General features: G+C 68.3%; 63 protein-coding genes (1 of these 63 cut by a window edge). 13 read left to right on the top strand and 50 right to left on the bottom strand.

Features of this window, described 5'->3' with window-relative positions:
- The 3 genes in view from FZO89_RS14985 to FZO89_RS14975 are tightly spaced (at most 18 nt apart) and all read left to right on the top strand, a layout consistent with a single transcriptional unit that may run on beyond the window.
- Positions 1-247 carry the 3' portion of a YkgJ family cysteine cluster protein gene (locus FZO89_RS14985; protein WP_149104633.1) on the top strand. 56 nt of this gene lie to the left of the window's left edge, so only the last 247 of its 303 coding nucleotides appear in the window; its start codon lies beyond the left edge, outside the window; it ends in the stop codon at positions 245-247.
- Positions 248-258: 11 nt separating this feature from the next.
- The gene (locus FZO89_RS14980) at positions 259-525 is read left to right on the top strand and encodes a hypothetical protein (protein WP_262378729.1); all 267 of its coding nucleotides are present in this window, start codon (positions 259-261) and stop codon (positions 523-525) included.
- An 18-nt stretch (positions 526-543) separates the two neighbouring features.
- Positions 544-768, top strand: coding sequence for a hypothetical protein (locus FZO89_RS14975; RefSeq protein WP_149104252.1), 225 nt, complete (start codon positions 544-546; stop codon positions 766-768).
- 186 nt (positions 769-954) lie between these two features.
- On the opposite strand, the gene ispH is transcribed toward FZO89_RS14975, so the two are convergent.
- The 9 genes from ispH to murJ form a co-directional block, all read right to left on the bottom strand.
- On the bottom strand, positions 955-1,905 hold the full coding sequence (gene ispH / locus FZO89_RS14970) for a 4-hydroxy-3-methylbut-2-enyl diphosphate reductase (RefSeq protein WP_149104251.1): 951 nt from the start codon (positions 1,903-1,905) through the stop codon (positions 955-957).
- Positions 1,906-2,006: 101 nt separating this feature from the next.
- Positions 2,007-2,273 (bottom strand): hypothetical protein, encoded by a 267-nt coding sequence (locus FZO89_RS14965; RefSeq protein WP_149104250.1) that lies wholly within the window; start codon positions 2,271-2,273, stop codon positions 2,007-2,009.
- Between the two features lies 1 nt (position 2,274).
- Positions 2,275-3,837, bottom strand: a complete 1,563-nt coding sequence (locus tag FZO89_RS14960; RefSeq protein ID WP_187471208.1) for a PepSY-associated TM helix domain-containing protein — start codon at positions 3,835-3,837, stop codon at positions 2,275-2,277.
- A 25-nt stretch (positions 3,838-3,862) separates the two neighbouring features.
- Positions 3,863-4,195 (bottom strand): DUF3649 domain-containing protein, encoded by a 333-nt coding sequence (locus tag FZO89_RS14955; RefSeq protein WP_222928158.1) that lies wholly within the window; start codon positions 4,193-4,195, stop codon positions 3,863-3,865.
- A gap of 55 nt (positions 4,196-4,250) precedes the next feature.
- Complete coding sequence (locus FZO89_RS14950; RefSeq protein WP_149104248.1) at positions 4,251-6,437, bottom strand: TonB-dependent siderophore receptor; 2,187 nt, start codon at positions 6,435-6,437, stop codon at positions 4,251-4,253.
- Positions 6,438-6,537: 100 nt separating this feature from the next.
- Positions 6,538-7,047 carry a signal peptidase II gene (gene lspA / locus FZO89_RS14945; RefSeq protein WP_149104247.1) on the bottom strand — a complete coding sequence of 170 codons (510 nt, stop codon included), beginning with the start codon at positions 7,045-7,047 and terminating at the stop codon, positions 6,538-6,540.
- An 85-nt stretch (positions 7,048-7,132) separates the two neighbouring features.
- Positions 7,133-9,913, bottom strand: coding sequence for an isoleucine--tRNA ligase (ileS, locus tag FZO89_RS14940; RefSeq protein WP_222928167.1), 2,781 nt, complete (start codon positions 9,911-9,913; stop codon positions 7,133-7,135).
- A gap of 62 nt (positions 9,914-9,975) precedes the next feature.
- Complete coding sequence (locus FZO89_RS14935) at positions 9,976-10,929, bottom strand: bifunctional riboflavin kinase/FAD synthetase (RefSeq protein ID WP_149104245.1); 954 nt, start codon at positions 10,927-10,929, stop codon at positions 9,976-9,978.
- Positions 10,930-11,043: 114 nt separating this feature from the next.
- Complete coding sequence (gene murJ, locus FZO89_RS14930; RefSeq protein WP_149104630.1) at positions 11,044-12,660, bottom strand: murein biosynthesis integral membrane protein MurJ; 1,617 nt, start codon at positions 12,658-12,660, stop codon at positions 11,044-11,046.
- A 185-nt stretch (positions 12,661-12,845) separates the two neighbouring features.
- On the opposite strand from murJ, the gene rpsT reads away from it, so the two are divergent.
- Positions 12,846-13,115, top strand: a complete 270-nt coding sequence (gene rpsT / locus FZO89_RS14925) for a 30S ribosomal protein S20 (RefSeq protein WP_149104244.1) — start codon at positions 12,846-12,848, stop codon at positions 13,113-13,115.
- 229 nt (positions 13,116-13,344) lie between these two features.
- Here the strand turns inward: rpsT and cgtA are convergent, their stop codons facing one another.
- From cgtA to FZO89_RS14905, 4 genes are all read right to left on the bottom strand, one after another.
- On the bottom strand, positions 13,345-14,436 hold the full coding sequence (cgtA, locus tag FZO89_RS14920; protein WP_149104243.1) for an Obg family GTPase CgtA: 1,092 nt from the start codon (positions 14,434-14,436) through the stop codon (positions 13,345-13,347).
- A 350-nt stretch (positions 14,437-14,786) separates the two neighbouring features.
- Positions 14,787-15,047, bottom strand: coding sequence for a 50S ribosomal protein L27 (gene rpmA / locus FZO89_RS14915; RefSeq protein WP_149104242.1), 261 nt, complete (start codon positions 15,045-15,047; stop codon positions 14,787-14,789).
- 12 nt (positions 15,048-15,059) lie between these two features.
- Positions 15,060-15,380, bottom strand: a complete 321-nt coding sequence (gene rplU / locus FZO89_RS14910) for a 50S ribosomal protein L21 (protein ID WP_149104241.1) — start codon at positions 15,378-15,380, stop codon at positions 15,060-15,062.
- An 89-nt stretch (positions 15,381-15,469) separates the two neighbouring features.
- Positions 15,470-16,417 (bottom strand): LysR family transcriptional regulator, encoded by a 948-nt coding sequence (locus tag FZO89_RS14905; protein ID WP_149104240.1) that lies wholly within the window; start codon positions 16,415-16,417, stop codon positions 15,470-15,472.
- Positions 16,418-16,512: 95 nt separating this feature from the next.
- Between FZO89_RS14905 and FZO89_RS14900 the strand changes: the two genes are divergently transcribed.
- From FZO89_RS14900 to FZO89_RS14870, 7 genes are all read left to right on the top strand, one after another.
- Positions 16,513-17,718 carry an MFS transporter gene (locus FZO89_RS14900; RefSeq protein ID WP_149104239.1) on the top strand — a complete coding sequence of 402 codons (1,206 nt, stop codon included), beginning with the start codon at positions 16,513-16,515 and terminating at the stop codon, positions 17,716-17,718.
- A 25-nt stretch (positions 17,719-17,743) separates the two neighbouring features.
- On the top strand, positions 17,744-18,799 hold the full coding sequence (locus tag FZO89_RS14895; RefSeq protein ID WP_149104238.1) for an aldo/keto reductase: 1,056 nt from the start codon (positions 17,744-17,746) through the stop codon (positions 18,797-18,799).
- A gap of 23 nt (positions 18,800-18,822) precedes the next feature.
- Positions 18,823-19,689, top strand: coding sequence for a PhzF family phenazine biosynthesis protein (locus FZO89_RS14890; RefSeq protein WP_222928157.1), 867 nt, complete (start codon positions 18,823-18,825; stop codon positions 19,687-19,689).
- A gap of 5 nt (positions 19,690-19,694) precedes the next feature.
- Complete coding sequence (locus FZO89_RS14885; RefSeq protein WP_149104629.1) at positions 19,695-20,711, top strand: zinc-binding alcohol dehydrogenase family protein; 1,017 nt, start codon at positions 19,695-19,697, stop codon at positions 20,709-20,711.
- Positions 20,712-20,813: 102 nt separating this feature from the next.
- Positions 20,814-21,437, top strand: coding sequence for a membrane protein YczE (yczE, locus tag FZO89_RS14880; protein ID WP_149104236.1), 624 nt, complete (start codon positions 20,814-20,816; stop codon positions 21,435-21,437).
- Positions 21,438-21,547: 110 nt separating this feature from the next.
- The gene (locus FZO89_RS14875; RefSeq protein ID WP_149104235.1) at positions 21,548-23,587 is read left to right on the top strand and encodes an NADPH-dependent 2,4-dienoyl-CoA reductase; all 2,040 of its coding nucleotides are present in this window, start codon (positions 21,548-21,550) and stop codon (positions 23,585-23,587) included.
- A 319-nt stretch (positions 23,588-23,906) separates the two neighbouring features.
- Positions 23,907-24,365, top strand: coding sequence for a cell wall hydrolase (locus FZO89_RS14870; protein ID WP_149104234.1), 459 nt, complete (start codon positions 23,907-23,909; stop codon positions 24,363-24,365).
- Between the two features lie 37 nt (positions 24,366-24,402).
- Here FZO89_RS14870 and prpE read toward each other — a convergent pair whose 3' ends face one another.
- The 7 genes from prpE to FZO89_RS14835 all read right to left on the bottom strand — a co-directional run bounded on the left by prpE (position 24,403) and on the right by FZO89_RS14835 (position 33,851).
- Complete coding sequence (prpE, locus tag FZO89_RS14865; RefSeq protein ID WP_149104233.1) at positions 24,403-26,301, bottom strand: propionate--CoA ligase; 1,899 nt, start codon at positions 26,299-26,301, stop codon at positions 24,403-24,405.
- 158 nt (positions 26,302-26,459) lie between these two features.
- Positions 26,460-27,710 (bottom strand): hypothetical protein, encoded by a 1,251-nt coding sequence (locus FZO89_RS14860; RefSeq protein ID WP_149104232.1) that lies wholly within the window; start codon positions 27,708-27,710, stop codon positions 26,460-26,462.
- 321 nt (positions 27,711-28,031) lie between these two features.
- A complete protein-coding gene (locus tag FZO89_RS14855) occupies positions 28,032-29,765 on the bottom strand; it encodes a glycosyltransferase family 39 protein (protein ID WP_149104231.1) in 1,734 nt (577 codons plus the stop codon).
- A gap of 55 nt (positions 29,766-29,820) precedes the next feature.
- Positions 29,821-30,849, bottom strand: a complete 1,029-nt coding sequence (locus FZO89_RS14850) for a glycosyltransferase family 2 protein (protein ID WP_262378728.1) — start codon at positions 30,847-30,849, stop codon at positions 29,821-29,823.
- Entirely contained in the window at positions 30,846-31,832 is a 987-nt protein-coding gene (locus FZO89_RS14845; protein WP_149104230.1) for a malate dehydrogenase, read from the bottom strand. The genes FZO89_RS14850 and FZO89_RS14845 overlap by 4 nt, the downstream gene beginning before the upstream one ends.
- A 132-nt stretch (positions 31,833-31,964) precedes the next feature.
- Entirely contained in the window at positions 31,965-33,170 is a 1,206-nt protein-coding gene (locus FZO89_RS14840) for an aminotransferase class I/II-fold pyridoxal phosphate-dependent enzyme (protein ID WP_149104229.1), read from the bottom strand.
- A 186-nt stretch (positions 33,171-33,356) separates the two neighbouring features.
- The gene (locus FZO89_RS14835; protein ID WP_149104228.1) at positions 33,357-33,851 is read right to left on the bottom strand and encodes a peptidylprolyl isomerase; all 495 of its coding nucleotides are present in this window, start codon (positions 33,849-33,851) and stop codon (positions 33,357-33,359) included.
- A 118-nt stretch (positions 33,852-33,969) separates the two neighbouring features.
- Between FZO89_RS14835 and typA the strand changes: the two genes are divergently transcribed.
- Together typA and FZO89_RS14825 are read left to right on the top strand one after the other, a co-directional pair.
- Positions 33,970-35,799 (top strand): translational GTPase TypA, encoded by a 1,830-nt coding sequence (gene typA, locus FZO89_RS14830; protein ID WP_149104227.1) that lies wholly within the window; start codon positions 33,970-33,972, stop codon positions 35,797-35,799.
- Positions 35,796-36,380 (top strand): 2'-5' RNA ligase family protein, encoded by a 585-nt coding sequence (locus FZO89_RS14825; RefSeq protein WP_149104226.1) that lies wholly within the window; start codon positions 35,796-35,798, stop codon positions 36,378-36,380. Before typA ends, FZO89_RS14825 begins: the two co-directional genes overlap by 4 nt.
- 149 nt (positions 36,381-36,529) lie before the next feature.
- Here the strand turns inward: FZO89_RS14825 and FZO89_RS14820 are convergent, their stop codons facing one another.
- From FZO89_RS14820 to FZO89_RS14675, 30 genes are all read right to left on the bottom strand, one after another.
- On the bottom strand, positions 36,530-37,924 hold the full coding sequence (locus tag FZO89_RS14820) for a class II 3-deoxy-7-phosphoheptulonate synthase (protein WP_149104225.1): 1,395 nt from the start codon (positions 37,922-37,924) through the stop codon (positions 36,530-36,532).
- 82 nt (positions 37,925-38,006) lie between these two features.
- Positions 38,007-38,504 (bottom strand): disulfide bond formation protein B, encoded by a 498-nt coding sequence (locus tag FZO89_RS14815; RefSeq protein ID WP_149104627.1) that lies wholly within the window; start codon positions 38,502-38,504, stop codon positions 38,007-38,009.
- A gap of 170 nt (positions 38,505-38,674) precedes the next feature.
- Entirely contained in the window at positions 38,675-39,049 is a 375-nt protein-coding gene (gene rplQ / locus FZO89_RS14810; protein WP_149104224.1) for a 50S ribosomal protein L17, read from the bottom strand.
- A 263-nt stretch (positions 39,050-39,312) separates the two neighbouring features.
- Positions 39,313-40,311 carry a DNA-directed RNA polymerase subunit alpha gene (locus tag FZO89_RS14805; protein ID WP_149104223.1) on the bottom strand — a complete coding sequence of 333 codons (999 nt, stop codon included), beginning with the start codon at positions 40,309-40,311 and terminating at the stop codon, positions 39,313-39,315.
- Between the two features lie 151 nt (positions 40,312-40,462).
- A complete protein-coding gene (rpsD, locus tag FZO89_RS14800) occupies positions 40,463-41,098 on the bottom strand; it encodes a 30S ribosomal protein S4 (RefSeq protein WP_149104222.1) in 636 nt (211 codons plus the stop codon).
- 15 nt (positions 41,099-41,113) lie between these two features.
- On the bottom strand, positions 41,114-41,509 hold the full coding sequence (rpsK, locus tag FZO89_RS14795) for a 30S ribosomal protein S11 (protein ID WP_149104221.1): 396 nt from the start codon (positions 41,507-41,509) through the stop codon (positions 41,114-41,116).
- 15 nt (positions 41,510-41,524) lie between these two features.
- Positions 41,525-41,881, bottom strand: a complete 357-nt coding sequence (rpsM, locus tag FZO89_RS14790; protein ID WP_149104220.1) for a 30S ribosomal protein S13 — start codon at positions 41,879-41,881, stop codon at positions 41,525-41,527.
- A 451-nt stretch (positions 41,882-42,332) separates the two neighbouring features.
- Positions 42,333-43,658, bottom strand: a complete 1,326-nt coding sequence (gene secY, locus FZO89_RS14785) for a preprotein translocase subunit SecY (RefSeq protein WP_425480483.1) — start codon at positions 43,656-43,658, stop codon at positions 42,333-42,335.
- A 28-nt stretch (positions 43,659-43,686) separates the two neighbouring features.
- The gene (gene rplO / locus FZO89_RS14780) at positions 43,687-44,121 is read right to left on the bottom strand and encodes a 50S ribosomal protein L15 (RefSeq protein WP_149104218.1); all 435 of its coding nucleotides are present in this window, start codon (positions 44,119-44,121) and stop codon (positions 43,687-43,689) included.
- 4 nt (positions 44,122-44,125) lie between these two features.
- Positions 44,126-44,323, bottom strand: coding sequence for a 50S ribosomal protein L30 (rpmD, locus tag FZO89_RS14775; protein ID WP_149104217.1), 198 nt, complete (start codon positions 44,321-44,323; stop codon positions 44,126-44,128).
- The gene (gene rpsE, locus FZO89_RS14770; protein WP_149104216.1) at positions 44,316-44,855 is read right to left on the bottom strand and encodes a 30S ribosomal protein S5; all 540 of its coding nucleotides are present in this window, start codon (positions 44,853-44,855) and stop codon (positions 44,316-44,318) included. The genes rpmD and rpsE overlap by 8 nt, the downstream gene beginning before the upstream one ends.
- A gap of 279 nt (positions 44,856-45,134) precedes the next feature.
- Positions 45,135-45,488 carry a 50S ribosomal protein L18 gene (gene rplR / locus FZO89_RS14765; protein WP_149104215.1) on the bottom strand — a complete coding sequence of 118 codons (354 nt, stop codon included), beginning with the start codon at positions 45,486-45,488 and terminating at the stop codon, positions 45,135-45,137.
- A gap of 32 nt (positions 45,489-45,520) precedes the next feature.
- On the bottom strand, positions 45,521-46,048 hold the full coding sequence (gene rplF / locus FZO89_RS14760) for a 50S ribosomal protein L6 (RefSeq protein ID WP_149104214.1): 528 nt from the start codon (positions 46,046-46,048) through the stop codon (positions 45,521-45,523).
- Between the two features lie 13 nt (positions 46,049-46,061).
- The gene (gene rpsH / locus FZO89_RS14755; RefSeq protein WP_149104213.1) at positions 46,062-46,457 is read right to left on the bottom strand and encodes a 30S ribosomal protein S8; all 396 of its coding nucleotides are present in this window, start codon (positions 46,455-46,457) and stop codon (positions 46,062-46,064) included.
- Positions 46,458-46,679: 222 nt separating this feature from the next.
- On the bottom strand, positions 46,680-46,985 hold the full coding sequence (gene rpsN / locus FZO89_RS14750; protein WP_149104212.1) for a 30S ribosomal protein S14: 306 nt from the start codon (positions 46,983-46,985) through the stop codon (positions 46,680-46,682).
- A gap of 9 nt (positions 46,986-46,994) precedes the next feature.
- Complete coding sequence (gene rplE, locus FZO89_RS14745) at positions 46,995-47,537, bottom strand: 50S ribosomal protein L5 (protein WP_149104211.1); 543 nt, start codon at positions 47,535-47,537, stop codon at positions 46,995-46,997.
- A 24-nt stretch (positions 47,538-47,561) separates the two neighbouring features.
- Complete coding sequence (rplX, locus tag FZO89_RS14740; protein ID WP_149104210.1) at positions 47,562-47,873, bottom strand: 50S ribosomal protein L24; 312 nt, start codon at positions 47,871-47,873, stop codon at positions 47,562-47,564.
- 16 nt (positions 47,874-47,889) lie between these two features.
- Positions 47,890-48,258 carry a 50S ribosomal protein L14 gene (gene rplN / locus FZO89_RS14735; RefSeq protein WP_146387447.1) on the bottom strand — a complete coding sequence of 123 codons (369 nt, stop codon included), beginning with the start codon at positions 48,256-48,258 and terminating at the stop codon, positions 47,890-47,892.
- 15 nt (positions 48,259-48,273) lie between these two features.
- Positions 48,274-48,537, bottom strand: coding sequence for a 30S ribosomal protein S17 (rpsQ, locus tag FZO89_RS14730; RefSeq protein WP_149104209.1), 264 nt, complete (start codon positions 48,535-48,537; stop codon positions 48,274-48,276).
- A gap of 11 nt (positions 48,538-48,548) precedes the next feature.
- A complete protein-coding gene (gene rpmC / locus FZO89_RS14725) occupies positions 48,549-48,737 on the bottom strand; it encodes a 50S ribosomal protein L29 (protein ID WP_149104208.1) in 189 nt (62 codons plus the stop codon).
- Positions 48,737-49,150: a 50S ribosomal protein L16 gene (gene rplP / locus FZO89_RS14720; RefSeq protein ID WP_149104207.1), complete on the bottom strand. Its 414-nt coding sequence runs from the start codon at positions 49,148-49,150 to the stop codon at positions 48,737-48,739. Before rplP ends, rpmC begins: the two co-directional genes overlap by 1 nt.
- Before the next feature lie 3 nt (positions 49,151-49,153).
- Positions 49,154-49,906 carry a 30S ribosomal protein S3 gene (gene rpsC / locus FZO89_RS14715; protein ID WP_149104206.1) on the bottom strand — a complete coding sequence of 251 codons (753 nt, stop codon included), beginning with the start codon at positions 49,904-49,906 and terminating at the stop codon, positions 49,154-49,156.
- Entirely contained in the window at positions 49,907-50,299 is a 393-nt protein-coding gene (rplV, locus tag FZO89_RS14710) for a 50S ribosomal protein L22 (RefSeq protein WP_238345857.1), read from the bottom strand.
- Between the two features lie 10 nt (positions 50,300-50,309).
- Entirely contained in the window at positions 50,310-50,579 is a 270-nt protein-coding gene (gene rpsS, locus FZO89_RS14705; RefSeq protein ID WP_149104205.1) for a 30S ribosomal protein S19, read from the bottom strand.
- Between the two features lie 6 nt (positions 50,580-50,585).
- Positions 50,586-51,413 (bottom strand): 50S ribosomal protein L2, encoded by an 828-nt coding sequence (gene rplB, locus FZO89_RS14700; RefSeq protein WP_149104204.1) that lies wholly within the window; start codon positions 51,411-51,413, stop codon positions 50,586-50,588.
- 10 nt (positions 51,414-51,423) lie between these two features.
- Positions 51,424-51,723, bottom strand: coding sequence for a 50S ribosomal protein L23 (gene rplW, locus FZO89_RS14695; RefSeq protein ID WP_149104203.1), 300 nt, complete (start codon positions 51,721-51,723; stop codon positions 51,424-51,426).
- Positions 51,720-52,325 carry a 50S ribosomal protein L4 gene (rplD, locus tag FZO89_RS14690; protein WP_149104202.1) on the bottom strand — a complete coding sequence of 202 codons (606 nt, stop codon included), beginning with the start codon at positions 52,323-52,325 and terminating at the stop codon, positions 51,720-51,722. The genes rplW and rplD overlap by 4 nt, the downstream gene beginning before the upstream one ends.
- A 12-nt stretch (positions 52,326-52,337) precedes the next feature.
- Complete coding sequence (rplC, locus tag FZO89_RS14685) at positions 52,338-52,991, bottom strand: 50S ribosomal protein L3 (protein WP_149104201.1); 654 nt, start codon at positions 52,989-52,991, stop codon at positions 52,338-52,340.
- Between the two features lie 11 nt (positions 52,992-53,002).
- Positions 53,003-53,314, bottom strand: a complete 312-nt coding sequence (rpsJ, locus tag FZO89_RS14680) for a 30S ribosomal protein S10 (RefSeq protein WP_005408208.1) — start codon at positions 53,312-53,314, stop codon at positions 53,003-53,005.
- 528 nt (positions 53,315-53,842) lie between these two features.
- Positions 53,843-54,067 (bottom strand): EF-Tu C-terminal domain-related protein (locus FZO89_RS14675; protein WP_149104200.1); only part of this gene is annotated, 225 nt, incomplete at its 5' end.

The raw sequence follows: 54,067 nt of genomic DNA, 5'->3' as shown, positions 1-54,067 counted from the left end.
CGTGGTGCTGCAGCCCGAGGATCGCGTTCCCCTGCACATGACCACCACCCAGGACGGCCTGCACGTGATGGCCCGCGACGAGGAGGGCTGGTGCGTGGCGCTGGATTCGGCGCGCATGTGCTGCTCGTGTTATGAAACGCGTCCGGAAGTCTGCCGCCGGTTCGCCATGGCGGGGCCGTACTGCCTCGAAGTCCGCGCCGACTACAGCGAGCGCACCCGCCAAGGCATTCCGCTGCGGCTCTACTGACCGGAGACAACATGCCACGCAGTCCCAAAGCCAGGGCGCCGGGCACCGCGCCACCCCCGATCGCGCCGTCCAGGACGACGCACCTGTTCTCGCAGCGGGACAGCAAGAAGCGCCCCGCCCTCACCAGCGAGCGGATCGCCGACGACCTGGAGGCCTTCCATGAATCGGGCGGGCACATCGAGGTGCTGGGCACCACCCGCTCGTTGAAGAAGATCGATCCCGAGGCCGACGACGCCTCACCCCCGGCGGCGACTGCGCCCGCCAAACCCACCCGCTGAGACCCCAGGAGGAACCACTTGGCAAAGCCCAACTATTCGTTCGAGAAGCGCCAGCGCGAGCTGGCCAAGAAGAAGAAGCAGGACGCGAAGGACGCGCGCAAGCGCGAAGCGCGCGAAGCGGCATCCACGCCCGAGCCGCAGGATTCGCCCGCGCCCGAACCCGGAGCCACGGACGTTCCGCAGGCAGCGGACGCGACAGAGGCACCGGCCGGGCCGCGTATCCACCGGCGCCCGGCCTCCTAGCGGAACGGGCCGCGGAATCCCCGGGCGTTGGCACGCGTCCCGGCGGTCGTGCCATCAGACGCCTGCCCCCGGGCAGCGTCTTCCGCCGGGCCATCGGCTGGCCCGTCGCGCGGCAACAGGAGCGGCATTGCGGCGATCGCGACGATCGTCCGGACCCGTCCGGCGGCGCCGGTGGCGCACCGGTGCTCAGTCGAGCAACTGCAGCCGCAGTTCCTTGGGCAGCGCGAACACCATGCTTTCCGGTTCCCCGTGCAGTTCGCGCACGGGACCGGCACCGAGCTCGCGCAGGCGCGCCAGCACGCCCTGCACCAGCACGTCCGGCGCCGACGCGCCGGCGGTGACGCCGACATGGCGGCGGCCGACGATCCACTCCGGATCGATCTCCGCGGCGCCATCGATCAGGTAGGCCTCGACGCCGTCGCGCTCGGCCAGCTCGCGCAGGCGGTTGGAGTTGGAGCTGTTCGGCGAGCCCACCACCAGCACCAGGTCGCATTGCTGCGCGAGTTCGCGCACGGCGTCCTGGCGGTTCTGGGTGGCGTAGCAGATGTCGTCGTGCTTCGGCCCCTGGATCGCCGGGAAACGCGCGCGCAGCGCGGCGATGATGTCGCGGGTGTCGTCCACCGACAGCGTGGTCTGGGTGGTGTACGCCATGTTCATGGGCTGGCCCGGATCGAGCCAGGCCACGTCCTCGAGGTCCTCGACCAGGTAGATCCGGCCGGCACCGCGTTCGGCGCTCCACTGCCCCATCGTGCCCTCGACCTCGGGATGGCCAGCGTGGCCGATCAGCACCACGTCGCGGCCGGCGCGGCAGTGGCGCGCGACCTCGAAATGCACCTTGGTCACCAGTGGGCAGGTCGCGTCGAACACCTTGAGCCCGCGCTGCGCCGCCTCGTCCCGCACGGCCTTCGACACCCCGTGTGCGCTGAAGATCACGGTGTTGCCGTCCGGCACCTCGTCGAGCTCCTCGACGAAGATCGCGCCGCGCCGCTTCAGGTCTTCGACCACGAAGCGGTTGTGCACCACTTCGTGGCGCACGTAGATCGGCGCGCCCAGCGTCTCGATCGCGCGCTTGACGATCTCGATCGCGCGGTCGACGCCGGCGCAGAAGCCGCGGGGATTGGCCAGGACGATGTCCATGGCGCGCATTCTAGCGCTCCGGTCGCCAATGCCGCTGGAACGCGGCGTCGCGTCGCAAGCGGCGGGGTGTTCCGGTCGTTCGACCGGCCCGGGCGGCGACGTCAGCGGCGTCCCCGTCGGGCGCTGCCGTCTTCGCCGGCGATCGCGCGCAGCAGCGCGACCGCGAGCGCACCGAGCATCAGCACGGCGGTCCAGAACACCGGGCCCTGCTCGACCCCGATGGCGACGACGTAGCAGGCCAGGCTCGCGACGAGCGCCGCGACGGCGCCCAGGCGCAGTGCCCGCCGCCGGGTGGCGGCACCCGGCGACATCGCGACCGCCAGCAGCCACCAGGCGGCCAGGATCAGCACGGTTCCGATCGCGACCATCTCAGGCGCCTCCCGGGGTGGCCATGCCGCCGCCCGCCACGGGGGTCGCCTTCGCCGGCGACAATGCGCGGCGTGGGGTGCGCTGCGCCTGCCATGCCAGCGCGCCGAACGCGAGCGCGAAGCCGATCGCCACCAGGTCGACCGCCGCCAGCGCCCACTCGCCACGCGCGATCGTGGCGAACAGATGACTTTGCGGCGCGGTGGCGAAATTGGCCAGCGGAATCGCGGCCATCGCCAGCGCGGTCGCGGCGAACAGGTCGCGCCATCCACGCCCGGCCCGCTCGCGCACCGCCCCCCACGCCGCCACCGTGATCCAGGCGGCGCAGAAAGCCGTGACTTCCGCGCCCGCGCGGTCGGCGAGCGTCGCCGGCAGCACGCGGTTGGCCACCAGCATCGTCGCGCAGGCGAATGGCATGCCGGCGACCACGCCCACGTTCAGCGCGCGCACCAGGCCGTAGCCGCTGAGCACGCCGGCCGCGGCCACGCGCTGTTCGCGCTTGCGCACCCACACCTGCATCCCGGTGGCGAGCATCACGCAGCCCGCCAGCCCGAGCACGAAGTACAGCCAGCGCAGCGGCGCGCCGCCGAACTGGGCCATGTGCAGGCCGCCGAGGAAGGCGTAGGTGTCGTAGCCGGCGGTCGCCGGCGCCGACTGGTGCACGAACGCGCCGGTGGCGGCGTCGTAGTGCACCTGCTGCATGTCCCAGGCGACCCGGCGCGAATGCTCGGTGCCGAAGGAAATCAGGGCGCTGGCGTCGGCCGGATGGTGGATCGAGGCCCAGTCGACCGGCACGCCCATGCGCCGCTGCGCGTCGGCGACCAGGGCATCGACCGAATGCAGCGATTCGAGCGGCCTGCCGAGCTCGGGTCGCTCGTAGAAGCCGCCGGCCTCTTCGTAGAACTTCTCGACGTCGCCGCCGTACGCGGCCTGGGTGCCGCCGAAGATGTAGCTGGCGGCGAAGATCGCAACGCCGGTGTACGCGATCATCAGGTGGAACGGCAGGCCCAGCACGCCGGCCAGGTTGTGACCGTCGAGCCAGCCGCGCTGGCCGCCGCCGCGCCAGCGCAGCATGAAGAAGTCCCTGAAGATCTTCTTGTGGGTGATCACGCCCGCCACCAGCGCCACCATCATCAGCATCCCGGTGAAGCCGACCAGGTACATGCCCCACAGCCCGGCATGCAGGTCGTAATGCAGTTCGAAGAAGAACTGGCCCGGCCCGGAGGCCGCGATCTCTCCTCCGTCTCGCGGGTCGAGCAGCACGTGGCCTTCGCTGCCGTCGTCGTTGAACCAGAACGCCTCCATCCCGCGCTTGCGTTCGCCCGACACGTGCGCCCACCACACGTGCGCATCGGGCGCCTGCTCGCGCACGCGCGCGAACGCGGCGTCGAACCGGGTCGGCTGCGGGCCGGACAGATCGTGCAGCGACGGTCGTGCCCAGTCGTCGAGCTCGCGGTCGAAGCAGGCGATGGTGCCGCCGACGAAGATCACGAACAGCAGCCAGCCCGCGAGCAGGCCGGACCAGGTGTGGAGCCAGGCCATCGCCTGGCGCAGCGAGTTCTTCATCGGCATCCCCTCCGCGCGACCGGGTTCATGGACGCACCGCCTGTTCCGCGAGCGATGCCGCCAGGCCGAGCATGGCCAGCGCCAGCAACAGCGGGAACCCGACGGCGCGCTTCCAGTCGCGCGCGCCGAACGCGTACACCGCCGCCGCGCACCAGACCGGAAAGGCCAGCAGCGCACCGGCCACCACGCGGTCGGGCCGCGCGAATGGCAGCACCGAGGCCGACATCGCGGAGAACGCGTGGGCGAGGAAGTAGCCGCCGAACACGGCGGCCAGCGTGCGCAACAGCACCTCGCCGGCATGGCGCCAGCGGGTGGTCGGAGGTTTCGGGGATGCCTGGGTCGCGGCCTGGGTCGTCATGGTGTTTCCTGTGTCCGTGCGCAGCGATGCGCCCGCTGTTACGGGCCCGCCCCGGTCAGAACCGGTAGCCGATGGTCAGCGACGCACTGCGCGGCGTGGCGTAGTAGCCCTGCTCCCAGTACAGGCTGGCGATGTACTTCTCGTCGGTGAGGTTGTCGAGGTTCAGACTCGCTTCCCAGCCGTTGCCGGCCCGGTAGCCCGCCATCAGGCCGAGCACCGCATAGCTCTCCTGGCGGATCCCGATCGCCTCGCCGTCGGCCAGGAACGCCTCGCGATGGATGTCGTCCTGCCAGCGCAGCGATCCGCCGACCCGCAGGCCGGGCACCGCGGCGATCCGCGCGACCGCGGACGCGCGCAGCATCGATCGCGGCACGTAGCTGCGGGCGTCTTCGCCCGCAGCATCCTCGATGTCGAGCCGGGTCCATCCCGCCGACAGCGACCAGATCTGGCCAAGCTCGCCGGCGACCTCGAGCTCGATCCCCTCCGACTGCGCGTCCTGCCCTTCGTAGATCGAGCGCCCGGTGTCGGGATCGAATCCGATCGCCAGCGCGAGGTTGTCCTGGCGCACGCGGAACGCCGATGCCGATGCGTTCAGGCGTCCATCGAACCATTCGCCCTTGATGCCGGCTTCGACGTTGCGCCCCTCGATCGGATCCAGCGGCGAGCCGCTCTCGTCGAGCTCGGTCTGCTGGGCGAAGATGCCGCCGTAGGCCGCGTACAGCGAGTAGGCCTGCGCGAAGTCCCAGACCGCACCGACGAAGGGCGTGGTCTTCGAGGCATCGGTCGATTTCGGGGTGCCGTAGCCGACGCCGTCCATCCGCACCTTCGAATGGTTGGCCCCGGTGGTCAGCCGGAACGTGTCGGCCAGGTTCCAGCGCACGTTGGCGTAGACCGTGTCGCGGCGGAAGTCGAAGTCCGAGCCATCGGAGAACAGGTCGAACGCCGGCTTCGGATAGCTGCCGTCGAACTGCTCCAGCGGCGGCAACGCGGTGCCGATGTCGCCGCCGTACCACGACACTTCGCGCACGTTGCTGTCCGCCCAGCTGGCGCCGACGACGAGTTCGTGACTGCGTCCACCCAGTTGCATCGCGCCGGTGGCACGTACGTCGGCATGCAGGGCGCGTACCGTGTTGTTGTAGGCCGACGGGTAGGAGAACAGGCCCAGGCCGGTCTCGCGGTCGGGTACGCCGTAGACGTAGAAGATCTCCGCGTCCTCGACCTTCTCGTGGTGGTTGATCGCCGCGCGCAGGTTCCAGCCGTTGCCGAAGGCGTGCTCGAGTTCGACGAAGCTGCGCGTATCGCGCGTGTCCCAGTACGACCAGTCGGCGGCGGTGCTGGTGCCGGCGTCGTAGTCCGTCGGCGTGCCGTCGCTGTAGTAGAGCGGCAGCGCGCCCCACAGCGGACTGTCCGCGTTGTTGTCCTGGCGAGAAAGCCCCGCCGTCAGCAGGGTGTTCGCGGCCAGATCGGCCTCCAGCACGCCGTAGACGACAGACTTCTGCAGCGAATAACGGTCGAGGTAGCTGTCGCCGTCCTCGTACGCGCCGACCACGCGCCCGCGCACCGCGCCGCTGCCGAGCGGTCCGGACAGGTCGGCGTCGACGCGCTTGCGGTCCCAGCTGCCGAAGGTCGCGTGCGCCGCGCCTTCGAAGGCGTCGCCCGGGCGCTTGCGCACGAAATTGACCGTGGCCGACGGGTTGCCCGTACCCGACATCAGGCCGTTGGCGCCGCGCAGTACTTCGATGCGATCGAACATGGCGGTGTCGACGTCGCCGTTCTGGATGCCGTAGGGCAGCGGTACGCCGAGCCCGTCGAACTGGAAGTTGGTGATGTCGAAGCCGCGCGCGGTGTAGTAGGTGCGGCTGGTCTCGACCCGCTCGACGACGATGCCGGTGGTCGACTCGAGCGCATCGTTGAGGTTGTCCAGGCCGAAGTCGTCGAGCTGGTCGCGCGTGAGCACGCTGACCGACTGCGGGGTCTCGCGCGGGGTCAGCACCAGGCCGGTGCCGGCGCTGGACGCCGGCGCGACGTACCCGGCCTCGCGCGTGCCCTTCACTTCGAGCCGGTCAAGGGTGGTCGGATCGGCGAGCGCGACATCGGCGGACGCCGCGGCATCGGGCGCCGGACTGGTGTCGTTGGCGGCCAGGGCCGGCAGGGCGCCGGTGGCGAGCGCCAGGGCACAGGCCAGCGCCAGCCGGCGGGCCTTGGGCGCGCTGGCGCGCAGCCCTTCGTGGAACTGGGACATGCAGGTCGTTCTCGGTGGAGGTGGGGGCCGGCCGCATGCGCCGCCGGACCCCTATAGCGTAATGAGATTCATTAACGCCTGCAAATGCATCCGAGAACAGTCACTCCCCGCGAGGGCGACCCGAATCCTGCCGGGCGCCCAGCAACCCGAACAGCGCGATCCCGATCGCACCGCCCACCACCGCGCAGTCGGCGATGTTGAACGCGGGCCAGTAGTAGTCGTTCCAGTGCCACTGGATGAAGTCGACCACGTGGCCATGCACCTGGCGGTCGATGATGTTGCCCAGCGCACCGCCGATCACCAGCGCGAACGGCAGCGCCGTGCGCCAGTCGTGGCGCGGCGTCCGCGACAGCCAGAACGCCAGCAGTCCGCTGATGCCGACGCCGAGCACGGTGAAGAACCACTTCTGCCAGCCCCCCGCCCCGGCGAGGAAGCTGAAGGCCGCGCCGGTGTTGTAGGTGCGGTACCAGTTCCAGAAACCCTCGATCACCGGGATCGGCGTGTATTCGGGCAGGCTGGTGAGCACCCACCACTTGCTCAGCTGGTCGAGCGCGATGACGAGGGCGGAGACGGCCAGCCATGCCAGCGCATTGGGTCTTGGAAGGGTCATGTCTCGGTCCTGTGGGCGCATGCGCAGGCACGCGGGACGATCGCCGCGGCGGCAACGGGCCGCGGGCCTGGGCTGGCCTGGTGCGCTAGAACCACGTCCTGTCCTCGCCCGGGCCTTCGATGTTCGACACGCAGCGCCCGCACAGTTGCGGATGCGTCGCATGGCTGCCGACGTCGCCGCGATGCTGCCAGCAGCGCACGCACTTGGCCTTCCTGGTTCGCGTGGCGACGATGCGCGAGCCCTCGCCGTCGAACGGCAGCACGGTGACGTCGCCGCTGATCAGCAGGAAGCGCAGCTCGTCGACCAGCGGCGCGACGCGGATGTGGTCGGCGGTACCGGCATGCAGTTCGATCTCCGCCTCCAGCGCGGCGCCGATCTCGCCGCTGGCGCGCATCGGCTCGAGCACCTTGGACACCTGTTCGCGCAGCGCCAGCAGCCGGTCGAAATCGTGCGCGCCCAGCGGCGCCTCCGCCGGCAACGGCGCCAGGCCCTCGTACCAGGTCTCGAACAGCACGTTGGCCTTGCGATCGCCCGGCAGGTAGCCCCACAGCTCGTCTGCGGTGAAGCTCAGCACCGGCGCGATCCAGCGCACGAACGCCTCGCTGATCCGGTACATCGCGCTCTGCGCGCTGCGCCGACCGCGCGAATCCTCGCCCATGGTGTAGAGGCGGTCCTTGGTCACGTCGAGGTAGAGCGAACCCAGGTCGACGCTGCAGAAGTTCAGCAACGCCTGCACGATCTCGGCGAAGTCGTAGCGCCCGTAGGCCGCCTTGATCTTCTCCTGCACCTCCCAGGCGCGGTGCACGATCCAGCGGTCGAGCGCGACCATGTCGTCGAGCGGACGCAGGTCGCGCACCGGGTCGAAACCGTGCAGGTTGCCGAGCAGGAAGCGCGCGGTGTTGCGCAGGCGACGGTAGGCATCGGCGTTGCGCTTGAGGATCTCCTGCGACAACGACATCTCGTTGCTGTAGTCGGCGCTGGCGATCCACAGGCGCAGGATGTCCGCGCCCAGGGTCTTCATGATGTCCTGCGGCTCGATGCCGTTGCCGAGCGACTTGGACATCTTGCGGCCATGCTCGTCCACGGTGAAGCCATGGGTGAGGCACTGGCGGTAGGGCGCGGCCTTGTCGATGGCGATGCCGGTCAGCAGCGACGACTGGAACCAGCCGCGGTGCTGGTCCGAGCCTTCCAGGTACAGGTCGGCCGGCTTGCCGAGGCCGCGCTCGAGCAGCACGCCCTCGTGGGTCACGCCCGAATCGAACCAGACGTCGAGGATGTCGGTGATCCTGTCGTAATCGCCTGCTTCATCGCCCAGCAATTCACCCGCATCCAGCGTGTACCAGACGTCCACGCCTTCGCGTTCGACGCGGTCGGCCACCGCGCGCATCAGTTCGGTGCTGCTCGGATGCGGTTCGCCGGTTTCGCGGTGCACGAACAACGCGATCGGCACGCCCCAGGTACGCTGGCGCGAGATGGTCCAGTCCGGCCGGCCTTCCACCATGCCGGCGATGCGCGCCTTGCCCCATGCCGGATACCAGCGCACGGTCTCGATCGCGGCCAGCGCATCGGCACGCAGCTCGGCCTGGTCCATCGAGATGAACCACTGCGGCGTGGCCCGGAACGCGATCGGGGTCTTGTGGCGCCAGCAGTGCGGATAGCTGTGTTCGAACCGGCTGAAGGCGAGCAGCGTGCCGTCGCGCCGCAGCACCTCGACGATGGTGTCGTTCGCCTTCCAGATGTGCAGGCCCGCCAGTTCGGTGCCGTGCGCGGCCGGCGTCGACGGCAGGTAGACGCCGCGGCCATCGACCGGATTGAGCTGCGCCGCGGAGTACCGGTCGATCAGCCCGTACTGGCGCGCGACCGCATAGTCCTCCTGGCCATGCCCGGGCGCTGTGTGCACGGCGCCCGTGCCCTCCTCGGCCGACACGTGGTCGCCGAGCAGGATCGGAATGTCGCGCCCGTCGTAGAACGGATGCGCGAACAGCAGGCTTTCCAGCGCTTCTCCCTTCACGCGCCCCAGCACCACGGCGTCGTCCACGCCATAGCGCTGCAGCGCGCGTTCGGCCAGCGCGTCGGCCAGCACCAGCCAGCGGCGCTTGCCGTCGCGCGCCGGGCCTTCGACCAGCGCGTACTCCAGTTCGCCGCCCAGCGAGATCGCCAGCGAGGCCGGCAGCGTCCACGGGGTGGTGGTCCAGATCGGCACCGCCACCTCGACGTCCTCCGGCACCTCGACGCCGAACTTGCGCGCCACCGCCTGCGGACTGCGCGCGGCGTAGGCCACGTCGACCGCCGGCGAGACCTTGTCGGCGTACTCGATCTCGGCCTCGGCCAGCGCCGAGCCGCAGTCGAAGCACCAGTGCACCGGCTTCACGCCGCGCGTCAGGTGGCCGTTGTCGACGATCTTCGCCAGCGCGCGGATCTCGTTCGCCTCGAAGCGGAAATCGAGCGTCTTGTACGGATTGTCCCAGTCGCCCAGCACGCCCAGGCGCTTGAAGTCCTTGCGCTGCAGTTCGATCTGCGACTGCGCGTACTCGCGGCACTTCTGCCGGAATTCCACCGCATCGAGCTTCACCCCGACCTTGCCCCACTTCTTCTCGATCGCGATCTCGATCGGCAGGCCGTGGCAGTCCCAGCCCGGCACGTAGGGCGCGTCGAAGCCGGCGAGGTACTTCGACTTGACGATGATGTCCTTGAGGATCTTGTTGACCGCATGGCCGAGGTGGATCGCACCGTTGGCGTACGGCGGGCCGTCGTGCAGCACGAACAGCGGGCGGCCTTTCGCGTTCTCGCGCAATTGCGCGTACAGGCCTTCGTCCTCCCAGCGCTCGAGGATGCCCGGCTCGCGCCTGGGCAGGTCGCCGCGCATCGGGAATTCCGTCGCGGGCAGCAGGATCGTGGACTTGTAGCGCTGGCTGTCGTCGGTTTCGGTCACGCAGTGGCCCGCCGTGGGGTGTGCTGTTGCAGGAGGCGACGCGCCTGGGCGGCATCGCGGTGCATCTGCGCGACCAGGGTCGGCAGGTCCGGGAATTTCTCCTCGTCGCGCAGGCGCGCGACGAACTCGACTTCGATCCGGCGCCCGTAGACGTCCTCGTCGAAATCGAACAGGTGCGCCTCGAGCAGCGGCTCGACGCCACCCACCGTCGGACGCGTGCCGAAGCTCGACACCGACGGCCACGGCACCTCGGCCACGCCGTGCACGCGGGTAGCGTAGATCCCGCGCAGCGCCGGCACCTTGCCGCCGAAGCGCAGGTTGGCCGTGGGATAGCCGAGCGTGCGGCCCAGCTGGCGTCCGCGCACCACCCGGCCCGAGACGGCGTAGGGCTTGCCGAGCAGGCGCGCGGCGACGTCGAAATCGCCCGCCACCAGCGCCTGGCGGATGCGCGTGCTCGACACGCGCTCGCCCTCGTGCAGCAGCGGTTCGATCTCGCCGGCGACGAAGCCGTGGCGCGCACCCTCGCCCTGCAGCACATGGATGTCGCCCGCCCGCCGGTGACCGAAGCGGAACTCCGGCCCCACCCACACCTCGCGCGCCCGCAGCCTGTGCGCCAGCACGCGCTCGACGAACGCCTCGGGCGACATTGCCGCGAGACGGTCGCCGAAGCGCAGCAGGCCGACCACGTCGGCACCCAGATCGCGCAGCCCCTCGAACTTCGCCCGCGCCAGGCTCAATCGCGGCGGCGGATTGGCGGGCGCGAAGAACTCGCGCGGCAGCGGCTCGAAACTCAGCGCCACCGCCGCCACGCCGAGCGTGCGCGCACGGTCGACCGCATGCCGCACCAGCGCGCGATGGCCCAGGTGGAGGCCGTCGAAGGCGCCGATGCAGACCACACTGCCGTTGGGGCACAACGGCCCGCCGTCGACGTCGCGGAACAGCCTGCTCATGGATGCTCGGTTGGGTGTCCGGCGGCGCATGGGGCGGCCCGGACGCAAGATTGCGCGCGAAAAGTATAGCGGTGCGGCGCGCCGGCACGCCCGCGGCGGCGCGTTTCCATGTCCTCAGTGCCGCAGGTGGCGCGGACGGATGCCCTGTGCCCACAACGCGCCGGCATAGACCAGCGCCGCGGGGCCCACGACCAGCGCCAGCTTCCAGGCGCGTTCGGTCCAGTGCCACGCGCTCCAGTCGTCCCAGATCGCGAGCAGGGCCACCACCACCGCCACCATCGCCGCACTCGCCACCAGCAGTTGGCGCGCGAAGCGGCCCCAGCCCGGTTCGGTGCGGTAGACCCCCGCCCGCCGCAGGTACCACCACAGCTGCAGCGCATTGGTCCAGCCGGCGGCTGCCGTGGCGAGCGCCAGGCAGGCATGGGCGCCCGGCAGCGCCTTCAACGCCGCGCGCACCTGCCCGCCGCCCTGCGCCCAGGCTTCGCGCCCGGCTTCCGTGCACGCCAGCGCCAGCGCCAGGAACAGCACCGTGGCGACCACGTTCACGACCACCGCCAACACCCCCGCCTTGACCGGCGTGCGCGTGTCCTGGCGCGCGTAGAAGGCCGGGGCCAGCACCTTCACCAGCAGGAAGGCGGGCAGCGCGGTCGACAGCGCCACCACGGTCAGCCGCGCCATCTGCGTGTCGTGGGCGGTGAAGCGGCCATGCTGGAACAGGGTCGCCACCAGCGGCTCGGCGCACAGCATCAGCCCCAGGCAGGCCGGGACCGCGATCATCAGGCACAGCCGCAGGCCCCAGTCCAGCGCCTTCGAGTAGCCCTCGGGGTCGGCCGCGGCGTGGCGCCGCGACAGGTGCGGCAGGATCACCGCGCCGATGGCCACGCCGAACATGCCCAGCGGGAACTCGAGCAGGCGGTCGCCGAGGTACAGCCAGGTCACGCTGCCGCCGACCAGCATCGAGGCGACCACGGTGTTCAGCAGCAGGTTGAGCTGCGCGACCGACGAGCCGAACAGGGTCGGCACCATCAGCCGCATCACCCGCCGCACGCCCTCGTGCGCCGCACCCCAGCGCGGGCGCGGCAGCAGCCCCAGCCGCGCCAGCGACGGCAGGTGGAAGGCGAACTGCAGCACGCCGGCCGCCAGCACGCCCCACGCCAGCGCCATCACCGGCTGGTCCATCCGCGGCGCCAGCGCCAGCGCGGCGGTGATCATCGAGATGTTCAGCAGCACCGGCGACAGCGCCGGCACGGCGAACCGCTGGTAGCTGTTCAGCACTCCCCCGGCGAGCGAGGCCATGGAGATGAACAGCAGGTAGGGAAAGGTGATGCGCAGCATGTCCGAGGCGAGCCGCCCCTGCTCGCCGTCGGCGTCGAAGCCGGGGGCGAACACGCGCATCACCCAGGGCGCGGCCAGCACCGCGGCCGCGGTCAGCACCAGCAGCACCGCCAGCAGGGTGCCGGCGACGCGGTCGACCAGTTCCTTCACCGCCGCGTGGTCGCGGCGCTCCCGGTACTCGGACAGCACCGGGACGAAGGCCATCGCGAACGATCCCTCCGCGGAGAGCCGGCGCAGGAAGTTGGGGATGCGGAAGGCCACCAGGAAGGCGTCCATCGCCGGATTGGCGCCGAATACGGCGGCGTAGACCTGGTCGCGGACCAGCCCGGAGATCCGCGAGATGAAGGTCATGGCGCTGAACACCGCGGTCGAGCGCAGCAGCCCGGCGCGGCGCACCGGCACGGCCGCCCCTTGCCCGGGGGGGAGGGTCGGATCCGGCTCGCTCATCCGGAAATCCGCCGACCGGCCGCCTGGTTGACCCGATTGCCTGGAACCTCCATAATTTCCGGCTCCGTTTTCCCGAAGCCCGGCCGTCGCCGGTATTCGACGTTCAATTCCATACCAGATTCCAGGATCCCACCGTGGCCAACATCAAGTCCGCCAAGAAGCGCGCCAAGCAGACCGTCGTGCGCAACGCGCGCAACACGGCCCAGCGCTCGCAGCTGCGCACCGCCGTCAAGAAGGTGATCAAGGCGCTCGACGCCAACGACGCCGCCGGCGCCGAAGCCGCCTTCGCCGTCGCCCAGCCGCTGCTCGACCGGTTCAGCTCGCGCGGCCTGATCCACAAGAACAAGGCCTCGCGCCACAAGAGCCGCCTGACCGCCCGCATCAAGGCGCTCAAGGCCGCCTGATCCGCGCTTCAGAGCGGTCGCTTCGAAAAACCCGGCGAGAGCCGGGTTTTTTGTTGATTCCCCAGCCAGTCCCGATCCGGGGAACCACGAAAGGTCACCCCTGTCATTTCGACCGCAGGGAGAAATCTCTTTCCCCGGCGTCGGACAACAGAGTTCTCCCTGCGGTCGAAATGACAAAGGGAGTTTCCGCCGGCGCGCCGGATGCCGGGAGGCCGCCTTTACGGCGCCATCAACCCGCATCGGAAGAATCCGCCTCGCTCGGATCGCCCGGCCCGCCTGGCTGCACAGACTCCCTCGCTTCGCGCGCCTCGCGATCCATCTCGTCCAGGTGCGCCTGCACCTTCATCATCACCTCGCGCGTGCCGGTATGCGCCAGGCCGGAGACGATGAACCACGGCGCGGTCCAGCCGAGCGCGGACACGATCCGCTCGCCGAGTTCGCGCGCGTCGTCGGCCGGGATCAGGTCGGCCTTGTTGAGCAGCAGCCAGCGCGGCTTCTCGAGCAGGCCGGCGTCGAATTTCTCCAACTCGCGCTCGATGGTGCGGATCTGTTCGACCGCGTCACCGCCGTCGAGCGGCTCGATCTCCACCAGGTGCAGCAGCAGCCGTGTGCGCTGGATATGGCGCAGGAACAGCGCGCCCAGGCCGGCGCCGTCGGCCGCGCCCTCGATCAGCCCGGGGATGTCGGCGATCACGAAGCTGCGCGCCGGCTCCACGCTCACCACCCCCAGGTTGGGGTACAGCGTGGTGAACGGATAGTCGGCGACCTTCGGCGTGGCCGCCGAGACCGCGCGGATCAGGGTGCTCTTGCCGGCGTTGGGGAAACCCAGCAGGCCGACGTCGGCCAGCAGCTTCAACTCCAGCCGCAGGGTGCGCTCCTCGCCCGCCGTGCCCGGCGTCGACTGCCGCGGCGAGCGGTTGGTCGAGCTCTTGAAGTGCATGTTGCCGAGCCCGCCCTTGCCGCCGCGCGCCACCAGCAGGCGCTCGCCGTGGGCGGTGAGGTCGCCGATGACCTCGTCGGTGTCGACGTTGTGGACGACGGTACCGACGGGAACCGCGATCACCACGTCCTGCCCACCCTTGCCGTACATCTGCCGGCCCATGCCGTTCTCGCCACGCTGTGCGCGGAACTGCTTCTGGTGGCGGAAGTCGACGAGGGTGTTGAGGTTCTCGTCGGCTTCGAGCCACACGCTGCCGCCATCGCCGCCGTCGCCGCCGTCCGGTCCGCCCATCGGGATGAACTTCTCGCGGCGGAAGCCCACGCAGCCGTTGCCGCCGTTGCCGGCGGTGACGGTGATTTCAGCTTCGTCGACCAACTTCATGGGAATGGGGATTCGGGAATGGGGATTCGGAACAACTGGCGTCTGGAGAAGCAGGCGCGGCGCGGGGAACGGGGAACGGGGAACGGGGAACGGGGAACGGGAAGCCTAACGGGTTGTCATCCCGAGCGCAGCGAGGGATCCCGCTTCGCGGCGACCGGACACCGGATCCCTCGCTACGCTCGGGATGACACCTCCCAGGTCATCGCGATCAGCTCGACGTCGAAGGCCAGCTCGACGTCGAAGGCGAGCCCCTCGGGATCGCGGACATCCGCTTCCCACCCGCTTCCCATCCAATCCCAAACGAAAAAGCCCCGCACGCGGCGGGGCCTTCGCTCGGTGCGGCGCGAGGCTTACGCTTCGGCAACCACACTGACGGTGCGGCGCTTCTTCGGTCCCTTCACCGAGAACTCCACCTTGCCGTCGACCAGCGCGAACAGCGTGTGATCGCGGCCCAGACCCACGCCCGGACCCGGATGGAACTGGGTGCCGCGCTGGCGGACGATGATATTGCCGGCGTCGATCGCCTGGCCGCCGAAGATCTTGACGCCCAGGTATTTCGGGTTGGAGTCGCGGCCGTTGCGCGAGGAACCTACGCCCTTCTTGTGTGCCATGGCTGCTGCTCCTTATTTCTTGTCGCCACCGGCGATGCCGGTGATCTCGATTTCGGTGTAATGCTGGCGATGTCCCTGCCGCTTCATGTGGTGCTTGCGGCGGCGGAACTTGATGATGCGGACCTTGTCGGCGCGGCCGTGGGCCACGACCTTCGCGGTGACGCTGGCGCCCTTGAGCGCATCGCCGACCTTGATGCCGTCGCTGTCGCCCAGCATCAGCACGTTGTCGAACGTGATCTCGTTGCCGGCTTCGGCCTCGAGCTTCTCGACGCGGAGCGTTTCGCCCTGCGCCACGCGATATTGCTTACCGCCGGTGACCAGTACTGCGTACATGTGGAGCCTCTCGATATCGGTGTTGATTCTGTAGTTATTCTTGGTCCTGGCCGCCATCGAGGGCGGACAGAAGCGGAATTATAGGGGATTCAGCGACTTACCTGCAAGCCGGGTCCGCCCTGCCGCTCCGCGGCGACCTCCCACGGCGGCGGCGCGAACCTGTCCGCCAGGTAGTCGACGAACACGCGCACCCGCGGCGGCACCAGCCGGCGCTCGGGCATGACCGCGTGGATCCCCGACGCGGGCACAGGATGGTCGGGCAGCACGACCTGCAGCCGGCCTTCGCACAGGTCCTGGTGGACGTGCCACACGGAATGCAGCGCGATGCCCAGCCCCGCCACCGCCGCGTCCCGCAGGGCTTCGCCGTAGTTGCTCTCGAACCGGCCGGCCACCCTGACCTCGAGCGGCCGCCCGTCGGGGCCGGCCAGGGTCCAGCCGTGCTGGCGCCCGTCGCGGCCGGTCAGCAGCACGCAATCGTGCGCCGCCAGATCGGCCGGCACCCGCGGCACCCCGCGCCGCCGCAGGTAGTCCGGCGACGCGCACAGGACCCGGCGGTTGACCGCCAACTGCCTGGACACCAGCGTCGAATCGCGCAACGCGCCGATCCGGATCGCGAGGTCGAAACCGGAGCCGACCAGGTCGGTCACGCGGTCGTCGAGGTCCAGGCTGACCCGCAGGCGCGGATGTGCGGCAAGGAAGTCCGGCAGCAGCGGGGAGATGTACTGCCGGCCGAAGGAGGCCGACGCGGTGACCCGCAATGTCCCGGCGACCTCGCGTGCGGTTTCACGCAGCCCGGCGCCGAGCGACTCGATTTCCTCCACCAGCGCCCGACCCTGCGATGCCAGCGCGATGCCTTCCGGGGTCGGGTGCAGGCGCCGGGTCGTCCGGTGCAGCAGACGGACACCGAGGTCCTTCTCCAGCCGTTTCAGCCGCTGGCTGGCCACCGCCGCCGACAGATCCAGGCTGCGGGCCGCGGCCGTGATCGACCCGAGGTCGAGCACGCGCAGGAACAGGGCCACATCGCCGATCCGATCCATTATCAAACTTCAGTTGATAGTGATTTGATATTTTCACTGTTTTTTAAAGTTGGGGAAAGCACCACGCTTGCGGCCTGCCATCGATCGGTCCGCCCATGCCCGCTTCGCCTTCGCGCCCCCGCATGCCGCTGGCGCTCTACGCCCTGACCGCCGGCGCCTTCGGCATCGGCACCACGGAATTCGTAATCATGGGGCTGCTGATGCAGGTCTCGGCGGACCTGCAGGTGTCCATCGCCGCAGCCGGGATGCTGATCTCCGGCTATGCACTGGGTGTCTTCGTCGGCGCCCCCTTGCTGACCGCGGCCAGCGGCCGCCTGCCGCGCAAGGCGGTGCTGGTCGCGCTAATGGTGCTGTTCACGCTCGGCAACCTCGCCTGCGCGCTGGCCCCCGGGTACGAATGGCTGATGGTTGCGCGCGTCGCGACCGCGCTGGCGCACGGCACGTTCTTCGGTGTCGGCGCGGTGGTCGCCACCGGACTGGTCGGCGAGGACCGCAAGGCGTCGGCGATCTCGATCATGTTCACCGGCCTCACCGTCGCCACCCTGCTCGGCGTGCCCGCGGGCGCCTGGCTCGGACTGGAATACGGCTGGCGCGCGACGTTCTGGGCCGTGACCGCCATCGGCATCCTCGCCACCGTGGTGATCGCCACGCTGGTCCCCGCCGATCGCAGCGCGCCCACCCCGCTCGCCCTGCGTGAAGAGATCCGCATCATCGCCCGCCCACAGGTGCTGTTGGGCCTGTTGATGACGGTGCTCGGCTTCGGCGGCATGTTCACCGTCTACACCTACATCCAGCCGCTGCTGACCCAGGTGACCGGATTCGCCGACGCAGCCGTGTCGCCGATCCTGCTGGTGTTCGGTGTCGGCATGATCGTCGGCAACCTGCTCGGCGGTCGCCTTGCCGACAAGCGCCTCGCCGCTGCACTGCTGGGCACGCTGGCGGCGCTGTCGCTGGTCATGGGCCTGATGACGTTCGTCCTCCACAGCCAGGTGGGCATGGTGGTGTTCACCGGCCTGCTCGGCGCAACTGCATTCGCCACGGTCTCGCCGCTGCAACTCTGGGTGCTGCAGAAAGCCGACGGCGCGGCGAGCCTGGCTTCCAGCCTCAACATCGGGGCGTTCAACCTCGGCAACGCGTCGGGGGCATGGCTGGGCGGCGTGGTGATCTCGCAAGGCCTTGGCTTCACCGCGCTGCCCTGGGTCGCCGCGCTCGTGCCTGCATCCGCGTTCGCGGTGGCCTGGTTTGCGATCGGCGGCAAGCGCGAGCGCGCGAACCCACCCGTGTGCGCGAACGCGGCCTGATTCCCTTTCATCAAGGAGAGCTTCCATGGAATACCGCTTCCTCGGCGCATCGGGACTGAAAGTCTCGGCGCTCGGCTTCGGCGTCGGCACGTTCGGCGGCAAGGGCCCTCTGTTCTCGGCCTGGGGCGACACCGGTGTGGCCGAGGCGACCCGGCTGATCGACATCGCCCTCGACGCGGGCGTCAACTTCTTCGACACCGCCGATGTGTACTCGGACGGTGCGTCCGAATCGATCCTCGGCGCGGCGATCAAGGGTCGGCGCGACCAGGTCATCGTGTCGACCAAGACCTCGCTGCGGCTCGGCGACGGCCCGAACGACGCCGGCGCATCGCGCTCACGGCTGCTCAAGGCGATCGATGCGTCACTGGGGCGGCTCGGCACCGACTACATCGACCTGTTGCAACTGCATGCCTTCGACGCACATACGCCGGTCGAGGAAACCCTGTACACGCTCGACGGACTGGTGCGCGCCGGCAAGATCCGCTATCTCGGCGCGTCCAATTTTTCCGGCTGGCAGCTGATGAAGTCACTGGCGATCGCCGACCGGCGCGGCTATGCGCGCCACGTCGCGCACCAGGCCTATTATTCGCTGATCGGCCGCGACTACGAATGGGAACTGATGCCGCTGGGGCTCGACCAGGGCGTGGGCGCGGTGGTCTGGAGCCCGCTGGGCTGGGGACGGCTGACGGGGAAGATCCGGCGCGGACAACCGCTGCCCGAGGGCAGCCGCCTGCACGAGACCGCGGCGTTCGCGCCGCCGGTCGACGAGGAACGGCTGTACCGCGTCGTCGACGCACTCGATGCCGTCGCCGGGGAAACCGGCAGGAGCGTGCCGCAGGTGGCGCTGAACTGGCTGCTGCAGCGGCCCACGGTGGCGACCGTGCTGATCGGTGCGCGCAACGGGGAGCAGCTCGAACAGAACCTCGGCGCGGCCGGCTGGTCGCTGTCGCCGCAACAGATCGCCCTCCTGGATGCCGCCAGCCACGTCACGCCACCGTATCCCTACTATCCATACTGGAACGGCATGTTTTCCGAACTCGCCCCACCGCCAGTGGCCGCGCAAGGCGAGGCCACCTCCTGAACGCCATGCACGAGGGCCTTCCCGTGACACCCCGACCCCTTCGCTACGCAGCCTTCTCGCGCACGCCTGCCGGCGGCAACCCTGCCGGCGTCTGGCTTGGCGAGGCGCTGCCCGCCCCGGCCGACATGCAGCGCATCGCCGCGCAGGTCGGCGATTCCGAAACCGCCTTCGTCGCCGCCCCGGGTGCCGATGGCCGGCGGCCGGTGCGCTACTTCAGCCCGGAAGCCGAGGTCCCGTTCTGCGGCCATGCCACGATCGCCGCCGGCGTCGCGCTGGGCGAGCAGGACGGCGACGGTGGCCATGTGTTCGCGACCGCGGCGGGTGAGGTCGCGGTGACCGTTTCGACGCACGATGGCGCGCGCATGGCCACCCTGGTGTCCGTCGCCCCGCGCCACGAACCGGCGCCGCGCCCGCTGCTGCTCGAGGCGTTGGCCGCGATCGGCTGGCGCGAGGATGAACTCGACCCGGCGCTTCCCCCCGCGCGCGCCTACGCCGGCGCGTGGCACCTGGTCCTCGCGGCCAGGGACGCCGGGCGACTGGCTGCGCTGGACTACGACTTCGCGCGGCTCAAGGCCGCGATGCTGGCCGACGGCCTGACCACGCTGCAGCTGGTGTGGCGCGAGAGCGGGACGGTGTTCCACGCACGCAATCCGTTTCCCGTCGGCGGTGTGGTCGAGGACCCGGCGACCGGCGCCGCGGCCGCCGCGCTGGGAGGTTACCTGCGCGATGCCGGGCTGCTTTCCGCGCCCGCCCGCCTGACGGTGTATCAAGGCGAGGCGATGGGTCGACCCGGCCGCATCCAGGTCGACGTCCCGGCCGACGGAGGAATTGCCGTCTCCGGCCATGCCGTTGCCATCCCGGATGCATCACCGCCAGGAGAGTCCCCGTGAGCGCCATGAAAGCCGTCGCCCTGACCCGCTACCTGCCCGTCGACGATCCCGGGGCGCTGGTCGACGTCGAACTGGACCGGCCGGTCCCCGGTGCACGCGACCTGCTGGTCCGGGTGGAAGCCGTCTCGGTCAACCCCGTGGACACCAAGGTGCGCGCGCCGAAGCCCCAGGTCGAGTCCCAGCCGAAGGTGCTCGGCTACGACGCGGCCGGCGTGGTCGAGGCCGTCGGGCCGGATGTCGCCCTGTTCCGTCCCGGCGACGCGGTCTACTACGCCGGCGACATCACCCGCCCGGGCAGCAATGCGCAGTTCCAACTGGTCGACGAACGCATCGTCGCGCGCAAGCCTGCTTCGCTCGATTTCGCCGAAGCCGCGGCGCTGCCGTTGACGGCGATCACCGCCTGGGAACTGCTGTTCGAACGCATGCCCTACGCGATCGACGGAGGGGGCGCGGGCAGGTCGCTGCTGGTGATCGGCGGCGCGGGCGGCGTCGGTTCGATCGCGATCCAGCTGGCGAAGCTGGCGGGTTTCACCGTCATCGCCACCGCATCGCGCGACGCCACCATCGCCTGGTGCGGCGAACTCGGCGCCGACCACGTGATCGACCACCGGCATGCGCTCGCGCCGCAGCTGCAGGCACTCGGCTTCGCGCAGGTCGATGCCGCGCTCAATCTCGCCGACACCGACCGCTACTGGACGCAGCTGGGCGAGCTGCTCGCACCGCAGGGCCACGTCGGCCTGATCGTGGAACCCGCCGGCGCGCTGAAGATCGGCGACCCCTACAAGGCCAAGTGCATCGGCATCCACTGGGAAATGATGTTCGCGCGGCCGCGTTTCCGCACCGCCGACATGGACGAGCAGGGGCGCATCCTCGCGCGCGTGGCCGGGCTGGTCGACGCCGGCCGGCTGCGCGGCACGCTGCGCGAAACGCTGTCGCCGATCGACGCCGCCAACCTGCGCGAGGCCCATCGCCGGCTCGAGTCCGGTCGCAGCATCGGCAAACTGGCGCTGGCGGGCTGGTAGCGTGGCGGCACGCAACGCACGCGACGCTTCGCCCGGTTACCGGAACACTGTGGAGCGGGAACCGCGCCACCGCGCGCGCCGCATCCGGTCGACAATCGCGACATGACCCCACCACGCCTGCTGCCGCTGCGACTGTCCAAGCTGCTGGCCGGCCTGTTCCTCTACGGCATCGCCATCAGCCTGATGGTGCGCGCGGGCCTGGGCGTGGCGCCGTGGGATGTCCTGACGCAAGGCTCGGCGAACCTCACCGGCCTGTCCTTCGGCCTGCTGACCAATCTCATCGGCGTGGCGGTACTGCTGCTGTGGTGGCCGCTGCGGCAGAAGCCGGGCCTGGGCACGGTGCTCAACGTGTTGCTGATCGGGCCCAGCGCGCAGTTCGGGCTGTGGCTGCTGCCGGATTTCGCGCTCTGGTGGCAACAGGTGCTGGTGTTCGCCGCGGGCCTGTGGCTGCTGGCCGTGGCCACCGGGCTGTACATCGGCGCGCGCTTCGGTCCCGGTCCACGCGACGGCCTGATGACCGGCCTCCACGCACGCTTCGGCTGGCCGATCTGGATGGTGCGCACGGCGATCGAGGGTTCGGTGCTTCTGGCCGGCTGGTGGATGGGCGGCACCGTCGGCCTGGGCACGCTCGCCTTCGCCCTGCTGATCGGGCCGATGGTCGGCAGGACCCTGCCGTGGCTCGATACCCGGTTGCCGGCGGTCGCAGCCCAGCCCAGCCCGGCCTGACGGCCCGAGCGCAGCGACCGGCGCGACTGCCGCGCCTGTACCCGGCGTGCCCTTGCCCAAGTGCCGCTTTCGCGGCATCGTGCGCATTCCATACGCCAGCGTATCCGGACATGACGGCCGCCAGCTCCGCGACGCCCCCACCCTACCCGCACCTGTTCGCGCCGCTCGACCTGGGATTCGCCACGCTGCGCAACCGGGTGCTGATGGGCTCGATGCACACCGGGCTCGAGGATCGCAAGCGCGACTTCCCGAAACTCGCCGCGTACTTCGCCGAGCGCGCGGCGGGTGGCGTGGCGCTGATCGTCACCGGCGGCTTCTCGCCGAACTTCGAAGGCTGGCTGACGCCGTTCGCCAGCCGTCTCGCCTGGCCGTGGGAAGCGCGCAAGCATCGCCAGGTCACCGACGCGGTGCACGCGCACGGCGCGCGCATCTGCCTGCAGTTGTTGCACGCGGGACGGTATGCCTACCACCCCTTGTCGGTGGCGCCCTCGCGGATCAAGGCGCCGATCACGCCGTTCACGCCGCGGCGGCTCTCGGCGCGCGGCGTCGAACGCACCATCGACGCCTACGCCACCGCCGCGAAGCTCGCGCGCGACGGCGGCTACGACGGCGTCGAGATCATGGGATCGGAAGGCTACCTGATCAACCAGTTCCTCAGCGCACGCAGCAACCGGCGCGACGATGCCTGGGGCGGCGACGTGTCGCAACGCATGCGTTTCGCCACCGAGATCGTGCGCCGCGTGCGAGAAGCCTGCGGCCACGACTTCATCATCGTCTACCGCCTGTCGATGCTGGAGCTGGTGCCGGAAGGCTCCGACTGGAATGCGATCGTGCAGCAGGCCAAGGCGATCGAGGCGGCCGGCGCGACGCTGATCAACACCGGCATCGGCTGGCACGAATCGCGCGTGCCCACCATCGCCACCTCGGTGCCGCGCGCCGCGTTCGCCGGCGTCACCGCCAAGTTGCGCCCGCACGTGACGCTGCCGCTGGTGGCGACCAACCGCATCAACATGCCCGACGTGGCCGAACGTATCCTCGCCGCGGGCGGCGCGGACATGGTGTCGATGGCGCGGCCGCTGCTCGCCGATCCGCAATGGGTGGACAAGGCGCGCGCCGGCAAGCCGCAGGCGATCAACACCTGCATCGCCTGCAACCAGGCCTGCCTGGACCACGTGTTCCAGCGCAGGACCGCCAGCTGCCTGGTGAACCCGCGCGCCTGCGCGGAAACCGAACTCAACTACCTGCCGACCACCGCGCCGAAACGCATCGCGGTGGTCGGCGCGGGCCCGGCAGGCTTGGCCTGCGCCACGGTCGCCGCGCAGCGCGGCCATCGCGTGGTGCTGTTCGATCGCGCCGACGCGATCGGCGGGCAGTTCAACCTCGCCAAGCGCATTCCCGGCAAGGAGGAGTTCCACGAAACCCTGCGCTGGTTCGGATACCGCATCGGCGAGACCGGCGTCGAGCTGCGGCTGGCCACAGACGCGACCGCCGAAGCGCTGTCGGATTTCGACGAGGTGGTGCTCGCCACCGGGGTCACGCCGCGCGCGGTGTCGTTCGAAGGACACGCCCATCCCAAAGTCGTGGGCTATGCCGACGTGCTGAGCGGAAGGGTGGTGCCCGGGCGACGCGTGGCGATCGTCGGCGCCGGCGGCATCGGCTTCGATGTCGGCGAGTTCCTGGTGCAGGAGGCGCCCTCGCCCACGCTCGACGTCGCCGCGTGGATGCGCGAATGGGGTGTCGACCCGGACTTCGAGAGCGCCGGCGGACTGACGCCGCCGCGCGTCGAGCCGCCCTCTCGCCGGGTCTGGCTGCTGCAACGCAGCCCGGGCAAGCCCGGCGCGCGCCTGGGCAAGACCACCGGCTGGATCCATCGCAGCACGCTCAAGCACAAGGGCGTGCGCATGATCGGCGGCGTGGAGTACGTCGCGGTGGACGACGATGGCTTCCACCTGCGTGTCGATGGCCAGCCGCAGACGCTGCCGGTCGACCATGTCGTCGTCTGCGCCGGCCAGGAGCCGCACCGGGCCCTGCTCGAACCGCTGCAGGGCGCCGGTTGTCGCGTGCATCTGGTCGGCGGAGCGGACGTGGCCGCGGAACTCGACGCCAAGCGTGCGATCGCGCAGGCCAGCCGACTGGCCGCGACGCTGTAGGAGTCGGCGGCAAGCCCTTGATTTGCGGCGTCGCAACAAGGACTTACGCAGTAAAAACCCCAATCGAATCATCCACTTCCTGACCGCCGTTCAGGAACGATTCGGTCTTGCGCCCGTACCGTGCGCGCACTTCTCCCGCCCAGACTGGCGGGACCGGCCCGGCCCGCGTTTCGCGCGGACTTCGGTGCCCGGGCAAAAGCGCCTCAGAGTCGCTGCCCTCCCCAGTACGCCATGTCCGACCATCGCCGCCGATGGCGTTGTTCTCCGCCAAGGGAACGACCCGGCCGCGACCGGGCGCAACGCAGCAAGGAGTTCCCCGATGAAGTTGGACTGGATCCTGTGGCTGGCCTCGCTGATGTCGCCGCAAGCCGCCGATTCGCTCTGCCTGAGCACCACCCTGTACCTGGAAGCCCGCAACCAGTCCGTCCGTGGCCAGCAGGCCGTGGCCGAGGTCGCCCTGCGGCGCGAGGAAAGCGGCCTGTGGGGCGATTCGATGTGCGAGGTGGTGACCGCACGCAAGCAGTTCGCGCCGACCATCGTCTCGCCGCGCACGCGCATGCACAACACCGAGGCCTGGGCGCAGGTGGTGAGCATCGCGATCGAATCCGAGCGCAACTGGGCGCTGCCCGCCGGCGAGCGCAACGAGATCGTGCCCGGCGCGAGTCATTTCATGGCGCACGCGATCGCCGCGCCGAGCTGGCGCAATGCCTACCAGGTGGCGACGATCGGCGACCACACCTTCCTCAAGGTGCAGAAGCTCAAGCCGCGCGGCGGCTGATGCGCGAGCGCGGCGCCTGATCGTCGTCCGACCGGCTTCAACTGCCGGCCTCGGGCCCCCGCAGCAGCGCGCGCTTCACTTCCTCCAGCGCATTGGGATCGTCGAGCGTCGACAGGTCGCCGGGGTCGCGATCTTCCGCCAGTGCCTGCAGCGAACGTCGCAGCAGCTTGCCCGAACGCGTCTTGGGCAGCGCATTGACCACGTATACGCGCGCGGGCCTGGCCACGCCGCCGAGCTGTTCGACCACCACCTTCTGCATCTGCGCCGCGGTCTCGTTCGCCTCCTCGCCCGACTGCGCCCGCCTGAGCGTCGCGAACACGATCGGCACCTGGCCCTTGACCGCATCGTGCACGCCGATCACCGCGGCTTCCGCGACGTCCGGGTGGCTCGACACCGATTCCTCGATCTCGCGCGTGCCCAGGCGATGCCCGGCGACGTTGATCACGTCGTCGGTGCGGCCGAGGATGAAGGTGTAGCCGTCCTCGTCGCGGATCGCCCAGTCGAGCGAGCTGTACAACAGCTCCTTGAAGTGGCTGAAGTAGCTGTCGACGAAGCGCTGGTCGTTGCGCCAGACCGTGGTCATGCAGCCCGGCGGCAGCGGCGGCTGGATCACCAGCACGCCCTTCTCGCCGGCAGGCGCGTCCTCGCCGGTGACCTCGTTGATCACGCGCAGGTTGAAACCCAGGTTGGGCAGTCCCGGCGAACCGAAGCGCACCGGCTTCATGTCCAGGCCCGGCAGCAGCGTCAGCACCGGCCAGCCGGTCTCGGTCTGCCAGTAGTTGTCGATCACCGGCTTGCCGAGCACGTCGGAAATCCAGCGCGCGGTCGGCTGGTCCAGCGGTTCGCCGGCGAGGAACAGGTGCTCGAACTTCGACAGGTCGCGGTCGGTGATGAACGCGGCATCGTGCTTCTTCAGCACCCGCAACGCGGTCGGCGAGGAGAACATCGTGCGCACGCCGTAGCGCTCGACGATGCGCCACCAGATGCCGGCATCGGGGTGGGTGGGCAGGCCCTCGTAGATGATCGAGGTGGCGCCGGCGATCAGCGGCCCGTAGACGTTGTAGGAATGCCCCACCACCCAGCCGATGTCGGACGTGGAGAACATCACCTGGCCGGGGCGGATGTCGTACACCGACCACATCGACAGCGCCAGCGCCACCGCGTAGCCGCCGACATCGCGCTGCACGCCCTTCGGCTTCCCGGTCGTGCCGGAGGTGTAGAGGATGTAGCTGGGCTCGTTCGATTCCAGCCAGACCACGGGAACGTTCGCGTCCTCGTGCGCCTTGCGCAGTTGCGCATAGTCGACGTCGCGCCCTTCCCGCAGCGGCAACGGCCCGGCAAGACCGCGGTCGATCACCAGCACCCGCTGCGGCGGATGTTCGCTTCGCGAGAGCGCCTCGTTCACCAGCGGCAGGAACGGGATCACCTTGCCGCCACGGGTGCCGGCGTCGGCGGTCACCAGCACGCGCGGCCGCGCGTCGTCGATGCGCATCGCCAGGTTGAGCGCAGCGAAGCCGCCAAACACCACCGAGTGGATCGCGCCGATGCGCGCGCAGGCCAGCATCGCGACCACCGCGTCGACCGTGTGCGGCATGTAGATCACCACCCGGTCGCCGCAGCCGGCGCCCAGCGACTGCAGCACGGACGCGAACACATTCACCTCGCGATGCAGCTGACGATAGGTCAGTTCGCGGACATCGCCGGTCTCGCTCGACCAGCCCACCAGCGCCAGCTGCTCGCCGCGCGCGTCGAGGTGGCGATCGACGGCGTTGAAGCACAGGTTGGTCTCGCCGCCCACGAACCATTTGCGGAATGGCGGGTTCGAATCGTCGAGGATCCGCCGCGGTGGCCGGTGCCAGTGGATCGCCTGCGCCTGCTCGCCCCAGAATTCCTCAGGCGCCTCGATGGAGCGTCGATACCAGTCTTCGTAGCGCATCACCGGCCCTCCCGCCGACTGCTGCGGTGAAGGCTAGGCCTTGCCCGGCTTCGCGGCGTTACGACCTTGGTCGGTACCGGAGGGAAGACTTTCGAATCAATGCCTTGGGCGCCTTTCCGGCGTGCCGATCGGCGTGGCCGATGCGCGGTTCGCGGCAATCAGCACCGGGGATGCGCCACCCCCGACGGCGCGGACGTGTCCGGTTCCCCACCAGCCCGTGCCACGTTCGCGGGCAGCGTGTGCAGCACGAGCGCACACCACAACGGCGCAAGCAGGTAGAGGCCCAGGAAATAGCGTCCCTGGACTTCGAACACCATGTGCACCGCCCAGAATCCGGCCACCCATGCCAGCGGGATCCAGCCGAGCCAATTGCCGCGACGGAGCAGCCGCCACGCGGTCATCAGGCAGAGCGCCAGGATCGCCACGCACAGCCCCCGATAGGCGACGTTCTCGATCCGGCGCAGGGTGTGGTAGGCAGCCTCGACCCGATCCCGGTCGGGGCTCGCATCGATGCGCTCGCGCACGTTCGGAGCCTCGAACAGCCAGTACAAGGCGTAGGGAGGCGGACTGCCGATCTGCGGTGCCTTACATGCGATCACCGATGCCCAGTGGCTGGCGGGACGTGCCGCCAGCCGATCCACCACTGCCCGCAACATCGGACGATCCAGGTCCTCGCGCGCGGCAGCGGCCGCGGCCGGCGACCAGTTGCCGCAGCGCTGGCTCCAGCGATCACTGGACGCCAGCAGTCCCGCATACAGCGTGACCGCCGAACTGGTGCGGATCTCCTCGGTGCGCCCGCTGGCCTGGCGCATCGCGATGTCGGCAGCGAACCCCAGCACGGATCCCACCAGCAACACGACCTGCACGACGAGCGCGCGCGATCCGGGGCGGCCGCGAAACGCGAGCAGGAACGCAGTCAGTGGCACGAACACCCAGAGCACCAGCGCATATTGCGGCCTGGTCGACACGGCCAACGCGACCGCAACTAGTGCTAGGGCGACACGCAAGCAATGCGAACCCTGCCTGGCTTGACCCACCGCCAGCCACGCGCCGATCCCCAGCTGCGCGGCGGCGATCAGGTCGAGCTGGACGATTCCGAAAAATGGCGTGATCAGCAGCAGATACACCGCTGTCGCGTGAGCCAGCACGCGCCAGCGAGTCGGATCAGCCCGCCATGCGAGCAGAAGCGCAACTGTCGCAGCCGGCAGGTTCAGTGCAAGCGCGGACGCCACCGGCGACCAGCCCAGGGCCTTCGGAAGCGCCAGCAGCCATAGCGAGAGACCGCCACGCTCGTACGCGGAGACCGATCCCGCCGCAGACCAGTAATAGCCCCAGTCGCTGTGAGGCGCAGGCTGCCACCACAGCGCCAGCCAGATGCCAAGCGCGGTCATCGCCAGCCATTGCAGCACGAGTACGCGCGCCCATGCCCATCCGCCCGGGCAGGCGCTGCCACGACGACTCACGACCACTTGCGCGACCCGCCTTCCGAACGACCGACATGCCTTTTCCGCTGCGATGCGCCTCTCCCGAGCTGCGCTGCGGCGAGCGCTACCGCGCGAAGCGATGGCAGTGCGGACCTGCCGCGCGCGTCATACCGCCGCCATTGCCCGCGCACAAGGCGAACCGCTTCGGTTTCACGCTCGATTGAACCGCCAGCATTGGGTCTGTGCACCGCTGCATGCGCCGGGAGTCCCGGCAAGCAGATCGCGCCCGTCTGGCGTGCCGCTCGATCAGTCGACCTTCGGCAGGCCTGTCGACTGCTCGACCAGATAGACCTCCACGGAAGACAGCTGCGCATGCTCGTCCAACTCCTGAAGCTCGGGGATCCGCCCCGCACCTATTTCGGCCGGACCCGCCCGGGACGCACGAGCCGCAAGTTGCCGCGGCAACCACCATGTGTCCGGGGCCAGGGTCGGCAACGCAGTGAAGCGTCCCACGCGGAGGATGCGCAGCCTGCCGTCGCGGACATTCCTCTGCAGTGGCTTGACCCATCGCGGCGGCTTGGACGAGCCAAGATAGTCTCCGTGCCCCACCAGGAGCAGCGGACCATCCACCTGATCAAGCGCAGGATAGTCGAACCGCCCCTTCCGATCAGTCTCCCGTCGCAGCATGTCCGCAAACCGCTCCCGCTCCTGATCGGTATCGAGTGTCAGCAGCGCCCGGCAACGGGCGAGATCGGTCGTCCAGCCCGAGGGCGTATCGACCACCGACACCCCGGGGTACCTGCGCTGGGCGTCCATGAGCGCCAGCTCGAACGCTTCCTTCGCTGCCGCGCTATAGATCAGTCCACGCTGGTTCCACTCCCTGTTCGGACCGCTGGACAGCGCGAGCCATACGAGGCAGAGCGCCGCAAGGACGGGAATCCGGATCCAACTTCGTCCAGCGCAGCCGGCAAGCGAGGTCAGCAACCGCATCACAAGTAACGCAGCCGGCACGATGCAGGGCGCGTAATAGCGCTGCTGCATGACCGGAAAAACATACTCGGACAAGGAACCCGACCCGTAGGTGAAGTACAGCAGCGGCCAGACCCAGAATGCTGCGATCGTCCACCACATCGTCGCGGCCGGACCCCGTAGGCGTCGCCTGAAGGTGTCCCAGAGCAGGTGTGCCGTCGCGACCCCTGCGAAGAGGAAAAGCGCCCAGGAATGATCGCCCAGCAGGTAACGCAGCGAATCGAGTCTCGCCCTCACGGTCCGCCCCTGTGCGTCGGCGTAACCGGTGAAGTCATGCGGAGACAACAGGCTCCCCACACTCGAATACCAGTCTCCGGACGTTACCCGGAACACGAGCATCTCAATCAGCAGGACGACGGCGAACCCGGTAGCCATCGCCATGCCGTCCAGAACTGCGATGGACACCCGGTCACGCCAGGCCTTCCACAGCAGCAGCGCCGCCGGAATCACCAGCACGACCGCTCCGCTCTCCTTGACTACGAAGCCGACCGCCAGGCTCGCGCCCGCGCCAAACGCGTATGCCCGGGCCCTACGTCGGGCGTTGCGCGAGGCATGGTCGCCGCCTATCCACCGGCACAGGCAGTACAGGCCTGCCACCAGGAACACCGAAGACGCGATATCCGGCGCCATCGCACCGGCGTACAGAAACACGACGGGCTGCGACACCGCGAGTACGGCCGCGGCCGCAGCGCCCAGGGGCCCGAAGAACTGGCGGGCCAGCAGGAACCCTGTGCCCCCCAGCATCAGGAAGAACAACCCATAGATGGCGACGGACAGCTCCACGCTGGCGGACAACGCGTACATCGCCGCCGCCGGCAGCAGCAGCACGACCCGACGCTCGGCCACCGAAGTCGTGGAGATCTCCTCGCCACTCGCGATACGTATCGCGCCGATCAGGTATCGGGTGTCGTCGCTGCAGTACAGGCCGGTGTAGTACAGATACGCGAGCAGGAGCGGAGCGAACAGGGCAACGCCCAGGCCGAAGGCATCCATTCGGTGGCGCTGGAACATCCTGTTCACCTTTGGTCCGGAGTGGAAGGTCGCGACGAACAATGAGCCACGCTGGCTACTGCAGCCTGCGCTGCAAGGGACGCTGCGGGATTCGCGCGTAGTCGAAGGCCACAAAGCCCTGGATGAACACGAAACCCAGGATCATCGCCATTGTGACCACGCCCACCGTGCCAGGCGGGGATTCGGCTGCCCGCGCGAGGTTGGTGATCCATATGGTCGCGCCGTATACCGCTCCGAACAGCAGCAGGAGACTACCGCCCAGCAGTTGCAGCGACGCCAGGTTGAAATCGCGCAGGTAGTACTCGTAGAAGATCCGCTTGAGGAAATTCCTCGTGTGCGAGACGGCAAACCGGGGGATCTCGCGCATCGGACTGAGGTTGCTGGTCTCATCGGCGTAGGTCGCGCGCATCGGCAGATCCATCACCACCGCATCGATCAGGTGCAGGCGGAACAGAAGATCGCTCTCGAAAAAGAACCGCTGGTCGATCTTTTCGAGTTCAATGTTCTCCAGGCACGCAGCATGGATGGCGGTGAATCCATTGGTTGGATCGAAGGCGTGCCAATAGCCGGTCGACAGCTTGCTGAGGAATGAAAGCGCGGCATTGCCCAGCAGCCTCAAGCCCGGCATCTCCACCACGTCCCGCATATGGAAGAAGCGGTTGCCCTTCACGTAGTCGGCTTCGCCCGCGAGCAGCGGAGCGATGAAGCGCGGAATGAGGGCCGGATCCATCTGCCCGTCTGCATCCAGCTTGACGCAGACTGTGACACCCAGATCCATGGCGCGGCGGTACCCCGCCACCATCGCGCCGCCCACCCCAAGGTTGACCGGGTTGAAGATGACCTCGACACGCGGGTCGTCGACTTCCTCATCGACCCGCCTGCCCGAACCATCGGGGCAGGCGTCGTCGACGACGAGGATGTGGTCCACATCGGCCCCGATGCCGCGTACGACATCGACCACCGAATGACTCGCCCTGAAAGCCGGAACGACGACCGCGACCGCGCGCGTCGCGGTCGTTGCCGCTTTTCCCACTCCCGACGGCGCGCCCGCGACGGAACGGCTCTGGTCCACGGTGTCGATCAACCCAGCAGGTGCGCCACGCCGCTGCGCTCTTCCTCGAGTTCGGCCAGGGTCTTGTCGATGGCCGCCTGGCTGAAGGTGTCGATCGGAAGATCCCTGACCATGGCGTACCTGCCGGCCTGCGTGGTGACCGGGAACCCGAAGATCACGCCTTCCGGAATGCCGTAGGACCCGTCGGACGGGACCCCCATCGTCACCCACTTGCCGTCGCTGCCCAGCAGCCAGTCGCGGACGTGGTCGATCGCGGCGTTGGCGGCCGACGCCGCCGAGGACAGGCCGCGCGCCTCGATGATCGCGGCGCCGCGCTTGCCGACCTTGGGGATGAACTCGTTTGCATTCCAGTCGTCGTCGCCGATCCGGTCCTTGAGCGAGGCGCCGCCGACGGTGGCGAAGCGGTAGTCGGGGTACATGGTCGGGCTGTGGTTGCCCCAGACCACGAGCTTCTCGATCTCACCCACCGCCACGCCGGCCTTGTTCGCCAGCTGGCTCAGTGCGCGGTTGTGGTCCAGGCGCAGCATCGCGGTGAAGTTCTTGGGATCGAGATCGGGCGCCGACTTCATCGCGATATAGGCATTCGTGTTCGCCGGGTTGCCGACCACCAGCACCTTGACGTCGCGGCTGGCGACCTTGTTCAGCGCCGCGCCCTGCGCGGTGAAGATCTTGGCGTTCTCCAGCAGCAGGTCCTTGCGCTCCATGCCCGGGCCGCGCGGGCGCGCGCCGACCAGCATCGCGACGTCGGCATCCTTGAACGCGACTTCCGGATCGTCGGTGCCGACCATGCCCGCGAGCAGCGGGAACGCGCAGTCCTCCAGTTCCATCATCACGCCCTTGAGCGCGGCCTGGGCCTTGTCGATCGGCAGTTCCAGCAACTGCAGGATGACCGGCTGGTCCTTGCCCAGCATCTCGCCGGAGGCAATGCGGAACAGCAGGGCGTAACCGATCTGGCCGGCGGCGCCGGTGACTGCGACTCGAACGGGAGCTTTCATGACGATGTCCTCTTGCAAGGTGGAATGCGGGACCGCGTCGGAACACGCGGTGGCCCAATGGAATGAGTGATGCCTGCGGCGCCCGCGAGCCTGGCCAGCCGTACGTCCGCGATGCGCACCCGCCGCCCCGGCTCAGGCCAGTTCCGCGAAGAATTCGCGGAAGCGCTGCAGGCCCGGCGCGAGCTGCGCCTCCGGGCAGGTGTAGGAGATGCGCAGCGCACGGGGTTCGCCGAAGGCCGAGCCCGGCACGCAGGCGACGCCCTTGGCTTCAAGCAGCGCATTGCACAGATCGACGTCGCTCTCGATCCGCAGGCCGGTGGGCGTGTGCGTCCGGCCGAACGCGACGCTGACGTCGGGGAAGGCGTAGAACGCGCCCCGCGGCATCGGGCACACCAGGCCGGGGATCGATTCGAGCGCCGCCATCACCTGGTCGCGCCTGGCCTGGAATTCGACGACCTTGGCCGCGGGAACGTCCTGCGGCCCGTCGAACGCGGCGATCGCCGCGGCCGTCGCCACTTCCGGCACGTTGGTGATGTGGTTCGAGTTGAGTGTCGTCACCGCCCTGGCCACCGCCTCGGGACCGGCCATGAAGCCGACCCGCCAGCCCGGCATGCCGTAGGTCTTGGACAGAGAGTCGACGAAGATCACGCGCTCGCGCAGCTCGGGGCGCGCGTGCAGGAAATTGTGGTAGCCCACGCCGTCGAACACCATGCGGTGGTAGATGTCGTCGGTGATGATCCAGGTGTCCGGGTGCCGTGCGACCACGTCCGCCAGCGCGGAGATTTCCTCGCGCGTGTAGACCATGCCCGTCGGGTTCGCGGGATTGTTGAACAGGAAGATCTTCGGCTTCGACGCCAGCGCGGCCTCGAGCTGGTCCGGTACCAGCTTGTAATCCTGTTCCGGCGGGCACGGCAGCAGCTGGATGCGGGCGCCCACGATTTCGCCGATGTCGACGTAGGTGGTCCAGTAGGGCGTGGCGAACGCGAACCCGTCGCCCTCGTCGAGCAGCGCCTCGCACAGGTTGTAGAGCACGTGCTTGGCACCGATGCCGGTGGCGCAATGGGCCCGGGTGTAGCCGGTCAGTCCGGCGGATTCGATGTGCTTCAGGAACGCATCCAGCAGCGCATCCGTGCCCCGGTTGCTGCCGTACTGCCCGCTGTCGCGTTCGAGCGCGATGCGCGCGGCCTCGTAGACATGGGCGCCCGGCAGGAAGTTCGGGACCCCGATCGAGAAGCTGATGATGTCGCGCCCCTGCGCCTTGAGCTGCCGCGCCTTCTCGGCGACGAGCATGATCGCGCTCGGCTTGGCACGACCCATGCGGCGGGCGAGTTGCGGCATCTGCGACGGACCTGAGGTGGGTGGGACACACGTTGCGCAGGACGCCTGGTCCGGCCGTGTTTCAGCGCGAAATCTTAACATGGGCAGGCAGTTGGACTGCCGGCCCGCTCAGCGGCTGCGGCTGTCCGCAGGGCTCCCCGTCCGCGGACCGGCGTACCGGTCCGCGAACCGCGTCGAGGCGTGGGCTCAGGCGGCCAGGATCCTGTTCCACTCCGCCACGCGGTCGGCCTGCGCCGCCAGCGCGGACTCGGCGTCGCCCTCGATCTTCACCGAGCGGATCGCGTCGCCCTGCTTCACCGCGTCGACCACGTCCAGCCCCTCGGTGACCTTGCCGAACACGGTGTGCTTGCCGTCCAGCCAGTCGGTCTTGATATGGGTGATGAAGAACTGGCTGCCGTTGGTGTTCGGGCCGGCGTTGGCCATCGACAGCACCCCGCGGTCGTGCTTCACGCCGTTGCCGGTCTCGTCCTCGAAACGGTAGCCCGGGCCGCCGCGGCCGGAGCCCTCGGGGCAACCGCCCTGGATCATGAAATCCGGGATCACGCGGTGGAACGCCAGCCCGTCGTAGAAGCCCCGGCGGGCCAGGTTGACGAAGTTGGCGACCGTCAGCGGGGCCTTGTCGGCGTGCAGTTCGACCTTGATGGCGCCGCGGTCGGTGTCGAAAGTGGCGAAAAGGGTCATGGGATTCAGCTCCAGGTGGCCGGATTGGCCGGTAGGCCGGCTATAATACCGGGCTTCCCTTTCACACTTCGTGCCCTGTCCTCCGGCAGCGGGTGCGTCCTTCACGATCCCCGCTGACATGTCCATCGAACGCCTGCGCAACATCGCCATCGTCGCCCACGTCGACCACGGCAAGACCACCCTCGTCGATTGCCTGCTCAAACAGTCCGGCACGCTCAGCGAGCGCACCGTGCTCGCCGAGCGCGTCATGGACAGCAACGACCAGGAGAAGGAACGCGGCATCACCATCCTGGCCAAGAACACCGCCATCACCTGGCAGGGCAACCGGATCAACATCGTCGACACGCCCGGGCACGCCGACTTCGGCGGCGAGGTCGAGCGCGTGCTGTCGATGGTCGACTCGGTGCTGATCCTGGTCGATGCGATGGACGGGCCGATGCCGCAGACGCGCTTCGTCACCCAGAAGGCCTTCGCGATGGGTTTCCGCCCGATCGTGGTGGTCAACAAGATCGACCGCCCGGGCGCGCGTCCGGACTGGGTGATCGACCAGGTGTTCGACCTGTTCGACAAGCTCGGCGCGACCAACGAGCAGCTCGACTTCCCGATCGTCTACGCCTCGGCGCTGCACGGCTACGCCAGCCTCGACGACAGCGTGCGCGAGGGCGACATGACCCCTCTGTACGAGGCGATCATGCAGCATGTGCCGGCGCCGTCGGTGGATCCCGATGGCCCGTTCCAGATGCGCATCAGCCAGCTCGACTACAGCAACTTCGTCGGCCTGATCGGCATCGGCCGCATCCAGCGCGGCAAGGTGAAGAAGAACATGCCGGTCAGCGTGGTCGACCGCGAGGGCAGGAAGCGCCAGGGCAAGATCGCACAGGTGCTGGGCTTCCTGGGTCTGGAGCGGATCGACGCCGAACAGGCCGAAGCCGGCGACATCGTGGCCATCGCCGGCGTCCAGGACCTCAGCATCTCCGACACCATCTGCGCGCTGGACACGCCCGAGGCGCTGCCGGCGCTGACCGTCGACGAACCGACGATCAGCATGACCTTCCAGGTCAACAACTCGCCGTTCGCCGGGCACAAGGAATTCTCCGGCGGCAAGTTCATCACCAGCCGTCAGCTGCGCGAGCGCCTGGAGCGCGAGACGCTGCACAACGTCGCGCTCAAGGTCGAGGAGACCGGGGACGCGGACAAGTTCCTGGTGTCCGGCCGCGGCGAACTGCACCTGTCGGTGCTGATCGAGAACATGCGCCGCGAAGGTTTCGAGCTCGCGGTATCGCGCCCGGAAGTCATCATCAAGGAAATCGACGGCCAGTTGATGGAGCCGGTCGAACAGCTGGTGGTCGACATCGAGGAGCAGCACCAGGGCGGCGTGATGGAGAAGCTCGGCACGCGACGCGCGCAGCTCAAGAACATGGAGCCCGACGGCAAGGGCCGCGTTCGCCTGGACTACATGATTCCCGCGCGCGGCCTGATCGGCTTCCAGAACGAGTTCCGCACCCTCACCCAGGGTTCGGGCCTGCTGTTCCACGTCTTCGACCATTACGGGCCGAAGGAAACCGGCGCGATCGCCAAGCGCCAGAACGGCGTGATGATCGCCAACGCCCCCGGCGTGACGCCGGCGTACTCGCTGGGCCCGCTGGAAGATCGCGGCCGCCTGTTCGCCGCCGAGGGCGACAACGTCTACGAGGGCCAGCTGGTCGGCATCCATTCCAAGGACAACGACCTCACGGTCAACGTCATCAAGCCCAAGCCGCTGACCAACGTCCGCGCCTCGGGCAAGGACGACGCCATCAAGCTCACGCCTGCGCTCAAGTACTCGCTGGAGCAGGCGCTCGACTTCATCGAGGACGACGAGCTGGTGGAAGTGACGCCGAAGGAAATCCGCCTGCGCAAGAAGATGCTCACCGAGAGCGACCGCAAGCGGGCCAGCCGCGCGGCGTGAGCCATGCGCTGTTCCCGGGCTGGCGGCCGGATGCCGGTGGGCGGGAACGACTGGCGACGCTTGTCACCGCCCTGACCGCGGCGCGCCTGGATCGCGCGCCGAAGCTGCAGATGCGCCGTCCGGACCAGTGGCACGCGACCTTGTGCTTCATCGGCTACGACCTGGGCCATCTCGTCACCCCAACCCTGCTCGACGCCTTCGCCGGCGCGGCGATGCGGATCCCGCCGCACACCTTCACCATCGAGCGCATCGCCTACTGGCGGCAGTCGGGCGCAGTCGTTGCCCTGCCACATGCCAGCCATGAACTGCAGGCCTTGTGCGATGCCACCCGCGACGCGATCCGCCGCTGCGGCATCGCTCCGGCACAGGTCACTACGCAACCCCATGTCACGCTCGCCTACCTCGACCGCGGCCTGGACGAACAGGGCTGGCTCTCCGACATCGGCTGCACCGGCGAACCGCTGCGCGTCGACCGGTTCGAACTGTTGTTCAATCCAGGAGGCCGCTACGAGGCGCTCGGGAATTGGAGATTGGCCGGCACTAGCCTGCCCGCGCCGCCCAGGCAGGGCTCATTGCTGTGAGCTTTGAGCCTTCAGCTTTCCGCCAAACTTAGGCTGGTCGTCGAAACGGACCGGCTCGATTGTCGTGCTGACCCATCGAGGTTCGGGGGTACCCAGCCAAGGACAGATGCAGTCCGTCCCGACGCCCTTGAAACGACGTCGCTCAGCCTTCAGGCGCTGACCGGAGGATTGAGCTGAGCGTGCTTGCGCACGATCAGCATCGCCGTTTCCAGCGCCTGCTCGTAGTTCAGGCGCGGGTCGACGGCGGAACGGTAGGCACGCTCCAGGTCGACCTCGGTCAGGTCCCGGGCGCCGCCGGTGCATTCGGTGACGTCCTCGCCGGTCAGTTCCAGGTGCACGCCGCCCAGGCGGGTGCCGGCGGCGGCATGGATGTCGAACGACTGCTCGATCTCGCTGCGGATGTTGTCGAAGCGGCGTGTCTTGTAGCCGTTGCTGGTCGACTCGGTGTTGCCGTGCATCGCGTCGCAGATCCACAGCACCCGGCGACCATCGCGCTTCACCGCCTCGAGCAGCGCGGGCAGTTTCGCCGCCACGTGCGAAGCGCCCATGCGGTGGATCAGGCCGAGGCGGCCCGGCTCGTCGTCCGGGTTGAGCACGTCGATCAGCCTGAGCAACTGGTCCGGTGTCACCGACGGACCGACCTTGACCGCGATCGGGTTGCGGATACCGCGGAAGTACTCGGTGTGCGCGCCGTCGAGCGCGGCGGTGCGCATGCCCACCCAGGGGAAATGGGTGCTGAGGTTGAACCAGCCCCACTGCCGCGGCACCTGGCGCGTCTGTGCTTCCTCGTAGGGCAGCAGCAGCGCCTCGTGCGAGGTGTAGAAGTCCACCCGGTTGAGGTTGTGCACCTGGGCGCCGGCCAGCGTTTCCATGAAGCGCACGGCGTCGCCGATGCCCGCCACCATCTTCTGGTATTCGCCTGCGAGCGGCGACTGCTTCACCCAGCCCAGTCCCCAGTATTCCGGGTGGTGCAGGTCGGCGAAGCCGCCGTCGATCAGCGAGCGGACGAAATTCATCGTCATCGCCGAGCGCGCGTGCGCCTTGATCATGCGCCTCGGATCCGGCACGCGCGCCTGCGCGGTGAAGGCGGGGCCGTTGACGATGTCGCCGCGGTAGCTGGGCAGCTCCACGCCGTCGCGCACCTCGGTATCGGCCGAACGGGGCTTGGCGTACTGGCCTGCGAAGCGGCCCACGCGCACCACCGGCAGCTTCATCCCGTGCACGAGCACCAGGCTCATCTGCAGCAGCACCTTGAGCCGGTTGGAAATGATGTCGGAACTGCATTCGCCGAAGTTCTCGGCGCAATCGCCGCCCTGCAGCAGGAAGCGCCTGCCCTCCTGGGCCTCGGCCAGCTGCTGCTTGAGCGCGAGGATCTCCCACGAGGTCACCAGCGGCGGCAGCGCGCGCAGTTCGGCCTGCACCTCGGCGAGCGCGTCTTCGTCCGGATAGGTCGGCAGTTGCAGCGCCGGGCGCGTACGCCAGCTGCCGGGATGCCATTCGGACGGGAGGTTCACTGCTTGCAGGGGTCGGTCGTGCCTGGTCATGGACGTGCTCGGATGGATCGCGCGATGGTGCGCCGGTTGCTGCGACGCGTCAATTTCAGCTGCAACCTACGCCGTTGCGTGTTCAGCGCCGCCGGAACGAGGCCAGAAGCGCCCAAGCGGCCAGCAGCACGAACCAGACTAGGCTCCACCAGGGCATCGACAGGCCGAGGAAGGTCCAGTCCACCGCGCCGCAGTCGCCGGTGCCGATCAGCACCTGCCGGATCAGTCCGGGGGTGTCCATGGTCTCGCGCATGAACGCGAACGGGGCGCCGCATGCAGGGATTTCGGGGGGGAACATTTGCAGCCAGACATGCCGTGCGGCGACCCCGATCCCCGCCATCGCCGCGGCCAGCGCCAGCAATCCCCAGGCGCGGCGCCCGCCCGTCCCGCGCGGCGCATGCAATCCCGCCAGCAGCAGCACCAGGCCGAGCGCAGCGAAGGCGATGCGCTGGAAGATGCACAGCGGGCACGGCTTCAACCCCCAGGCGAACTGGCTGTAGATCGCGAAGCCGATCAGCGCGAAGCAGATCGCCGCGGCGGCCAGCATCTGGAAGCGGAACGACCAGCGGAAGGGGTTCATGCGTGCTCGTCGGGCAGTCGGGGCCGACATTATCCCCCGTCGTCGGGCCTGCGTACGACCGTCGGGACGCGTCAGCGCGTCGGCCATCGCCGGATCCGCAGGTCCATGGAACGCGAAAGCCCGGCCGGGCCGGGGCTTTGCTTGCCGCGCTGCAACCCTCGGGGCGCAGCTTACTCGGCGTCGGCCTGCGGGCGGTCCACCAGTTCGACGTACGCCATCGGCGCATTGTCGCCGGCCCGGAAGCCGCACTTGAGGATGCGCAGGTAGCCGCCGGGACGGCTCGCATAGCGCGGCCCCAGCGTGGTGAACAGGTTGCCGACCGCTTCCTTGTCGCGCAGGCGCGAAAAGGCGAGGCGGCGATTGGCGACGCTGTCGACCTTGCCGACGGTGATCAGCGGCTCTGCGACGCGGCGCAGCTCCTTGGCCTTGGGCAGGGTGGTCTTGATCAGTTCGTGCTTGAACAGCGACGCGGCCATGTTGCTGAACATCGCATCGCGGTGCGCGCTGGTGCGGTTGAACTTGCGACCGGCTTTCTGGTGGCGCATGGTCGTGGATCCTTATCGGTTGAAGTGTGAGGCCTTGGGTATCGCTGTCGCCATCCTGGCGTTGGAAATTGGACTGCGCTGGTCCGGTCCGGCATCCCTGGCCGGGGGGCCGCGAACTTGGGTTCGTCGGCGAAACTCATCTGGTGTACGTCAACAACTTGGAGCCGCGGCTGCGCCGCGCTTGCACTCCCGGCCCGGCGCAGCGCGCCGTGCGTTCGTGGTCGCCAGCCGTTGCCTGATGGCAACGGCTGTGCGGCGCCCACTCACCCCAGCATTCCGTGCTGCGAGACGCCGGCCGGCGGCCAGTTCTCGAGCTTCATGCCGAGCGACAGGCCGCGCTGGGCGAGGACTTCCTTGATCTCGGTGAGCGACTTCTTGCCCAGGTTCGGGGTCTTGAGCAGCTCGACCTCGGTCTTCTGGATCAGGTCGCCGATGTAGTAGATGCTCTCGGCCTTGAGGCAGTTGGCCGAACGCACGGTCAGCTCGAGGTCGTCGATCGGGCGCAGCAGGATCGGATCCACGCCCGGGGTCGCCGCCTTCTGGCCGCCGCGGTCGCGGTGGGTGAAGTCGCCGAACACGCTCAGCTGGTCGGTGAGGATGTCGGCGGCGGTGCGCACGGCTTCCTCGGCGTCGATCGTGCCGTTGGTCTCGATGTCGAGCACCAGCTTGTCGAGATCGGTGCGCTGTTCGACGCGTGCCGCTTCGACTTCATAGGCCACGCGGCGCACCGGCGAGAACGAGGCGTCGAGCATCAGCCGACCGATGGCGCGGGTTTCCTCGTCCGGGCGACGGCGCGCGGCGGCCGGCTGGTAGCCGAAGCCGCGCTCGATCTTCAGGCGGATGTTGAGCTGGGTGTCCTTGGTCAGGTGCGCGATCACGTGGTCGGGATTGAGGATCTCGACGTTGTGGTCGGTCTTGATGTCGGCGGCGGTGACGACACCCGGCCCGGACCTGCTCAGCGTGAGCGTCGAGCTCTCGCCGGTGCCCATGCGGATAGCAACGTCCTTGAGGTTGAGCAGGACTTCGAGCACGTCCTCCTGCAGCCCTTCGATCGTGCTGTACTCGTGCAGCACGCCGTCGATTTCGACCTCGGTGATCGCGAAACCCGGGATCGACGAAAGCAGCACGCGACGCAGCGCGTTGCCGAGGGTGTGGCCGTAACCGCGCTCGAGGGGTTCGATCACCACCTTCGCGCGGTTTCCGGCGAGGCGTTCGATCTGGGGACCACGGGGGCGCAGGACCTGGTTGGCGGTAACTGTCATGTTGATAGCGTCTCCTGCAGCGCCACCGCATCCGTCGACACGATGGCTCTAGGTGTTTCGAGCCCCCTGCCTGCTGGCAGGGGGTGGCCCGTGCGCGGGCACGGGCCGGGGGAGTTTTTGCTGGTGCCGCGGGTTGACCCGCCGCCAGTCCTTACTTCGAGTACAGCTCGACGATCAGCGCTTCGTTGATGTCCGCCGGCAGGTCGCCGCGGTCCGGGACCGCCTTGAACACGCCGCTGAACTTCTTCTGGTCGACCTCGACCCACGAAGGCGACAGGTCCATGCTGGACGAGACGTTTAGCGCTTCCTGCACGCGCATCTGCTTCTGCGCCTTCTCGGACAGGGCGATCGCGTCGCCGGCCTTGACCTGGTAGGAAGGCAGGTTCACGGGCTTGCCGTTGACCGTGACGCCGCGGTGCGAGACCAGCTGGCGCGCGGCCGGCCGGGTGATCGCGAAGCCCATGCGGTAGACGACGTTGTCCAGGCGCGTCTCGAGGAGCTGCAGCAGGTTCTCACCCGTGTTGCCCTTCTTGTTCGACGCCTTCTTGTAGTAGTTGCGGAACTGGCGCTCCAGCAGGCCGTAGATGCGCTTGACCTTCTGCTTCTCGCGAAGCTGCAGGGCGTAATCCGAAAGCTTGCTGCGACGCGCGCCGGTGCCGGCGCCATGCTGGCCGGGCTTCTGCTCCAGCTTGCACTTGGAGTCGAGCGCACGGGTCGGGGACTTCAGCGAAAGGTCGGCGCCTTCACGACGCGCGAGCTTGCAGGTGGGACCGATATAACGAGCCATGTTCTTTTCGCCCCCTTAGACGCGGCGCTTCTTCGGCGGACGGCACCCGTTGTGCGGGATTGGCGTCACGTCGATGATGTTGGTGATCTTGTAGCCCACGTTGTTCAACGAACGCACGGCCGACTCGCGACCCGGACCCGGGCCCTTGATGCGGACTTCCAGCGACTTGACGCCGTAGTCCAGCGCATCCTTGCCCGCCTTCTCGGCGGCGACCTGCGCGGCGAACGGGGTCGACTTGCGCGAGCCGCGGAAGCCCGCGCCGCCCGAGGTCGCCCACGAGAGCGCGTTGCCCTGGCGGTCGGTGATCGTGATGATGGTGTTGTTGAACGAAGCGTGCACGTGTGCGATGCCGTCGGTGACGACGCGCTTGATCTTCTTCTTCTGCTTGTTGGCAGCTGCCGGCTTGGCCATTTCGGATGTCCTCGATTACTTCTTGATGGCCTTGCGCGGACCCTTGCGGGTACGGGCGTTGGTCCGGGTGCGCTGGCCACGCAGGGGCAGGCCGCGGCGGTGGCGCAGGCCGCGGTAGCAGGCCAGGTCCATCAGGCGCTTGATGGCGATGCCGACCTCACGGCGCAGGTCGCCCTCGACCACGAACTTGCCGACCTCGGCGCGCAGGCGCTCGACGTCCGGCTCCGACAGGTCGCGGATCTTGGTGCTCGAGGACACACCGGCTGCTTCGCAGACCTGCTTCGAACGGGTACGGCCGATGCCGTAGATGCTTTGCAGCCCGACCCAGACGTGCTTCTGGGCAGGCAGGTTGACACCTGCAATACGCGCCATGCGCGGATCTCCAACTGGTTGGTCGTCCGGAACGGTTGATCCCGGCGAAGTGAACACGAAATTCTAACAGGGTCCCGGCTTCGTTGGAAGCCGAAGGCGCAAGCGCCCCCGGCCCGGCATGGGGAGTGTGCCCATGCTCCGGCGACGGATCCCGGCTGGCTGAACGGGGTTCCCCCCGCCCGGCCACGCGCACTACTCTGGTGCGCGAATCGGCCCGGATCCACCCATGCGCGGGACTGCCGCACGGGTCGCCCATCGTGCCGGGGGGAGGCGAAGCTCCGCGTCGGCGTGAATTCTGGTTATGCCTCCATGGCTGCCGGGGAGGCGCCCAGAGGCGCCGCTTCGGCTTTCGACGCCGAGGCCATCCATGGCGGGGCCATGGCGGCTTCGGATCGTCCGGCCCGACCATCCATGGTCGGGCGCTACGCCCGGACAGCGCGACAGTGTCGCGCTAGCGCGTCCGGGCTCCGCCCTTCAGGTTCGCCTTTTTGAGGAGGCTTTCGTACTGGTGCGACATCAGGTGGGCCTGGATCTGGGCGATGAAGTCCATCACCACGACCACCACGATCAGCAGCGAGGTGCCGCCGAAGTAGAACGACACCCCCATCTCCGCGCGCATGAACTCCGGCAGCAGGCAGACCAGGACCAGGTAGGCGGCGCCGGCGGCGGTCAGCCGGGTCAGCACCCCGTCGATGTATTCGGCGGTGGCCTTGCCCGGCCGGATGCCCGGCACCAGTGCGCCGGACTTCTTGAGGTTGTCGGCGGTTTCCTGCGAGTTGAACACCAGCGCGGTGTAGAAGAACGCGAACCCGGCGATCAGGCCCGCATACAGCAGGATGTACAGCGGCTCTCCCGGCGAGAGCGCCTGCGCCACCCGCTGCAGCCACTGCGCCGAACCGGCCTGGCCGAACCAGGTGGTGGCGGTGGCCGGGAACATGATGATCGACGAGGCGAAGATCGCCGGAATCACGCCCGCCATGTTGAGCTTGAGCGGCAGGAATGAGGTCTGGTTCATGTACGCGTTGCGCCCGCCCTGGCGGCGCGCGTAGTTCACCGTGATCCGGCGCTGGCCGCGCTCGACGAACACCACGAAGTAGGTAAAGGCCAGCACCAGCACCGCGATCACGATCACCGCGATCGGGCTCATGTCGCCGTTGCGCGCGGCCTCGATCGTACCGAGCACCGCACTCGGCAGGCCCGCGACGATGCCCGCGAAGATGATCAGCGACACACCGTTGCCGATGCCACGCTCGGTGACCTGCTCGCCCAGCCACACCAGGAACATGGTGCCGGCGGTCAGCGCGATGATCGCGGTCAGCACGAAGCCCGGGCCCGGGGCGTAGACCACGGGGATGCCGGTCCCGGCACCCTGGCTCTGCAGCGCGATCGCGATGCCGGCCGACTGGAAGATCGCCAGCGGGATCGCGCCGATGCGCGACCACTGGGTGATCCTGCGCCGGCCCGACTCGCCTTCCTTCTGGATCGCCTTCAGGCTGGGCACGATCTGCACCATCAGCTGCATGACGATCGAGGCGGAGATGTAGGGGATCACGTTCAACGCGAACAGGCTGAAGCGCTCCAGCGCGCCACCGGAGAACATGTTGAACATGTCCACGATGGTGCCTTCCTGCTGCTCCATCAGCTGCAGCATCGCGTCGGGGTTCACGCCCGGCACCGGGATGAAACAGCCGATGCGATAGACGATCAGCGCACCGAGCACGAACAGCAGGCGCTGGCGCAGTTCGGTGAACTTGCCCGCGCCGGCCAGACCCGACATCGCCCCTGCGCTTCGCGCCATGCCCTGCTTACTCCCCGATCTCGCCGCCGGCGGCTTCGATCGCCGCCCGGGCACCGGCCGTCACCAGCAGGCCCTTGAGCACGAGCTTCTTCGAGATCTCGCCCTTCTTGACGATCTTGGCCTTCTTGGCGATGCGCGGCACCAGCTTGGCGGCGCGCAGCGCGGCGAGGTCGACCTCGCCCTCGAGCTTGTCGAGCTGGTACAGGAACACTTCCGCGGTATCGGTCTTGAGCTTGGAACGGAAGCCGACCTTCGGCAGGCGCATGTGCATCGGCATCTGGCCGCCTTCGAAGCCGGCCTTGATCTTGCCCTTGCCGGCGCGTGCGAACGAACCCTTGTGGCCGCGGCCGGCGGTCTTGCCGAGGCCGGAACCGATGCCGCGACCGACGCGGGTGCGCTCCTTGCGGGCGCCGTCGGCAGGCTTGAGCGTGTTGAGCTTCATCTGATTACTCCTCGACCCGGACCAGGTAGTGGACCTTGTTGATCAGGCCACGGACCTGGGGGCTGTCCTTCAGTTCGCGGACATCGTTGAGCTTGTTGAGGCCGAGCGCACGCACCGACAGGCGGTGCTTCGCCTGCGAGCCGCGCAGGCCCTTGACCAGACGGACCTTCACGGTGCCGTCGTTGTTCCCGGTCTTAGCCATGGACGATGTCCTCCACCTTCTTGCCGCGCTTGGCCGCGATCTTGCCTGGCGAATGCATCGCCTCCAGGCCCTTGACCGTGGCGCGCACGAGGTTGATCGGGTTGCGCGAGCCGACGGCCTTGGCCAGCACGTCCTTGACGCCCACCGCCTCGAGCACGGCGCGCATCGCGCCGCCGGCGATCACGCCGGTACCCTCGGACGCGGGCTGCATGAACACGCGCGCCGCGCCATGGCCGGCCTTGACGGTGTGCCACAGGGTGGCGCCGTTGAGGTCGACGTTGCTCATGTTCTTGCGCGCGTACTCCATCGACTTCTGGATCGCGACCGGCACTTCGCGCGCCTTGCCGTAGCCGAAGCCGACCTTGCCGTTGCCGTCGCCCACCACCGTCAGCGCGGTGAAGGTGAACTGGCGACCGCCCTTGACCGTCTTGCTGACGCGGTTGACCGCGATCAGCTTCTCGATCATGCCGTCGTCCATCTCTTCGCGATCGCGATTGCGGTCGCGCCCGCGGGATTCACGTTGTTCTGCCATTGCCATGTCTCGTGTCTGGAAGGAATTTGCGGCTTTGCCGCTTATGGTTGTGGTCTGGAGCGGTGGACCGCGTCCGCGGGCAGAAGCCGCGGCGCGTCCGGTGCAACCCGCACCGGCAGGGGTGAGTCAAGGCAGGCTCAGCGCGGCACTGCCGCGCTGCCCTGGCGAACACCCGACCATGAATGGCCGGGTCGGACTGTCCGGAAGCGACAGTGTTCCGCCATGGATGGCGCCATGACCTGGTTTTTCAAGCGACGGAGGCAAGCCCCCGCCGGAACATCAGAACTGCAGGCCACCCTCGCGGGCGGCATCGGCCAACGCCTTGATTCGGCCGTGGTAACGGTAGCCGGAACGGTCGAAAGCGACCTTCTCGACCCCTGCCGCGCGCGCCTTCTCGGCGATCGCGCGACCGACCCTGGCGGCGGCCTCGGCATTCTTGGCGCTCGTCAGGCCTTCGCGCACGTCGGACTGGGTGGTGCTGGCCGCGGCCAGGACCTTCGAGCCGTCGGCACTGAACACCTGCGCGTACACGTGCTGGCCGGTGCGCAGCACCGACAGGCGCGGCACGCCGAGTTCGCGGATGTGCGCGCGGGTCGACTTGGCGCGGCGCAGGCGGGCGATTTTCTTGTCCATGGTCTGTTCTCTGGCGGGAAGCGGATCGGCCCTTAGGCCTTCTTGGCTTCCTTGCGGATGATGATTTCGTCGGAGTACTTCACGCCCTTGCCCTTGTAGGGCTCCGGCGGACGGAATCCACGGATCTTGGCGGCGACTTCGCCCACCAGCTGCTTGTCGGCGCCGGCGACGATCACTTCGGTCTGCGTCGGCGAGGTGATGGTGATGCCCTCCGGCGCCTTGAACACGACCGGGTGCGAGTAGCCGAGCGACAGGGTGAGGTCCTTGCCCTGGACGGCGGCACGGTAGCCGACGCCGACCAGCTCGAGCTTGCGCTCGAACCCGTGGGCGACGCCGTGCACCATGTTGGCGACGATCGCGCGCAGGGTGCCGGTCAGGGCGATCCGCGCCGGATCGTTCGCGGACAGCAACGCGTTGCCGTCCTCGATGCTGACCTGGATGTCGGCCGGCTTCGCGATCGACAGCGTGCCCTTCGGGCCCTTGACGCTGATCGACTCGGCCTGGGCATTGAGCTCGACGCCTTTCGGGAGGACGACCGGCTTCTTGGCGATGCGGGACATGAGCGTTACTCCCTTAGGCCACGAAGCACAGGACTTCACCGCCGACGCCCTGCTGGCGCGCCTGCGTATCGGTCATGATGCCCTTCGAGGTGGAGATGATCGCGACGCCGAGGCCGCCGAGGACCTTGGGCAGCGCGTCCTTGCCGCGGTACTGGCGCAGGCCCGAACGCGAAACGCGCTTGAGCTGCTCGATCACCGGACGGCCTTCGTAATACTTGAGTTCGATCTCGAGCTCGGCCTTGGCGCCGTTCTCGGACACGCGCAGCGCGGCGATGTAGCCCTCGTCCTTGAGGACGTTGGCGATCGCGACCTTGGTCTTGGAGGACGGCATCTTCACCGTCGGCTTGCCGACCGCGGCCGCATTCCGGATGCGGACCAGCATGTCGGCGATGGGATCAGTCATGCTCATGGAAATTCCTTATGAGTGCACCGATATCCGCTTTCGCGAAAATCTGTTCGGGTTGTCCCCGGCCTGGCCGGGCTTGCTGCGAGCCGCCGGGGGAAGCCGGCGAGCCGCACATTATATACGAGCCGGCCGTCCCACGGGCGGGTCAGCTGCCTCACCCGGCGCGAACCGGCACCGGGCCTTCCGCTCCGCCCGCGCGAACGCGACCGGAGGCGGTTCGTACTCCTACCAGCTCGCCTTGCGCAGGCCGGGCACGTCGCCGCGCATGGTGGCCTCGCGCAGCTTGTTGCGGCCCAGGCCGAACTTGGCATACACGCCACGCGGACGACCGGTGAGCGCGCAGCGCGTGGTCTGCCGGGCCGGCGACGAGTCGCGGGGCAGCTTCTGCAGCCTGGTCGCGGCCTCGATCTTCTCCTCGTAGCTCGCGGTCTGGCTGCTGATCACCTTCTTCAGCTCGGCGCGCTTGACGGCGTGCTTCTTGACCAGCTTGGTGCGCTTGGTCTCGCGGTTGACCATGGAGGTCTTCGCCATGTCTTTTCCTCAGTTGCGGAACGGGAAACGGAAGGCTTCGAGCAGTGCCTTGGCTTCCGCATTCGTCTTGGCGGTGGTAGTGATGGCGATGTCCATGCCGCGGATCGCGTCGACCTGGTCGAAATCGATCTCGGGGAAGATGATCTGTTCCTTCACGCCCATGTTGTAGTTGCCGCGGCCGTCGAACGACCGGCCCGACACGCCACGGAAGTCGCGCACCCGCGGCAGCGAGACGTTGACCAGGCGGTCGAGGAACTCGTACATGCGGTTGCGGCGCAGCGTGACCTTGCAGCCGATCGGCCAGCCATCGCGGATCTTGAACGAGGCCACCGAGACGCGCGACTTGGTCACCAGCGGCTTCTGGCCGCTGATCTTCGCCATGTCGGCAGTCGCGTTCTCGAGCACCTTCTTGTTGGCGGCAGCCTCGCCCACGCCCATGTTGAGCGTGATCTTGCTCAGGCGCGGCACCTGCATCGGATTGGTGTAGCCGAACTGCTTCATCAGCTTCGGCACCACTTCATCCTTGTAGAACTGTTCCAGACGGGTCGTCATTTCTTAATCCTCAGGATCAGGCGGTCAGACCGCCTCACCACTCGAGCGGAACACGCGCAGCCGCCGTCCATCCTCGAGCACCTTGGTACCGACGCGCTCGCCCTTGCCGGAGGCAGGGTTGAACAGCATCACGTTCGAAGCATCGATCGGCGCCTCGCGCTCGATCACGCCGCCGGGTTGGCCGGCTTGCGGGTTGGGCTTGGTGTGGCGCTTGACGATGTTGATGTTCGAGACGACGACCTTGTCGCCGAGCACGCGCACCACGTCGCCGGTCTTACCCTTGTCGCGCCCAGCGATCACGACCACCTGGTCGCCCTTCTTGATTCGATTGGCCATCTCTATGTCCTTCCGCTCACAGCACTTCGGGTGCGAGCGAGACGATCTTCATGAACTTCTCGGACCGCAGCTCGCGGGTCACGGGCCCGAAGATGCGCGTGCCGATCGGCTCGTGCTTGTTGTTGAGCAACACCGCGGCGTTGCCGTCGAAGCGGATCAGCGAACCATCCGCGCGACGCACGCCCTTTCGGGTGCGCACCACGACCGCGTCGTAGACCTCGCCCTTCTTGACCTTGCCGCGCGGGATCGCATCCTTCACGGAAACCTTGATGATGTCGCCGATCGCGGCATACCGGCGCTTGGAGCCGCCGAGCACCTTGATGCACATCACTTCCTTGGCACCGGAGTTGTCCGCCACGTCGAGGTGGCTCTGCATCTGGATCATGGGAAGCGTCCTCCGTTACTCGGCCGCGCGGGCGACGATCTCGACCACGCGCCAGTTCTTGGTCTTCGAAATCGGGGCCACTTCCACGAGGCGGACGATGTCCCCTTCCTTCGCGGCGTTGTCGGCGTCGTGTGCGTGCAGCTTGGTCGAGCGGCGGATGTACTTGCCGTAGAGCGCGTGCTTCACGTTGCGCTCGACCAGAACGGTCACGGTCTTGTCCATCTTGTCGCTGACCACCCGGCCCTGGACCGTGTTCTGCTTCTTTTCGCTGTTGTTCATGGTCGTGTGCCTTACTTCTTCGACCCGAGGAGCGTGTTCACGCGCGCGATTTCGCGGCGCACCCGACGTGCCTCGTGGGTCTTGGTCAGCTGGCCGGTCGCCTTCTGCATGCGCAGAGCGAACCGTTCCTTCTGCAGTTCCAACAGGTGGCTCTGCAGCTCGTTGGCGGACTTGCCGCGCAGTTCCTTGATCGTCGCCATCAGCGCACCGTCCGGGTCACGAAAGTGGTGGTGACCGAGAGCTTGGCGGCGGCCAGGCGGAACGCCTCGCGCGCCACGGCTTCGTCGACGCCCTCGATCTCGTAGATCATGCGGCCGGGCTGGATCTGCGCGACCCAGTACTCCACGCCACCCTTGCCCGAGCCCATGCGGACTTCGATCGGCTTCTTGGTGATCGGCTTGTCGGGGAACACGCGGATCCACATCTTGCCGCCGCGCTTGACGTGGCGGCTGATCGAACGACGGCCGGCCTCGATCTGGCGCGCGGTCAGCTGCCCGGTCGCGGTGGCCTTGAGTCCGTACTCGCCGAAGCTGACGGCGTTTCCGCTCCAGGCCAAGCCGTCGTTGCGGCCCTTGTGCATCTTGCGGTACTTGGTTCGCTTGGGTTGCAGCATGGTTTAGTCCCTCGCCTCGCGGTCGCCACGGTCGCGGCGCGGTCCGCGCGGACGCTCGCGATCGCCACGGTCGCCGCGATCGTTGCCGCGCGGCGAATCGTCCTGCTTCTCCTGGCCCACCTGGCTGAAATCGAAGATCTCGCCCTTGTAGATCCAGGTCTTGATGCCGATGATGCCGTAGGTCGTCTTGGCCTCGGCGAAGCCGTAATCGACGTCGGCGCGCAGCGTGTGCAGCGGCACGCGACCTTCGCGGTACCACTCCGAGCGCGCGATCTCGGCGCCGTTCAGGCGGCCGGCGACGTTGACCTTGATGCCCAGCGCGCCCAGGCGCATCGCGTTGCCGACGGCGCGCTTCATCGCGCGGCGGAACATGATGCGGCGTTCGAGCTGCTGCGCGATGGACTCGGCCACCAGCTGCGCGTCGAGCTCGGGCTTGCGCACCTCGGTGACGTTGATGTGCGCCGGGACGCCCATCATGGTGCTGACGTCCTTGCGCAGCTTTTCGATGTCCTCGCCGCGCTTGCCGATCACCACGCCCGGGCGGGCGGTGTGGATGGTCACGCGCGCGGTCTTCGCCGGGCGTTCGATCAGGATCTTGCTGATCCCGGCCGCGGCGAGCCGCTTGCGCAGCATCTCGCGGACCTTGAGGTCGGCGACGAGGTAGTCGGCGTATTCCTTCTTGCCGGCATACCACTTCGAGTTCCAGTCCTTGGCGATGCCGAGGCGGATGCCGGTGGGATGAACTTTATGACCCATTTACTTGCCCTCTCCCACGACGACGGTGATGTGGCTGGTGCGCTTGAGGATGCGCGTGCCGCGGCCCTTCGCGCGTGCCATGAAGCGCTTCAGCGTCGGACCCTCGTCGACGGTGATCGTCGCGATCTTCAGCTCGTCGATATCGGCGCCGGCGTTGTTCTCGGCATTGGCGATCGCCGACTCGACCAGCTTCTTGATCATCGCGGCGGCCTTCTTGTCGGAGAACTTCAGCAGGCTCACCGCCCGCTCCGCCGGCAGGCCGCGGACCTGGTCGGCGACCAGGCGCGCCTTCTGCGGCGAGATGCGGGCCGTGCGCAGCACGGCGGTCCGCTTGTTGGCCTCGGTGCGCACGCGCTTGGCCTCTTCGTGCTTGGCTCGTTTTGCCTTGTCCATCGTGCGCTCCTTACCTGCCCGACTTCTTGTCGCCGCCGTGACCCTTGAAGGTCCGCGTCAACGCGAATTCGCCGAGCTTGTGGCCAACCATGTTCTCGTTGACCAGTACCGGGATGTGGTTGCGGCCGTTGTGGACGGCGATCGTGAAGCCCACCATTTCCGGCAGGATCATCGAGCGGCGCGACCAGGTCTTGATCGGCTTCTTGGTGTTGCCCGCCACTTCCACCTTCTTGATCAGGTGGTGGTCGACGAACGGGCCCTTCTTCAGTGAACGTGCCATGGTCTATCAGCTCCTGCGGTCGCGCACGATGAACTGCTGCGTCCGCTTGTTCTTGCGGGTCTTGTAGCCCTTGGTCGGCACGCCCCACGGGGTGACCGGGTGCGGGTTGCCCTGGCCGGCCTTCGCCTCGCCGCCGCCGTGCGGGTGGTCGACCGGGTTCATGGCCGCGCCGCGGACGGTCGGCTTGATGCCGCGCCAGCGCTTGGCACCGGCCTTGCCCAGCTTCTCGAGGTTGTGCTCGACGTTGCCGACCTCGCCGATCGTGGCGCGGCACTCGGCCGGCACGCGGCGCATCTCACCCGAACGCAGCCGGATCAGCGCGTAGACGCCTTCACGCGCGACCAGCTGCACGCCGGCGCCGGCGGCGCGCGCGATCTGCGCGCCCTTGCCTGGCTTCATCTCGATGCAATGCACGGTCGAACCGACCGGGATGTTGCGCAGCGGCAGGGTGTTGCCGGCCCTGATCGGCGCATCGTTGCCCGCGATCACCTGGTCGCCGGCCTTCAGGCCCTTGGGCGCGATGATGTAGCGGCGCTCGCCGTCGACGTAGCACAGCAGCGCGATGTGGGCGGTGCGGTTCGGGTCGTACTCGATCCTTTCCACGCGCGCCGGGATGCCTTCCTTGTCGCGCTTGAAGTCGATGATGCGGTAGTGCTGCTTGTGGCCGCCACCGATATGGCGCGTGGTGATGCGGCCATGGTGGTTGCGGCCACCGGACTTGCCCTGCGGCTCGACGAGCGCGGCATGCGGCGCTCCCTTGTGCAGGTCGGGCGTCACCACCCGGACCGCGGAGCGGCGACCGGGGGACGTGGGCTTGAATTTCATCAAAGGCATGGGAGCTTCCTCAGGCCGTCGCGTTGATGACGTCGATCGACTGGCCCTCGGCCAGCGTCACGTACGCCTTGCGCCAGTTGCCGCGGCTGCCCTGGCGGAAACGGAAGGACTTGCTCTTGCCCTTCACGTTGACCACGTTGACCGCCGAAACCTTGACGTCGAACAGCTTCTCGACCGCGGCCTTGATGTCGGCCTTGGTCGCGTCCTTCGCCACTTCGAACGCGTACTGGTTGGATACTTCCTGCAGGCGCGCGGTCTTCTCGGACACGCGCGGCGCACGGATCACTTCATAGAGCTTGGCGTCGTTCATGCCAGCCACTCCTCGATCTTCTTCACTGCGCCGGTGGTGACCAGCACGCTGTCGGCACCGACCAGCGACACCGGGTCCAGGCCCTGCACGTCGCGCACTTCGACGTACGGCAGGTTGCGCGCGGACAGGTACAGGTTCTCCGAGGCGTCCTCGGTCACGATCAACGGACGCCGGCCGAGATCGAAATCCTTCAGCTTCGAGATCAGGCCGCTGGTCTTCGGCGCGTCGATGTCGAACGACTCGACGACCGTGATCCGACCCTGGCGGTTGAGCTCGGACAGGATCGCCGCCATCGCGGCGCGATACATCTTGCGGTTGACCTTCTGCGCGAAGCTGCGCGGCTTGGCCGCGAAGGTCACGCCGCCGCCGACGAAGATCGGCGCGGTCAGCGCGCCGTGGCGTGCGCCACCGCCCTTCTGCTTCTTCGACTTCTTGGTGGTGCCGTTGACTTCGGCGCGGGTCTTCTGCGCCTTGGTCCCGGCGCGACCGGCGTTGCGATAGGCAACGACGACCTGGTGGACCAGGTCGCCGCTGAATTCGCGGCCGAAGATCGCGTCGGAGACGGACAGCTTGTCGTTGCTACCGTTGATGGCGAGTTCCATCGTCATCTCTCCTTATGCCTTGCTCGAGGGACGCACGATGACGTCGCCACCGGGTGCGCCGGGCACCGCGCCCTTGACGGCGATCAGGCCGCGCTCGGCGTCGACCTTCACCACCTGCAGGCGCTGCGTGCTCTGTGTATCCGCACCCATGTGGCCGGACATCTTCTTGCCCGGGAAAACGCGGCCCGGCGTCTGCCGCTGGCCGATCGAACCCGGCGAGCGGTGCGACAGCGAGTTGCCGTGCGTGGCGTCGCCCATCTTGAAGTTCCAGCGCTTGATCGTGCCCTGGAAGCCCTTGCCCTTGGTCACGCCCTGGACGTCGACGATCTGGCCGACCTCGAAGATGTCGGCCTTGATCTCGCCGCCGACCTCGAAATCGGCGATCTTGTCGTCGGCCACACGCAGTTCCCACAGGCCGCGGCCGGCTTCGACCTTGGCCTTGGCCAGGTGGCCGGCCTCGGGCTTGGTCAGCAGCGAGGCGCGCTTGACGCCGGCGGTGACCTGCACGGCGCTGTAGCCGTCGGTCGCGACCGTCTTCACCTGGGTGATGCGGTTCGGGGTGGCTTCGATCAGGGTCACCGGTACGGACTTGCCGTCTTCGGTGAACACCCGGCTCATGCCGGCCTTGCGGCCGACGATGCCCAACGAATGGATCTTCGCGGTCATGGTGACGGTCCTCAGGTCAGCTTGATCTGGACGTCGACGCCAGCCGCGAGCTCGAGCTTCATCAGCGCGTCCACGGTCTTGTCGTTGGGGTCGACGATGTCGAGCACGCGCTTGTGCGTGCGGGTCTCGTACTGGTCGCGCGCGTCCTTGTCGACGTGCGGCGACACCAGCACGGTGTAGCGTTCGATCTTGGTCGGCAGCGGGATCGGGCCGCGCACCTGCGCGCCGGTCCGCTTGGCCGTTTCGACGATCTCGCTGGCCGAACGGTCGATCAGGCGGTGATCGAACGCCTTGAGCCGGATCCGGATTTTCTGGTCCGCCATGACGGAATTCCTTCGTTGAAAGAGCGACAGGCCCTGCGGCTGGGTGCGCAGGACCCCGTTGAACCTTCGACCTCGCGGGAAGAACCAACCCCGGGAGTTTCGGGCGACTGCAAAAATCAGGGCAGACCGGTTGCCCGATCCGCCCAGAGAGGGAACAGCGAGCGCAACGAAACGCCCCGCCTATGTGTCCCGGAGACCTCCGGAACGGGCGAAGCGCATGCCGCGCGACATGGTCCCTGTCTGGCGAAGACGAGGCGCATCCTGCACCTCATTTCGCGGTTTCGCGGGCGGCCATGAAGCCTGCCGCCCGTGAAGAGTCGAATATTATGAAACCTTCACGGGTGGGATGCAAGGGGTCTTGCAGCTTTTTTCCGTGTCGGCCTGGGCTCCGGGCGGCAGGCGGCTTGCGCCGCCTCGCCCTTGACCTGTCCGGTTTCCGGTGGGGACCGGGGCCGGTTAGTTGGATCCCTCGCTTGCGCTCGGGATGATGTTCCGGCAGCCACGCGCTTGCGCGCGTGGGCCGTCACATCACTTGATGATCTTCGCCACCACGCCGGCGCCGACCGTACGGCCACCCTCGCGGATCGCGAAGCGCAGGCCCTCGTCCATCGCCACCGGGTTGATCAGCGACACCACCATCTTCACGTTGTCGCCCGGCATCACCATCTCGGTGCCCTCCGGCAGCGTCACCGCACCGGTGATGTCGGTCGTGCGGAAGTAGAACTGCGGACGGTAGCCCTTGAAGAACGGCGT

Source organism: Luteimonas viscosa, assembly GCF_008244685.1.
Lineage (GTDB): Bacteria > Pseudomonadota > Gammaproteobacteria > Xanthomonadales > Xanthomonadaceae > Luteimonas > Luteimonas viscosa.
This window is presented reverse-complemented; position numbering and strand designations above follow the sequence as displayed.

Coding starts and splice junctions, on each gene's coding strand:
- rplO (WP_149104218.1), bottom strand. CDS start 44,121: ATGAAGCTCAACACGCTCAAGCCTGCCGACGGCGCCCGCAAGGAGCGC.
- lspA (WP_149104247.1), bottom strand. CDS start 7,047: ATGACCCTTCCAAGACCCAATGCGCTGGCATGGCTGGCCGTCTCCGCC.
- FZO89_RS14885 (WP_149104629.1), top strand. CDS start 19,695: ATGAAAGCCGTCGCCCTGACCCGCTACCTGCCCGTCGACGATCCCGGG.
- FZO89_RS14845 (WP_149104230.1), bottom strand. CDS start 31,832: ATGAAAGCTCCCGTTCGAGTCGCAGTCACCGGCGCCGCCGGCCAGATC.
- ileS (WP_222928167.1), bottom strand. CDS start 9,913: ATGCGCGGCGACCTGCCCAGGCGCGAGCCGGGCATCCTCGAGCGCTGG.
- prpE (WP_149104233.1), bottom strand. CDS start 26,301: ATGCGCTACGAAGACTGGTATCGACGCTCCATCGAGGCGCCTGAGGAA.
- yczE (WP_149104236.1), top strand. CDS start 20,814: ATGACCCCACCACGCCTGCTGCCGCTGCGACTGTCCAAGCTGCTGGCC.
- FZO89_RS14875 (WP_149104235.1), top strand. CDS start 21,548: ATGACGGCCGCCAGCTCCGCGACGCCCCCACCCTACCCGCACCTGTTC.
- rplR (WP_149104215.1), bottom strand. CDS start 45,488: ATGGACAAGAAAATCGCCCGCCTGCGCCGCGCCAAGTCGACCCGCGCG.
- FZO89_RS14955 (WP_222928158.1), bottom strand. CDS start 4,195: ATGACGACCCAGGCCGCGACCCAGGCATCCCCGAAACCTCCGACCACC.
- FZO89_RS14805 (WP_149104223.1), bottom strand. CDS start 40,311: ATGACAGTTACCGCCAACCAGGTCCTGCGCCCCCGTGGTCCCCAGATC.
- rplN (WP_146387447.1), bottom strand. CDS start 48,258: ATGATCCAGATGCAGAGCCACCTCGACGTGGCGGACAACTCCGGTGCC.
- secY (WP_425480483.1), bottom strand. CDS start 43,658: ATGTCGGGTCTGGCCGGCGCGGGCAAGTTCACCGAACTGCGCCAGCGC.
- rplU (WP_149104241.1), bottom strand. CDS start 15,380: ATGTACGCAGTACTGGTCACCGGCGGTAAGCAATATCGCGTGGCGCAG.
- FZO89_RS14820 (WP_149104225.1), bottom strand. CDS start 37,924: ATGACCAGGCACGACCGACCCCTGCAAGCAGTGAACCTCCCGTCCGAA.
- rpmA (WP_149104242.1), bottom strand. CDS start 15,047: ATGGCACACAAGAAGGGCGTAGGTTCCTCGCGCAACGGCCGCGACTCC.
- rpsD (WP_149104222.1), bottom strand. CDS start 41,098: ATGGCTCGTTATATCGGTCCCACCTGCAAGCTCGCGCGTCGTGAAGGC.
- rpmD (WP_149104217.1), bottom strand. CDS start 44,323: ATGGCTAAGACCGGGAACAACGACGGCACCGTGAAGGTCCGTCTGGTC.
- cgtA (WP_149104243.1), bottom strand. CDS start 14,436: ATGAAGTTGGTCGACGAAGCTGAAATCACCGTCACCGCCGGCAACGGC.
- rplC (WP_149104201.1), bottom strand. CDS start 52,991: ATGACCGCGAAGATCCATTCGTTGGGCATCGTCGGCCGCAAGGCCGGC.
- rplV (WP_238345857.1), bottom strand. CDS start 50,299: ATGGACAAGGCAAAACGAGCCAAGCACGAAGAGGCCAAGCGCGTGCGC.
- FZO89_RS14980 (WP_262378729.1), top strand. CDS start 259: ATGCCACGCAGTCCCAAAGCCAGGGCGCCGGGCACCGCGCCACCCCCG.
- FZO89_RS14895 (WP_149104238.1), top strand. CDS start 17,744: ATGGAATACCGCTTCCTCGGCGCATCGGGACTGAAAGTCTCGGCGCTC.
- FZO89_RS14960 (WP_187471208.1), bottom strand. CDS start 3,837: ATGAAGAACTCGCTGCGCCAGGCGATGGCCTGGCTCCACACCTGGTCC.
- rplW (WP_149104203.1), bottom strand. CDS start 51,723: ATGAACGACGCCAAGCTCTATGAAGTGATCCGTGCGCCGCGCGTGTCC.
- rplP (WP_149104207.1), bottom strand. CDS start 49,150: ATGCTGCAACCCAAGCGAACCAAGTACCGCAAGATGCACAAGGGCCGC.
- rpsQ (WP_149104209.1), bottom strand. CDS start 48,537: ATGAACAACAGCGAAAAGAAGCAGAACACGGTCCAGGGCCGGGTGGTC.
- rpsM (WP_149104220.1), bottom strand. CDS start 41,881: ATGGCGCGTATTGCAGGTGTCAACCTGCCTGCCCAGAAGCACGTCTGG.
- FZO89_RS14840 (WP_149104229.1), bottom strand. CDS start 33,170: ATGCCGCAACTCGCCCGCCGCATGGGTCGTGCCAAGCCGAGCGCGATC.
- rpsK (WP_149104221.1), bottom strand. CDS start 41,509: ATGGCCAAGCCGGCAGCTGCCAACAAGCAGAAGAAGAAGATCAAGCGC.
- rpmC (WP_149104208.1), bottom strand. CDS start 48,737: ATGGCGACGATCAAGGAACTGCGCGGCAAGTCCGCCAACGAGCTGCAG.
- rplF (WP_149104214.1), bottom strand. CDS start 46,048: ATGTCCCGCATCGCCAAGAAGCCGGTCGTCCTCCCGAAAGGCGTCGAG.
- FZO89_RS14815 (WP_149104627.1), bottom strand. CDS start 38,504: ATGAACCCCTTCCGCTGGTCGTTCCGCTTCCAGATGCTGGCCGCCGCG.
- rpsH (WP_149104213.1), bottom strand. CDS start 46,457: ATGAGCATGACTGATCCCATCGCCGACATGCTGGTCCGCATCCGGAAT.
- FZO89_RS14870 (WP_149104234.1), top strand. CDS start 23,907: ATGAAGTTGGACTGGATCCTGTGGCTGGCCTCGCTGATGTCGCCGCAA.
- rpsN (WP_149104212.1), bottom strand. CDS start 46,985: ATGGCGAAGACCTCCATGGTCAACCGCGAGACCAAGCGCACCAAGCTG.
- rpsJ (WP_005408208.1), bottom strand. CDS start 53,314: ATGGCGGACCAGAAAATCCGGATCCGGCTCAAGGCGTTCGATCACCGC.
- FZO89_RS14965 (WP_149104250.1), bottom strand. CDS start 2,273: ATGGTCGCGATCGGAACCGTGCTGATCCTGGCCGCCTGGTGGCTGCTG.
- rpsE (WP_149104216.1), bottom strand. CDS start 44,855: ATGGCAGAACAACGTGAATCCCGCGGGCGCGACCGCAATCGCGATCGC.
- FZO89_RS14950 (WP_149104248.1), bottom strand. CDS start 6,437: ATGTCCCAGTTCCACGAAGGGCTGCGCGCCAGCGCGCCCAAGGCCCGC.
- rplE (WP_149104211.1), bottom strand. CDS start 47,537: ATGACGACCCGTCTGGAACAGTTCTACAAGGATGAAGTGGTGCCGAAG.
- FZO89_RS14900 (WP_149104239.1), top strand. CDS start 16,513: ATGCCCGCTTCGCCTTCGCGCCCCCGCATGCCGCTGGCGCTCTACGCC.
- rplD (WP_149104202.1), bottom strand. CDS start 52,325: ATGGAACTCGCCATCAACGGTAGCAACGACAAGCTGTCCGTCTCCGAC.
- ispH (WP_149104251.1), bottom strand. CDS start 1,905: ATGGACATCGTCCTGGCCAATCCCCGCGGCTTCTGCGCCGGCGTCGAC.
- rpsS (WP_149104205.1), bottom strand. CDS start 50,579: ATGGCACGTTCACTGAAGAAGGGCCCGTTCGTCGACCACCACCTGATC.
- rplB (WP_149104204.1), bottom strand. CDS start 51,413: ATGCCTTTGATGAAATTCAAGCCCACGTCCCCCGGTCGCCGCTCCGCG.
- typA (WP_149104227.1), top strand. CDS start 33,970: ATGTCCATCGAACGCCTGCGCAACATCGCCATCGTCGCCCACGTCGAC.
- rplQ (WP_149104224.1), bottom strand. CDS start 39,049: ATGCGCCACCAGAAAGCCGGTCGCAAGTTCAACCGCACCAGCGCGCAC.
- rpsC (WP_149104206.1), bottom strand. CDS start 49,906: ATGGGTCATAAAGTTCATCCCACCGGCATCCGCCTCGGCATCGCCAAG.
- FZO89_RS14835 (WP_149104228.1), bottom strand. CDS start 33,851: ATGACCCTTTTCGCCACTTTCGACACCGACCGCGGCGCCATCAAGGTC.
- FZO89_RS14855 (WP_149104231.1), bottom strand. CDS start 29,765: ATGTTCCAGCGCCACCGAATGGATGCCTTCGGCCTGGGCGTTGCCCTG.
- rplX (WP_149104210.1), bottom strand. CDS start 47,873: ATGGCCAATCGAATCAAGAAGGGCGACCAGGTGGTCGTGATCGCTGGG.
- FZO89_RS14935 (WP_149104245.1), bottom strand. CDS start 10,929: ATGAGCAGGCTGTTCCGCGACGTCGACGGCGGGCCGTTGTGCCCCAAC.
- FZO89_RS14905 (WP_149104240.1), bottom strand. CDS start 16,417: ATGGATCGGATCGGCGATGTGGCCCTGTTCCTGCGCGTGCTCGACCTC.